This window comes from Bradyrhizobium sp. Rc3b, assembly GCF_900114915.1.
GTDB lineage: Bacteria > Pseudomonadota > Alphaproteobacteria > Rhizobiales > Xanthobacteraceae > Bradyrhizobium.
In genome coordinates this window covers 109,234-153,228 of record NZ_FOUS01000018.1, presented here as the reverse complement: position 1 = coordinate 153,228, position 43,995 = coordinate 109,234, and the positions used below count along the sequence as shown (strand labels likewise).

Genomic DNA, 43,995 nt, shown 5'->3' with positions numbered 1-43,995 from the left:
AGGGCTGGAAAAACTGCGGCGAAATGGCGGGCCGCGCGTACGGCAAAACCGTGTGGTCCTGGCCGTCGTTGCTACGGTCAAGTCCTCGCGAAGGTGCGAGCGAGCCCAACCGGGCAGACTGCATCATCCAAATTCGCGGGGCGAGGGAGGCCAGAAGGAATGGTCGGCTCCCGGGAGATCACGGCATAAGCCGTCCAGCCATCGCGCAGGGAAGGCCGAGTGATCGGCCACACCTGTATGCTGCTGTGCGGTTCTTTCTGTGTGTGCTTTTCGCGCAGCGGACCGCGGGTGCGAGCCAGCACCCGGCCTTCCCTGCGCCCTCTTGGATGAGAGGGTCGCGAGACCAAGCAAAGCTCGGGCGAATTCCGCCGCGAGATCGGGAAGGCGTGTCTGCGACTTGAGCTGCATGCCACAAGCCAGATCTCGTAGGGTGGGCAAAGCGCAGCGTGCCCACGCCTTGTCGCTCATGGAGGGAGATCGTGGGCACGGCGCTATGCGCCTTTGCCCACCCTACGGCACTGCACGTTGGGATGTGCATTGGAGCCTCGCAGTGACGGTGGAGAGACTGTGCGTCATACCTCCGCTCTCGTACCCCGACGCAGCGCTTCCCTGGCTCGTTCTAACCCGCAAGGATCCGCCGACAGGCGTCCACGTACACCTGCGCGCCGGTGACGATATCGGCATCGGCGGTGTTCTCGGTCCAGTGATGGCTGATGCCGCCGATCGACGGAACGAACAGCATGGCGGCGGGCATGACGGTTGCCAGCATCTGCGCGTCGTGGCCGGCGCCACTGGGCATGCGAATGGATCGTCCACCGGCCTGCGCCTTGCTCGCGGCTTCGATTGCGTCCTGAAAGCCCGAATTCATCATGGCGGGCGCGCCGGTGCGGATTTTCTCGACGGTGACGGTGCAGGGGCCCTTCGTGCTGGCTTCGTCAGCCATGGTCCGCAGCAGCTGCTCCAGCCGGGCAATGACGGCCGGATCGTCGTCGCGGATCTGGAACAGCATCTCCGCTCCACCCGGAATGATGCTCGGCGCGCCAGGATCGAGCGTGATGCGGCCGGTGGTCCAGACCGTTCGCGGGCCGCAGGAATCAGGAAAACGCTGGTCGATCGCGACGCAGAATTTGGCCAGCGCCAGCCCCGCATCCTTGCGCACGGCCATGCGCGTGGTGCCGGCGTGATTCTGCTCACCGGCGAAATTGATACGGTACTGCCAGATGCCGACGATGGATGTGACGACGCCAATCGCAAGCTTGCCGCTTTCGAGCGTGTCGCCCTGTTCGATATGCGCCTCGAGATATCCGACGTGCCGGCCCGGCTCGACGCCGATGCGCGGGCGTCCTGCGAGCCCCATCTCGGCGAGCGCATCGCGCATGGTGCGGCCGCCAGTGCGGTCGCGCGCGGCGTCGATCTCGGCTTCAGTCACCTGACCGACATAAGAGCGCGAGCCGAGGAAGCTGCCGAAATGACCTTCCTCATCGCACCAGGCGGCCACTTCGACCGCGCCTTTCACGGAGGGGTCGGCATTGAGCACGCGCGCCGCCTCGAGCGCATAGACGACGCCGAGCGGGCCATCGAGCCAGCCGGCGTAGTTCTGGCTCTCCAGATGCGAGCCGGCCAGCAGTTTCGGCCCGGACTTGGCGCTGGTCCCAAACACGTTGCCGATGCCGTCGATCGAGGCGGAAAGACCTGCATCGGGCAGCTTGCGCACCAGCCAGTCCAGCGAGAGCTTGTGCGGCTCGGAGAAGGTCGGCTTGTGCACGCCGGTCTTGTAGGCGCCGATGGCACGGAGTGCGTTGAGGTCGGCGAGGACGCGCTGGCCATCGGCGCGCGGCTTGGTGTCAGGCATGCTCAGTAACCTTCAGCGCCTCGGTGCGGATCTCCTCGACCAGCCGTTCCTTGAGCTGGACGAATTCCGGCGTGGTCTTGATCTTGTAGGAGCGCGGATGCGGCAGGTCCACAGTGATCTCGGCCTTGATCCGGCCGGGGCGCGCGCTCATGACGATGACACGGCTGCCGAGGAAGATCGCTTCCTCGATGTCGTGGGTCACGAACAGCACGGTCTTCTGGTCGCGCTCCCAGATCCCGAGCAGCATCTCCTGCATCAGGGCGCGGGTTTGGTTATCCAGCGCGCCGAAGGGCTCGTCGAGCAGCAGGATTTTCGGGTCGTTGGCGAGCGCGCGCGCGATCGCCGTGCGCTGCTGCATGCCGCCGGAGAGCTGCTTCGGCCAATGATTCTCGAAGCCGGACAGGCCGACCTGACGGATGAAGGCGTCGGCGATCTTGTGCCGCTCCGCCTCGGACACGCCGCGCTCGCGCAGGCCGAAGGCGATGTTCTCGCGCACGGTGAGCCAGGGAAACAGCGTGTAGGACTGGAACACCATGCCGCGATCGGCGCCCGGACCGGCGACCTCGCGCCCGTCGAGCGTGACGCGCCCGCTGGTCGGACGGTCGAGGCCCGCAACGATGCGCAGCAGCGTGGACTTGCCGCAGCCGGAGGGGCCGAGGATGGTGACGAAGTCGTTGTTGCCGATGACGAGATCGGTCGGCTCCAGCGCCTTGGTCGGCGCGTTGCCGTGGCGTGCGGGGAAAGTGCGCGAGACCTGTTCGACCTTGAGGATCGTCATGCGAGCCTCCACGGAAACAGCCAGGCGTTGAATGCCTTGAACATGAAGTCGGAGAGGAGGCCGATCAGCCCGATCACGATGATGCCGAAAATGATCTGGCCGGTGTTGAGCAGCGCCTGGCTGTCGGTGATCATGTGACCGATGCCCGAGGACGAGCCGATCAGCTCGGCGACGATGACGTAGGTCCAGGCCCAGCCCAGCACCAGCCGCAGGATTTCCGCGATCTCGGGTGCGGAGGAGGGCAGCAGCACGCGGCGGATGATGCCGCGGTCGCGGGCCCCCAACGTATAGGCCGCCTCGACCAGATCGCGCCGCGTGGCGCCGACGGTCACGGCGACCATCAGGATGACCTGAAACACCGAGCCGATGAAGATGACGAGGAGCTTCTGCAGCTCGCCGATGCCGGCCCACAGAATCAACAGCGGAATGAAGGCGGAGGCGGGCAGATAGCGCGCGAAGGAGACGAACGGCTCGAGGAACGCCTCGACCGGCTTGTAGGCGCCCATGAGAACGCCGAGCGGCACTGCGATGATCGCTGCGAGCGCAAAGCCGCCGACGACGCGCCAGATCGTCATGCCGATGTCGAACACAAAACCCTGCTTGGCCAGCAGGTCATAACCTTCCTGCACCATGGTCAGCGGGTTGGCGAGAAAGGTCTTCGACACATAGCCGCCAAAGGTCGCCCACGACCAGAGGGCAACGAACACCACGAAGAATGCAAGGCCGTAGGCCACGCGCTGCTTCGATGTAACAGGGTCCAGGGGACGCATCGACGATATATCCGGGCGGTGAACAGACTTGCCGGCCCCGCCGCGAGACGGGGCCAGCAGCGCGTGAGTGACTTACTTGATGAAGCTGGCGTCGAAGAGATCCTCGACCTTCGGCGCAGCCTTGATGATGCCGATCTCGAGCAGCAGCTCGGCGGCCTCCTTGTTGAAGGTCAGGAAGTCGCCGGCAAAGAACTTCTGGTTCGCGGCCTTGTCCTGCCAGCGCAGATACTTCGCCGAGTTGCCGAACTGCTCGCCGCTCTGCTTCACGTCCGCACCCATGATCTCGTAGGCCTTGGCCTGGTCCTTGGCGATCATGTCGAGCGCCTCGAAATAGCTGTCGGCAAGCGCCTTGGCGGCCTTGGGATTGTCGGTCAGGAATTTCGGCGTGCAGCCGAAGGTGTCCATGACCATCGGATAGTCCAGCGTGGTCGCGATGATCTTGCCCTTGTCGGGCGCAGCGCGCACCGTCGACAGATACGGCTCATAGGTCATCGCCGCATCGTTCTGGCCGGAGACGAAGGCCTGCGCGGCCGCGGCCGGCTCGAGGTTGACGACGGTGACGTCCTTCACCGTGAGGCCGTTTTTCTTGAGCATCCAGGCCAGCGCGAAATAAGGCGAGGTGCCGGGCGCGGACGCTGCGACGGTCTTGCCCTTCAGGTCCTTGATCGCGGCGACATCGTTGCGCACAGCCATGCCGTCGGCGCCAAAGCTCTTGTCGAGCTGGAAGATCTGCTTGGTCGCAACGCCGTTCGCGTTCCAGGAGATCCAGGTCTCGACCGTGGTCGCCGCGCACTGGATGTCGCCCGACGCGATCGCAAGGTGCCGGTCCTTCTGCGGAATTTTCTTGATGGTGACGTCGAGGCCGTTCTTCTTGAAGATGCCAGCCTCCTTCGCCAGTGTCAGCGGCGCGAAGCCGGTCCAGCCGGAGATGCCCACGCCGACCTTGACGTCGTCGGCGAGCACGGGAGTGGTGGCCGAAAGAGCAATGATTGTCGCAAATATCGTCGAACTACGCATGGTTGTCGTCCTCTTGCCGATCGATGGATTGACGTCCTGTTGATCATTGTCGGTCCGGATGGACCGTTGCCCGAAGCGTTGCACGATTTGTGCCGACATGTCCTTTCAGCCTCCCTTGAATCGCGCGACAAGGCGGTGAGAGTCACCGGGATAGAGCAGGCGCACGGCGGTGATGGTGCGTGCGCTGCGCCAGGTGTAGCGGTCGATCACGAGACAGGGCGCGCCGACGGCGATCGCGAGCGCGTCCGCCGTGCGATCGTCCGCAACGATGGCGCTGATCGTGTGCTCGGCCTCGGTCCACGGGACATGGTGCAGCAGCCAGGAGCCCGGCGGCTCGCGCGAGAAATCGGCGGTCGCAGCGTCAGGCACGGATGCAAGGTCGATCAGCCGGTCCTCGATGGCGAACGGCACCTTGTCGGCGCTGTGCCGGCAGGTGATCGCGACCACCTTGCCGACCTTCCTCACGCCGAGACGGTCGCGATCGGCAGTGGTCGCGGTGCGCAGCTTGCGGCCGATCAACTCATAGCCGTAGGCGCGCCCCAATGCGGTGATCTCGGCGCGGATGTCGGCGATCTTGAGCACCGCCGACATGTGCTGCGGCCGCCGGACGAAGGAGCCGGCGCGCCGCCGCCGCTCGATCAAATCGGCCTGCGCCAGCTCCGACAGTGCCTTGTTCACCGTCATGCGCGAGCAGCCGTAGCGCGCCACCAGTTCATGCTCGAACGGGATGCGATGCCCCGGCGGCCATTCGCCGGTCAGGATGCGCTTCTCGATGTCGGCGCGAATCCGCTTGTACAGCGTCGGCTTGTCGGCCGCGTCGGTGGCAAGGCTCATGCGACAAGCCTCCGAACCGCCGCGTTGAAGCGCTCGCGTGCAGCTTGTCGCAACGCATGACGTCCGCCTTCGACCACCTTGTGACCGCCAGCCCAGACGCAGTCGATCGCGCCGCTGCCCGCGGCAAAGATCCAGCCGTCGATCGTGGCATCGCCGTGACGCCCTGCCAGCGAGGGATGTGCGCCGTCGAGCGTGACGATATCGGCGTGCGCGCCGGGCGCGAGGCCGACGGTCGGTTGCGCCAGCGCCTGTGCGCCGCCTGCGAGCGCATGATCGAACAGCGTCCGTCCGGTCGAGCGGCCTGCGCCGGCGGAGAGCACGTTGCGCTCGCGGTGCTTGAGGCGCTGCCCGTATTCGAGCTGGCGCAATTCGTCGGCGACGCCGACCAGCACGTTGGAATCCGTGCCGACGCCAAAGGCGCCACCGGCAGCGACAAATTCACGGGCGGGAAAGATGCCGTCGCCGAGGCTCGCTTCGGTGATGGGGCAGAGGCCAGCGACCGCGCCAGACGTTGCGAACGCGCTGACTTCGTCATCCGTCATGTGCGTCGCGTGAATGAGGCACCAGCGCCGGTCGACGGGCGCGTGCTCCAGCAACCATTGCACCGGGCGCCGGCGGGACCAGGCCAGGCAATCGTCGACTTCCTTCACCTGCTCGGCGGCGTGGATATGCACCGGGCCGCCCTCGGCGAGCGGAATGATCGCTGCAAGCTCGTCAGGCGTTACCGCGCGCAGGCTGTGCGGCGCGATGCCGATATTGGCGCCGTGCAATGTGCTGATCGCCTTACGCGACGCCGCCATCAATGCCGCGAACTGATCGACCGAGCAGATGAAGCGGCGTTGGCCGTCATGAGGCGCTGCGCCGCCGAAGGAACCGTGCGCATAGAAACTCGGCAGCAAGGTCAGGGCAATGCCGGAGGCTTCGGCAGCCTGCGCGATGCGCGCGGCCGTCTCGGCGGGATCGGCATAGGGCGAGCCGTCGCGATCATGGTGCAGATAATGGAATTCACCGACGCGGGTAAATCCCTGTTCGAGCATCTCGACATAGAGAAGTGTCGCGACGGCGGCGACGTCGTCCGGCGTCATTGCCAGGGCGAAGCGATACATCGTCTCGCGCCAGGTCCAGAACGTGTCGGTGGAATTGCCGCGCAGCTCAGCAAGGCCCGCCATGCCGCGCTGGAAGGCGTGGCTGTGCAGGCTCGCAAGTCCCGGAAGCGCGATGGCGTGGCGCTCGTCGCCGGCGGCCGGCTGCACACCCGCGGACACCGCCGCGATCGCGCCGGCGGTGATCACCACCTGCACGTCATTGGCCCAGCCCGAGGGCAGGAGCGCGGAGGCGAAATGCAGTCGGGTCATGATTACACGCCGGCTGGACAGAACGGTCCCACGATTATATGTCTAGACATATAAGTCAAGCATCCCACGCGAAGGGACCGTTGCATGGCAGAGCGCTTCGACCGGATCTGGCACAATGCCCGGCTCGCCACGATGCGGGCCGACCGGCCCGATCTCGGCGAGATCGAGCGTGGCCTGATCGCCGCGCGCGGCGGCCGTATCGTCTATGCCGGTGCGCAGTCCGATTTTCCGGCGGATGCCGACGCGGCCGAACGGATCGACTGCGAGGGTCGCTGGATCACGCCCGGCCTCGTCGACTGCCACACCCATCTCGTCTATGGCGGCAACCGCGCGCACGAGTTCGAGCTGCGCCTGAAGGGCGCGAGCTACGAGGAGATCGCGCGCGCCGGCGGCGGCATCGTTTCAACGGTGGCGGCGACGCGCAAGGCGAGCGAAGCCGATCTCGTCGCGAGCGCGCTGCCGCGGCTCGATGCGCTGATCGGTGAGGGCGCAACCACGGTCGAGATCAAGTCGGGCTACGGCCTCGACACCGAAACCGAGATGCGCCAGCTCGCGGCCGCGCGCAGCATCAGCCGCCAGCGGCCGGTTGCCATCCGCACCTCCTTCCTCGGGGCGCACGCTCTGCCGGTGGAAGCGGACGGGGACAAAAATCGCTATATCGATCTCGTCTGCAACGAGATGCTGCCCGCTGTTGCAAAGGCGGGCCTCGCCGACGCTGTCGACGCCTTCATGGAAGGCATCGCCTTTTCGGCGGAGCAGACCGCGCAGGTGTTCGAGACGGCGAGGGGGCTCGGGCTGCCGGTCAAGCTCCATGCCGATCAGTTGTCGAACCTCGGCGGTGCGGCGCTCGCTGCAAGCTTCTCGGCGCTCTCCGCCGATCATCTCGAGCACACGGATGAAGCGGGCGCCGCCGCGATGGCGAAGGCCGGTACGGTGGCCGTGCTGCTGCCTGGCGCATTCTACTTCATCCGCGAGACGCAGAAGCCGCCGGTTGAGGCGTTCCGCGCCCACGGCGTTTCCATGGCGCTCGCGACCGATTGCAATCCCGGCAGCTCACCGCTGACCTCGCTTCTGCTCACGATGAACATGGGCGCGACCCTGTTCCGGATGACCGTCGCCGAATGCCTCGCCGGAATCACCCGCGAGGGCGCGCGTGCCTTGGGCGTGCTCGGCGAGACCGGCACGTTTGAGGCTGGCAAATGGTGCGATCTTGCGATCTGGGACATCGAGCGGCCCGCCGAGCTTGTTTATCGCATCGGCTTCAATCCGCTGCATCGCCGGGTGTGGAGGGGACAGTGACGGAGCAGGGCACAGCGATCGTCGTCAAGCCGGGAGCGGTCAGCCTCGACGATCTCGCGCGCGTGCTTGAAGGTGCCCCTGTCGTCCTTCATCCGTCGTTCTGGCCACGCGTGGAGGCGGCTGCGGAAATCGTCGCGAAGGCCGCGCACGCCGACGCGCCCGTCTATGGCATCAACACCGGCTTCGGAAAGCTGGCCTCGAAGCGCATTCCGCCCGATCAGACCGCGCTGCTCCAGCGCAACCTCATCGTCTCGCATTGCTGCGGCGTCGGCCCAGCCACGCCCGAGCCGATCGTTCGGCTGATGATGGCGCTGAAGATCGTCTCGCTCGGGCGCGGCGCTTCCGGCGTGCGCCGCGCGGTGATCGAGCAGTTGCAGGCCATGCTGGCACGGAGTGTCACTCCGCTGGTGCCGCAGCAGGGCTCGGTCGGCGCCTCCGGCGATCTTGCGCCGCTCGCGCATATGACGGCGGTGATGATCGGTGAGGGGCAGGCGATCGTCGACGGGAAAACGGTGTCCGGCGGTGAAGCGCTCGCCGCGGCCGGCCTCGCGCCGCTGACGCTCGGCCCCAAGGAGGGACTCGCGCTGATCAATGGCACGCAGTTCTCGACCGCTTACGCTATTGCCGGCGTGCTACGCGCGTTTCGCCTGGCCCGTGCGGCGCTCGTGACCGGTGCGCTGTCGGTCGACGCCGCGATGGCCTCGACGGCGCCGTTCCGTCCCGAAATCCAGGCACTGCGCGGTCACGCCGGGCAGATCGCCGCAGCCGCGACGCTTGTCGCGCTGCTGGATGGCAGCGACATTCGCCTGTCGCATCTCGAAGGCGACGAGCGCGTGCAGGATCCCTATTGCCTGCGCTGCCAGCCGCAGGTCGCGGGCGCAGCGCTCGACCTGATCACGCAGGCCGCGCATACGCTGATCGTCGAAGCCAACGCGGTCACCGACAATCCACTGGTGCTGGTCGAGACCGGCGAGATCGTCTCGGGCGGCAACTTCCACGCCGAGCCCGTGGCCTTTGCCGCCGACGCGCTCGCGCTGGCGCTGTCGGAAATCGGCGCGATCAGCGAGCGGCGCATTGCGACGCTGGTCGATCCGGCGCTGAATTTCGGCCTGCCGCCGTTCCTGACCCCCGATCCCGGCCTCAACTCCGGCTTCATGATCGCCGAGGTGACGGCCGCCGCGCTCTATGCCGAGAACAAGCAGCGCGCAGCGGCCTGCTCGATCGATTCGACGCCGACCAGCGCCAACCAGGAAGATCACGTCTCGATGGCGGCGCATGCCGCGCGGCGCCTGTCCGACATGGCCGACAATCTCGCCGCGATTCTCGGCATCGAGCTGCTGGTCGCGGCCCAAGGCATCACGCTGCGCGCGCCGCATGCGACCAGTGCTCCGCTCGTTGCGGTCATCGCCGCGTTGCGCGAGCAGGTGCCGGCGCTCAGTGCGGACCGCTACATGGCCGGCGATCTGGCCAAGGCCGCTGCACTGATCGATGCGGATGCGTTGCCGGCCATTGCGATCACTGCGCTTCCATCCGATCCGTTTCCGAGACTTGATTAAGAGGTCCGCATGAACCGCCGACTGGACAACGACCGCACCATCCGCGCCCCCCGCGGCAGCGACATCAGCGCCAAGAGCTGGCTGACCGAAGCGCCGCTGCGCATGCTGATGAACAACCTCGATCCTGATGTCGCGGAGCGCCCGAGCGAGCTCGTGGTCTATGGCGGTATCGGCCGCGCCGCGCGCGACTGGGACAGCTTTGACCGGATCGTTGCGGCCTTGCGCAAGCTCGAAGGCGACCAGACGCTGCTGGTCCAGTCCGGCAAGCCGGTCGGCGTGTTCCGCACCCATGCGGATGCACCGCGCGTGCTGATCGCGAACTCCAACATCGTGCCGCATTGGGCAACGCTCGACCATTTCAACGAGCTCGATCGCCAGGGCCTGATGATGTACGGCCAGATGACGGCCGGCTCCTGGATCTATATCGGCAGCCAGGGCATCGTGCAGGGCACCTACGAGACCTTCGTCGAGGTCGGTCGTCGCCATTATGGCGGCAGCCTTGCCGGCAAATGGATTCTCACCGCCGGCTTGGGTGGCATGGGCGGTGCGCAGCCGCTGGCCGCGACCATGGCCGGCGCTTCGATGCTCGCGGTTGAATGCCAGCCGAGCCGCATCGAGATGCGCTTGCGTACCGGCTATCTCGATCGCCAGGCGGCAACGCTCGACGAAGCGCTGGCGATCATGGAAGATGCCGCCAAGACGAAGAAGGCGGTCTCGGTCGGCCTGCTCGGCAATGCCGCGGAGATTTTCCCTGAACTGGTGCGCCGTGGCGTCAAGCCGGATGTCGTCACCGACCAGACCAGCGCGCACGATCCGGTCAATGGCTATTTGCCGAAGGGCTGGACGCTAGCCGACTGGGAAGCCAAGCGCGCCTCCGATCCGAAGGGGGTGGAGCGCGCGTCGAAGACGTCGATGGTCGAGCACGTCCAGGCCATGCTGGATTTCCATGCGCAGGGCATTCCGACGCTCGACTACGGCAACAACATTCGCCAGATGGCGCAGGACATGGGCCTGAAGAACGCCTTCGATTTCCCGGGCTTCGTCCCCGCCTATATCCGTCCCCTGTTCTGCCGTGGCGTCGGGCCGTTCCGCTGGGCCGCGCTGTCGGGCGATCCCGAGGACATCTTCAAGACCGACGCCAAGGTCAAGGAGCTGATGCCTGATGACAAGCATCTGCACAATTGGCTCGACATGGCCAAGGAGCGCATCAAGTTCCAGGGCCTGCCGGCGCGGATCTGCTGGGTCGGCCTCGGCGATCGCGATCGACTCGGCCTTGCCTTCAACGAGATGGTAGCGCGCGGCGAGCTCAAGGCGCCGATCGTGATCGGCCGCGATCATCTCGACAGCGGCTCGGTGGCAAGCCCGAACCGCGAGACTGAAGCGATGAAGGACGGCTCGGACGCGGTGTCCGACTGGCCACTGCTGAACGCGCTGCTCAATTGCGCCAGCGGCGCAACCTGGGTGTCGCTGCATCATGGCGGCGGTGTCGGCATCGGCTATTCCCAGCACGCCGGCATGGTGATCGTCGCCGACGGTACGCCGGAAGCGGCCAAGCGGATCGAGCGCGTGCTCTGGAACGATCCCGCCAGCGGTGTCATGCGCCATGCCGACGCGGGCTACGAGACCGCGATCGACTGCGCCCGCGAGAAGGGGCTCGATCTGCCGAGCCTTTCGAAGTAGCTAGCCGCGGGCTCGATCAACCTCTCCCGCTTGCGGGGGAGGTCGGCGCGGAGCGCCGGGTGGGGGCTCTCTCCAATCAGGGAGTCTCTCTGCGGAGGCACCCCCACCCCGGCCCTCCCCCGCAAGCAGGAGAGGGAGCGCACCTCCTTCGGAGCAGCGTCGCCGATTCAGCCGCTGACCAAGAGCCTCGGCATCGTCGTCTTCGCGCCGTCCATGAAGGTCTGGACGGCGTCGCGGACGATGGCGTCGAGATCGGGCGGGATCGGCGTCTCGTAGATGAACTTGCGGATGGCGAGATAGAAGATGCGGCCGTGCAGGCCCCAGAACAGCTCTGTCTCGCGCTCGCTCAATGAGTGAGCTTTTGCGTCGGGCAGTTTGAGCTCAAAGCGCAGCTCGGCCGCCGCCGGCTCGATGATCTCGCGCCTCACGATGTCGAGGTAGCGGCTGGTGATGCCGAACGACTTCATGCCGGAGAACACGAAGATCCGCACCCAATTATATTCGAATACGCGCTCGACATAGTCGAGATAGAAGCGCGTGAGCCTCGCTTCCAGCGACAGCGAACGGTCGCGCACCATCGGTCCCCAATCGGGCGACCAGCGGCTGAGATAGACCTCCTGGTAGACCCGCTCGATCAGCGCTTCCTTGCTCGGGAAGTGGCGGTAGATCGCCGAATGCGTGATGCCCATGCGCTTGGCGAGCTCGCGGGTCTGGCCCTCGAAGCCGCGCTCGGCAAAGAAGCGGATGGCCTCGTCCACGATCGCGCGCTCGCGGTCGGCCGCGCGCATGTTGCGACGCTTTGGCGCGGACTTGCTGCCTGTCTCGGTCCGCTTGCGGACCGGTCGTCTCAAAGTTTTCTGCGCTTTTCGGGCCATCTCGTCGCTGAATCAACGTGCCGCTACCTTCATAGCCCAAGGCGCTTTTGTGACCAAATGGTCATTTCCTGTTGACCGGCCTTGGGAGGCGTGTCAGGATTTTGAGACCAGATGGTTACAAATCTGGCATCCCGGCTGATGAGCCGATGGATCTCGGGGAAACGGCAGTGAAGGCGAAGGCTTTCAGCTATTTTCGGGCTGCGACGATCGACCAGGCGCTGGATGCTCACGCACGCGCCGGGGACGATGCGCGTTTCATCGCCGGCGGCCAGAGCCTGGTGCCGGCGCTGTCGCTGCGGCTGCAGGCGCCGCGGCTTTTGATCGACATCACCCACATCGGCGAGCTGCGCGGCGTCAGGCGCGAAGGCGACGCCTTGCGCATCGGTGCGCTGACGCGCCATTGCGAGATGCTGAGCGAGCCTTTGATTGCCGAGTTCGCGCCGCTGCTGCACGCCGCGGCACCGTTCGTCGCCCATCCCGCGATCCGCAACCGCGGCACCTTCGGCGGCAGCGTCGCGCTTGCCGACCCGGCTTCCGAATTTCCGGCGATGACCTTGGCGCTGGATGCCGAGATCGAGATCGCCGGCCTCTCAGGCCGCCGACGCGTGAAGGCCGATGATTTCTTCATCGACCTGTTCGAGACGGCGCTCGAGCCCGGCGAGCTGATCACCGCGGTCTACGTTCCGCTGTTCAGGGCCGATCAGCGCTTTGCGTTCGACGAGCTGGCGCGTCGGCGCGGGGATTACGCGCTGGTTGGTTGCGGCATGCTTGCGACCTGCACCGGTGAGCGCATTGACGACATCCGCATCTCATTCTTCTCCGTTGGCAATACGCCGACGCGGGTGAAGGGGGTCGAAGCCACCTTGATCGGCGCGAGGTTGGATGCAGAACGCATCGCTGCCGCGCAAGGCGCGCTCGAAGGCGATCTCGCGCCGCCCGAGGGCGACGAAGTGCCGCCCTCGATGCGGCTGCATCTCGCTCGCGTGTTGCTTGGCCGCCTGCTCGGACGTCTCGGTGAGGGCGCATGAGCGGCTTCGACGATAGTCTGCTGAACGAGGCCGACGAGACGGTGCGGGTCCGCTTCGTCGTCAACGGGCGCAAGGTCGCCTGCGAGGTCGCGCCGCGCGACACGCTGGTCGATTGCCTGCGCGACAAGCTCGAGCTGACGGGCACGCATGCCGGCTGCGAGATGGGCGCCTGCGGCGCGTGCCTGGTGCAGCTCGACGGCCGCGCCGTGCATTCCTGCCTGATCTTCGCGGTGCAGGCTGATGGCGGCAGGATCGACACCATCGAGGGGCTCAGCGAGAGCGGTCTGCTCGCCGATCTCCAGGCCGAATTCCATCGCCGCAATGCGTTGCAGTGCGGCTTTTGCACGCCGGGCATGTTGATCAACGCCCACGAGCTGCTCTCGCAAACGGCGCAGCCGAGCCGCGAGGATATCCGCGACGCGCTGTCGGGCAATTACTGCCGCTGCACCGGCTACGAGGCGATCGTCGACGCCATCGACGCCGTGGCCAAAGCGCATGGTGAGAATGGAGGCGCGACATGAGCGCGCCGCTGACCTCGCTCGATCGCCCGAACTCCTATATCGGCCGTGCGCTGCCGCGGCCCAACGCCAAGCGGCTGCTTGCCGGGCGGGGACGTTACGTCAGCGATCTCAAGCTGCCGCGCATGCTCTACGCCGCGTTCCTGCGTAGCCCGCATGCGCACGCGAAGATCGTCTCGATCAAGATCGACGAGGCCTGTGCGCGAGAGGGCGTACATCTCGTCGCCACGGGCGCTGATCTCGCAAAAATCTGCACGCCCTGGACCGGCACGCTCGATCATTTCAAGGGCATGACCTCCGCGCCGCAATTGCCGCTGCCGCTCGATCGCGTGGTCTGGGCCGGACAGGCGGTGGTCGCCGTCGTTGCCGAGAGCCGGGCGATTGCTGAAGATGCGCTGGAGCTGATCGAGGTGGACTACGAGGACCTTCCCGTCGTCGTTGACATCGACGGCGCACGTAAGGCGGACGGTCCGCTGGTCAATCCGGGCAGTGCCAACAACACCTGCTTCCGCAGCCAGCTCGACAGCGGCGTCGTTGATGACGCCTTTGCGCATGCGGCCCATGTGGTGGAGGAGGAGTTTTCCTTCGGCCGCCACACCGCGGTGACGCTGGAGCCGCGCGCCATCATCGCCGACTACGATCCATCCGCGGGCATGCTCACCGTGCATCACGGCACGCAGACCCCGTATCAGTTTCAGGACCTCTATTCGCGCCACTACAACATTCCGGAAGCCCGCGTCCGCGTCATCGCGACCGACATCGGCGGCTCCTTCGGCATGAAGCTGCATGTCTATCACGAGGACATGGCGGTGGTCGGTCTCTCGATCCTGCTCGGCCGGCCCGTGAAATACGTCGCCGACCGGATGGAGTCCTTCGTCTCTGACATCCACGCCCGCGACCATCGCGTCCGCGCCCGGGTGGCGCTGGATGCCAAGGGCGAGATCCTGGCGATGGATGTTCTGGACCTGACCGCGATCGGGGCGTTCTCGACCTATCCGCGCACCAGCGTCGTCGAGGGCAACCAGGTCATCCGCCTGATCGGCGCGCCCTATCGCTTCAAAAATTACCGAGCCACGCTGGAGGTGATCTTCCAGAACAAGGTGCAGACCAGCCAGTACCGCGCCGTCGGCCATCCCATCGCCTGCGCGGTGACCGAGCGTCTCGTCGACATGGCAGCAAGCAAGCTCGGTCTCGATCCCTTTGCCATCCGGGCGCAGAACGTCATCCCCGACGATGCCTATCCGCAGACCTCGCCGACCGGCTACCGCTTCGAGGCGCTGTCGCATCAGGCCTGCCTGAAGCGCCTGCACGAAATGATGGGCTATGACGCACTTCGTGCCGAGCAGGCCGACTTGCGCAAGCGCGGCATCTATCGCGGCATCGGCATCGCGGCCTTCGTCGAGATCACCAATCCCAGCCCGGCGTTCTATGGCGTCGGCGGTGCGCGCATCTCGTCGCAGGACGGCGCGATCCTGAGCCTGACGCCCTCTGGCGAGGTGCGCTGCCTGATCTCGGTCACCGAGCAGGGGCAGGGCACCGAGGCGATCATCAGCCAGATCGTGGCCGATCAGCTGGGCCTCGCGCAGGAGTGTGTCAAGGTCATCACCGGAGATACCGAGGTGACGCCGCATGGCGGCGCGACCTGGGCCTGCCGCGGCGCCGGCATCGGCGGCGAGACCGCGCTGCAGGCCACGCGCGCGCTCAAGCGCAACATCCTGGAGATTGCCGCGCTCATTCTGCAGGAGCAGCCATCGGCGCTCGATATCCTCGATGGCGAGATCGTCGATGCAAGCACGCGGAACCCGCGCCTGCCGATCGCCGAAATCGCACGCATCGCCTATTTCCGCTCCGATACGCTGCCGCCGGGCACGCAGGCGCAGCTCACCGTGAGCCATCACTTCGCGCCGCAGGGCTATCCGTTCGCTTTCACCAACGGCATCCAGGGCTGCTCGCTGGAGGTGGATGTCGAGACTGGCTTCATTAAGCTCCTGAAGCATTTCATCGTCGAGGATTGTGGCCGCGTCATCAATCCGATGCTCGTGGACGAACAGCTCCGCGGCGGCATCGTGCAGGGGCTGGGCGCGGCACTGTTCGAGGAATGCCGTTACAGCGACACCGGTCAGCTCATGAACGGCTCGCTCGCCGATTATCTCGTGCCGATGCCGATGGAGATGCCCGACATCGTCATCGCTCATGTCGAGACGCCGACCGCCGACACGGAGCTTGGCGCCAAGGGCGTCGGCGAAGCCGGTACGGCCGCGGCGTCCGCCTGCGTACTCAACGCCGTCAACGACGCGATCGCGCCGTTCGATGCGACGATCAGTTCGATTCCGATCACGCCCGCCAAAGTCCTGAAAGCCCTGAAGCGTTTCTAGAAAAAAGACAGTTGGAGGAAATCATGCCCAAATCCGGTTCGACCCCGAAAGTAACCCGCCGCACTGCGCTCGCCGGCCTTTCGGCAAGCGCGGCGCTGCTCGCCATGCCCCGGCTCGGCCGTGCGGCCGACGAGACGATCCGCATCGGCTTCCCGACGCCGCTGACCGGCCCCTTCGCAGCGGAAGCACGCGATCAGGTCAAATGCGCCGAACTCGCGGTGAAGCTCGTCAACGATAAGGGTGGCATCGGCGGCCGCAAGGTCGAGCTGCTGGTGCGCGATGACAAGCTCAACGCCGGCGAGGCCGCGACGCGTACGCTCGAGCTGATCGAGAAGGACAAGGTTCATGCCGTGGTCGGCGCGCTCTCCAGCGCTGTGCAGCTTGCGGTCAACGAGGTCACGCGCGCCCGCGGCGTGATCTACGTCTCGATCAGCCAGTCCGACACCATCAACGAGGCCAAGGATTTCAGCAAATACACGTTTCACGAGGCGCTGAACCCGCACATGACGACAGCCGCGGTGGCGCGGCAGACGCTGAAGAAGGGCATGAAAGTCGCCCATCTCGTCGCCGATTATGCCTACGGTCATGAGATGCTGCGCGGCTTCAAGCGTGCGCAGGCGGCGATTGGCGCGGACAATGTCGGCGAGATCCTGCATCCGTTCGGTGCAGCCGACTATTCCACCTTCATGCCGCGCCTGATGTCGATGCGGCCGGACGTGCTCTGCATCTCCAATTTCGGCCGCGACCAGGCCAATGCGATCAAGCAGGCCGTGGATTTCGGCGTCAAGCAGCAGATGAAGATCGTGGTCCCCGTCATCCTGCACAACCAGCGGCTCGCAGTCGGCCCCGACGTATTCGAGGGCGTGGTCGGCGGCGCCAATTATTATTGGGGCCTGGAGGCGCAGAGCAAGTCGGCCGCCAGCTTCAACGCGGCGTTCAAGGCCGCCAATGGCGGCGCGATCCCGACCGATTACGGTGCCTACGGCTATTCCGGCGTCGGATCGCTGCTGGCCGCGATGCAGGTCGCCGACGGCACCGACACCGACAAGGTGGTCGATGCTCTCGAAAAACTGCAATATGATCTGACCAAGAGCCCGCAGCATTACCGCAAATGTGACCACCAATCGGTGCAGTCGGTGCTGGTGCTGGAGTCCAAGAAGAAGTCCGCCATGGCGGGCGACAACGATCTGTTCGCCATTCTCGCCAACGACACAGGCTCGGACGACATGCTGCGCAGCTGCAGCGAGCTCGGCCACGCCACGTAAGTCTTGAGACGATGGACCTGTCGCTGATCATCATGCAGCTTCTCTCCGGGATCGCCCTTGGGGCGGTCCTGGTGATCACTGCGCTTGGACTGACGATCGTGTTCGGCATGCTCGGGGTGGTCAACTTCGCCCATGGTGCGCTGTTCATGATCGGGGCCTATGCGGGGCTGTATCTGGCCTCTCTCACCGGAAGCTTCTGGTGGGGGCTGCTGCTGGCGCCCATCCTGATCGGCGCCTTCGGCATGCTGATCGAGTTCGTGCTGATCCGCAGGCTGTATGGACGCTCGATCGACGATCCGCTGCTGCTCACCTTCGGCCTCAGCTACGTCCTGGTCGAGGGCGTGCGCATCGTGTTCGGCAGCGACGGCATTCCGTTTCCGACCCCGCCGCAGCTGATCGGCGTGCTCGATCTCGGCATCGGCTTCTTCCCGCGTTACCGCCTGTTCGTCATCGTGCTGGTGGCGGTGGTGCTGCTGGCGCTCTGGCTGACGCTGGAGAAGACCCGGGTCGGCCTGATCGTGCGCGCGGGTGCGCGCGATCCCACCATCATGCAGGTGCTCGGCGTCGACATCGGCCGCGTCTGGCTCGCGATCTTCGGGCTCGGCGTCGGACTTGCCGCACTCGGCGGCGTGCTCGCCGGGCCGATGCGCAGCGTCAATCCGGAGATGGGCTCGCTGGTTCTGGCCGAAGCCTTCGTCGTCACCGTGATCGGCGGCCTCGGCTCGATCGTCGGCGCGGTCGTGGCCGGCCTCATGGTCGGCATTTCCATCAGCCTGGTGGCGCTGTTCGCGCCTGAAATGGCGACCATCGTGATGTTCGCGCTGATGGCGGTGGTGCTGCTGATCCGCCCGCAAGGCCTGTTCGGGGTGAGAGGGAGGACGGCGTGACGCATCCTTCGAGCGGCGAGGTTATCGCCAAGCCTGCGCCGAGCGGGCTCGGCCGGCTTCTCGACCATCGCGTGCTGCTCTCCATCGCCGTGCTGGCGATATTGCCCTGGCTGCTGCCGTCCAAGGCGCTCGCCGTCAACGTCCTGATCTACGGCGTCGTGGTGATGGGCTACAATCTGCTGTTCGGCTACACCGGGCTGTTGTCGTTCGGCCAAGCCGCGTTCTTCGGTGCGGGGGCCTACTTCACCGGCATTGCGATCGGGCGTTACGGCGTGCCGTGGTTTGCCGCGGTCGCGATCGCCGTGGGTCTCAGCACCTGCCTTGCGGCCGTGATCGGAATCATCTCGACGCGCACCCGCGGCATCTATTTCTCCATGGTCACGCTCGCGCTGGCGCAGCTCGTCTATTACGTCGCGCTCCAGGCCTCGTCCTTCACCGGCGGCGAGAACGGCCTGCGCGGCTTCACCGTCGACCGCATCAGCCTGTTCGGCCATCAAGTCAACTTCCTCGACCCCGTCAACAAATATTACGTGCTGATGGCCTTTGCGGCGCTGGCGATGTGGTTCCAGTCGCGCATCCTGAATTCGCCGTTCGGGGCCGTCATCGAGGCGATCCGCGAGAACGAGCAGCGGGCGCGGGCCTGCGGCTACGATGTCGAACGCAGCAAGCTGGTCGTGTTCATGCTGTCGGGCGCGATCTCCTCGCTCGGCGGCTGCATGCTGGCGCTGCATTTGTCGATCGTGCCGCTCGACATCCTGCACTACCAGACCTCGGGTATGATCGTGATGATGGTGCTGCTCGGCGGCGCCCGCAGCTTTTTCGGGCCCTTCGTCGGCGCGGCGAGCTTCCTGATCCTGGAGGACGTCATCTCGCTGTGGACGCCGCATTGGCAGATTTTCGTCGGCGCGATCTTCGTGCTGTTCGTGCTGTTCCTGCCCAAGGGCATCTGGGGAACGCTGCTGGACGTCCTCGGTATCGGAAAGGCGCGGCGATGAGCGGCGAGCTGCTTCGCGCCGAGGGAATCGGCAAGCGCTTCGGCGGCTTCGTCGCGCTCGAGGATATCACCCTGTCCTTTGCGGCGGGACAGCTGACCTCGATTATCGGGCCGAACGGGGCCGGCAAGAGTACGTTCTTCAACATCCTCTCCGGTGTATTGACGCCGACGTCCGGCAAGTTGCACTTCCGCGGACGCGAGCTGAACGGCCTGCCGCAGCACCGTTTCGTGCACCAGGGCATTTCGCGCTCCTACCAGATCACCAACATCTTTCCGGATCTGTCGGTGCATGAGAACGTCCGCGTCGCGGCGCAGGCGCTGGCTGTGAGCTACGACATCTGGCGGAATCGCGCTCGGCTGACCGAATTGCATGCGCGTGCTGATGCGGCGCTCGACGCGGTGGGGCTGCTCGGCAAGCGAAGCGAATTTGCAAAATTCCTCTCGCATGGCCAGCAGCGCGCGCTGGAGATCGCGATCGCGCTGGTCTCCGAGCCCGAGTTGCTGCTGCTCGACGAGCCGACCGCCGGCATGGGACCGGAAGAGACCAAGGATATGGTCGCGCTGCTGGAGCGGCTTGCCGACAAGCGCACCGTGCTCCTGGTGGAGCACAAGATGAAGATGGTGCTGGGCCTGTCCAAGCGCGTCGTGGTGCTGCATCATGGCCGCCTGCTCGCCGACGGCGCGCCCGACGAGATCAGGAGCAATCCGGAGGTCCGCCGGGTCTATCTCGGACAGAGTGAAGGTTATGGCTGAAACCGCGCTGCTCGAAATCGAAGATCTCCACGCCTGGTATGGGGCGAGCCACATCCTCCACGGCATCTCCCTGCACGTGAAGGAGGGCGAGGTGGTTGCCCTCGTCGGCCGCAACGGCGCCGGCAAGACCACAACCTTGCGAACCATGATGGGCCTGATGCCGAAGGCGACCGGCCGCGCGCGCTTTGCGGGCAGGGAGCTCCTGCCATTGCGCGCCCATCAGCGCTTCCACCTCGGTCTCGCTTACGTGCCCGAGGAGCGGCGCATCGTTCCCGGGCTGTCGGTGCGCGAGAATCTCCGGCTCGGCCTGGTCGCGGCCGGCAGCGACATCGAGGAGCGGACGGCGATCGACGAGATCGCCGAAACCTTTCCGCGCCTGAAGGAGCGCCTCGACCAGGAGGGCGTGACGCTCTCCGGCGGCGAGCAGCAGATGCTGGCGATCGCGCGCGCGCTGATCGGCAAGCCCAAGATGATCCTGCTGGATGAACCCTCGGAGGGCATCATGCCCGTCCTCGTCGAGGAGATGGGCGTGCTGTTCCGCCGCCTGCGCGACGAGGGCAAGACACTGCTGCTGGTCGAGCAGAACGTCGAATGGGCTCTTCGATTGGCCGACCGCGCCGTGATCATCGACCAGGGCGAGGTCGTGCATCAAAGCAGCGCGGCGGCGCTGCTCGCGGACAAGGACATCCAGGAACGCTACTGCGCGGTGTGAGCGGTCTCAGGCCACGACCTTGGCGCCGTCGAGGCGCTGGCGTTCGTTCGCCAGATAGTCGCCGATCGCATCGCCCGACATGGGTTTTGCGAAATAATAGCCCTGGATGAAGTCGCAGCCGAGCCGGCGCAAGGTATCGAGCTGGGCGCGGGTCTCGACTCCCTCGACGACGCAGGCGATCTCCATGTCGTCGCAGAGGCCCGTCAGTGACTTGATGATCTTGTGACTGACCGGATTCTCGTTGATGTCGGCGACGAAGCTGCGGTCGACCTTGATCTTGTCGAGCGGCAGCCGGTGCACGTGGCTCAGCGACGAATAGCCCGTGCCGAAATCGTCCAGCGAAATGCCGCAGCCCATCGCCTTCAGCGTCGCGACCGACTGCTGCGCGCGCACGAAATCGAAGGTGACGGCGGTCTCGGTGATCTCGAAATCGATCCGTCGTGGCGACAGGCCGCTTTTCTCGATGATGGAGATCAGGGGCAGGATGCCTTCGGCAGCGCAGACGTCGTGCGCAGACAGGTTGAACGACAGGCGGATGTCGTCGGGCCAGGTCTTGGCGGTCGCGAGCGCGCGGGCCAGCAGCGTCTGCGTCAGTGGCCGGATCAGGCCGATGCGCTCGGCGGCAGGGATGAAGTCGGCAGGGGACACCCAGCCGAGACGGGGGCTGTGCCAGCGCGCCAGCGTCTCGAAGCCCGCAGTGTGCTCGCTCATGGCGTCGACGATCGGCTGGAACACCAGCTCCATCTCGGCGCCAAAATCGGAGGTGCGCAACAAATTCTCGATCACGCCGCGGCTCCGGATCTCGGCTTCGAGCTCGCCCGAGAAGATCACGGTGCGGCCGCGCTGATGGCGCTTGGCGTGATAAAGCGAATAGTCGGCACATTCATAGAGAGCTTCCGACGTCGTCGCGGAGTCCGGAAACAGCGCAAACCCGATCGAGCAGGACAACCCGGTGTGCGCGGTGTCGAGCTGGTAAGGCAGCTTGACCTGCCCGCCGATGCGTTCGCCAAGCCGTGCCAGATCGGCATCGTCGGGGTCATCACAGACGACGAGGCCAAACTCGTCGCCGCCGAGCCGGGCGAATTCCACGCGTTGCGGGCCGAAGCCCTCGCAGACCTCGCGGATGCGGCGGCCCGCCTCGATGAGCACGCGGTCGCCGACGCTGTGGCCGTAATTGTCGTTGATCGGCTTGAAGCCGTCGAGGTCGATGATGCCGACCGCGACGCGAACGTTCCTGCGCTCGGCGTCGGCAAAGGCGCTCGACAGCTCGGCGAAGAAGCGGCGGCGGTTCGGCAGCTCGGTGAGGGAATCGAGATTGGCGAGGCGGAAGTTCTCGTCCGAGAGCGCCTGCGTCGCCGCTTGCTGTGCCAGCAGCGACTTGCGGCTGGCGACGAGATCGGCGAAGTCCCGGTAGTAGATGGTCAGCACCGTCACCATCGCGCCGGTGACAAGGAGATTGTTGACGGCCATCGCCTCCAGCGTCGGCTCGCCGGTGGCGAAGTAGAACACGACGTACGGCACGTCGACGACGAGAGTCACGATCAGTGCGGCCGAACGCAGATGCATCAGCGAGAAGATGCAGCCGATCACGGTCACCGCCATGTAGAAAGCGACCTGGCTCTTGGCAAAGGGATCGCCGTAGGGATAGAGGGCGAACGACCAGATGGTGAAGCCCGCCGCGATCGGGGCCGCGATCCAGTTGGTGAGACGCAGATTGCGCAGGATGTCGGCGTCGCTGCGGACGAGGTGGCGCTGCCGCAGCCACCAGAAGGTCCGATAGCCCGCCACCGCGACCAACGCGCCCGGCACGATCATGCTGAGCGAGGCCGGCGCCAGCGGCACATAGGTATATGCGACCGCGATCGTGTTGGTGATCAGGATGAAGTAGAGCAGCGGGATCTGCTTGGAGAAGGCGTCGAACTGCGCGCGCGTCAACTCGGGATTGTCGGCCGGCACGCGAAACAGCCGCATTGCGGCGGCGAAGTGAGACTTCAAATCGGCAACAGGCATTGAAATACGAGCCCCGGATCCCTGAAATTGCCGGCGATCTTGCATAGCGTGGGTAAAGGGCGCGTTAGATCGGGTCTTGCGCGAAAGACCTGCACAGGGTTGCACGCTACCGCAGAATTTCCGGCCGCGTGCAAGGGTGAGGCCGTGTTAACGATACGGGGCCGCGTCGGCAGGCATATCGGCGGCGAAGTCCTGCAAAAGCCGACGTTACGCTCTGCTAACCATGCGCTTCGGCGCAACGATGCTTCGCATCGCCCGGAATGCGCCGACCTCTCCCGCAAGCGGGAGCGGTGAACGAGCCACCGCGGGAATGATTCAGCCTAATGCCATTCCGCTCTAGCGTCCGACCGTGACGCCGGCGGTCGAGCGCATGGCATCGCGGAGGCTCCTCGCGTTCATGTCGTCGAGGACTTCTCGCGTCAGCACGGTGGTCTGGCCGGGCGTGTTGAGGATGGTCTCGCCGCGCGAGGAGGAGAGCCGGTCCGCCTTGTAGGGCGCGGCTGGATCGGTGGCGGGCCTGTGGTGAGGCCGCTTGCTGGAGGCCGCAAAGGCTCCTTGCGAGACGCAGACGGCGGCGATCACGATCAGTCGCAACAGCTTTGCAGGCATGCGATCCCCCATATTCGGGAAACTCAGCCTAGCACAAACGTGACGGCGCTGCAGCGGAAAGGATCAGGCCAGAGCGGCCTGGCGTTCCCGCGTCGGTTCGCGGACACGCTCGGGTTTCCCAGGCTCGGCGAGCCGGGCGAAACTGCGATGGCTCGCCAGTGCGGGGGCTTCGACGATGACGCCCTCGCAGACGATCTGTCCGCCGAGCATCTTGAATTCCAGCTTGTCGTAGCGCGGCATCGTCTCGCCGGGCGCAGGCGGCAGCAGCCCGACGCTGCCCTGGATGTTCAGCGTGGCTTCGCCGGTGCCGTGAAGCCGGGGATTCCACATCCTGATTCCGCTTTCCGCCCAGCGCTGCCGGATCAGCGCGGTGCGATCGGCAGGTTCCGTTGCTTTCGCGCGAAGTTTCGGCGCACTGCGAATCTCCTCAGCGGGAGCTGCGAGAGCCGGAGCCGGCTCATCATGCGTGACCACGATGGCGTCGGCCGAAGAGTCGTCCGCGGCGACAGGGGCAGGATCGCTTGCAGCGACCGGCTCGATCGCCACCGCGGTGCCGGAGGTGGGATCGCTGTCGATGCTCTCTTCAACGACAGGTTCCGCCGAGACATCGGGATCGGCAAGCGTGACATGAGTGTCGTCTACAATGGGCTCGACATCCGCGGCGGCGACAGTGGAGGGATCGTCGGCAACGACGAGAGCGGGAGCGTCAACCGAAGCGACATCAACCGAAACAACATCAAGCGAAGCGACCTCGAGATTGGACGAGGTCTCCTCCACGACATCGGGCTCAACGTCGGTCGTGAGCTCGGGAGATGGATCGCTGCTGATGACGGGCTCAGCGGCTTTGGCCGGCTCGTCCTCGATGTCGATGGCCGCGACCGCTTCGGTGGCGACGGGCTCGAGCTTCGTCGAGACCTCTACAGGCGGATCATTGTCGATGACGGGTTCAGGAACATCGACTGGTTTGGGACCATCGACCGTTTCGCTGATGACTTCGTCCGAAGCCAAGACCTCTGCCACGAAGACCGGCTCGACATCTGACGGCGCCTGCTGCAGGGACTCGTCGCTGCCGGCGATATCGGCTGCTGCCTCTGTGATGACAGGGTTGGCGGTGCCGTCCTCCGCGACCGCGGCGTCGCTGCGCAGTGGATTAGTGCCGATGCCGATGTCGAGAGCCGGAAGAGCGTCAGCACCCTCAGTAACGATGACGGGCTGTTCCGCGACGACCGCCGCACCGTCGATGCTGCCGCCCTGCGGCAAGGGCCGAAGCCGGGTGAACGCCCATTTCACCGCGGGGATGCGGCGCAGCAACGATATCAGTCTCGAAAGCACAGGGAGTTGTCCAAGAGGTACTCGGCGTGAGGCAATCGCTGATTCGCCAGCAATGTGAAAAACTGCCCCGGCCGTCACACCCCTGTCAATGTAGGCGGGACCAATTGCAGAACATCCACGCGTTCGTCGCGTGCGCGTGGTGACCGGATCAAGTGTCGGCCATCACACTGAGACCGCGATCGTCGTGACGCTGCAGCGCGATCGACCGCTACCTTCGCGGGCAGCGCTCACCACACCAGACGGAAGCCGCCGGTGCCCCTATAGCTGTGATTGTCCGCGGGAGCATCGAGGCTCGCGCGATAGGTGAGCTCGCCGAACACGGCATAGCGGCCGTTGGCCCAGCTATAGGTGCCGCCGCCGCCGATGCTGCCCGACAGCCGGTCATGGCCGCTGGCGAAGCCGGTGCCGGCGACATCGATCCTGGTGCCTTCGAGAAATTCGTAGTGCAGATTGCCGATGGCATAGAGGTCAGAGCGGACGATGCCCGTGCCGTCGTTCCAGGTGCGCTGATGATTGAGCGATAGCCCGAGGCGGCCGAGCAGGCTGTCGGCGTTGCCGAGCGAGACCAGCGCGCCGAAGCGGTCGGTGAAGGCATCGAAGCCGACCTTCGAATAGGCGAGCTGCGCCTGCGGCGCCAGCCAGAAGCCGTTGCCAATTGCGATCCGCCTGCCGCCCTCGAGGCTGAACGCGTAGCCAAGGCCCTCATTGCCGTGGATCAACGAGCCGACCAGCGCAGATGACAGGTCGCTGCGATAGAACATGGTCTGCGCCTGGCCGTCGACATAGAAGCCGTCATGGCCGTACCAGGTCGCGGTTGCGCCAACGCCGGTTCCTTGCGCGCGGATGCGGCCGTTGCCGAACAGCGAATTGACGAAGGCCGTGGTCAGGCCGTATTGCGCCGTCAGGCTGACGATCAGCCGGCCGCGCGAATTGTCGAGCGCAGCGCCGTCGAGTCCGACTTGCACCTTCATCTCGTCGGAATCATAGGTGGAGCCGGTGGTGTTGGAAGGCCGCAACGCGCTCTGGCCGCCCTCGATCCGGCCCCAGAACGCTGATTGCGTCCATGAGCCCTCGGCCGTCTGCGCGGTATCAATGCCTGCGCGGGCCATCGCTTCGCTGCCGCCCCAATAGCGGTTGCCGGCGCGCTGCTGCAGGCTCGCCGGCTGGTTCATCCCGAGCAGCACCTGTGCGTAGTTCTCGTAGAGGGGAACGCCGGCCTGATAGAGCGGCCCGGCCGGCGCCGATGGCGGCGGATTGATCAGGCTGGACCGCAGATACCAGTCTCCGTCTGCGGGCGTGCTGATCCCGTTCTTCTGCAGCGTATAGGCATAGGCGCCGCCGACCACGGCCTGCTGGCCGCCAATGACGTAATTGCCCTGCAGCGCGAAGGTGCCGTTCGAGGCGCCGGCGACGTCGATCACCTTGATGCCTTCGACGGTCTGCGCGCCGCCGCCGCCGACATTGGCGATGCGCAGCGTGGAGGCACCGGAGGTGGCGCCTTGCACGACCAGGCGATCGGTGATCGAACTGTCGCCATCGAGCGCGGTGTTGAGGAGAAGCGTGCCGCCGCTACCGACATAATTGCCGCTCACCGTTAGCGTGGTCCCCGGCGCGCCGCCGGTTCGCACCAGGCCGGCATTGTCGAGCGATGCGATGGTCTGGTTGAAGCCGTTCAGGTCGAGCGTTGTGCCTGCGGCCGCGACATAGGCGGATGCGGCGCTGAAGGCGCCGGCCGCGCCGGCGCGCAGGGTGCCGCCGGTGATCGTGGTTGCGCCGCCATAGGTGTTGACGCCGGACAGCGTCTGCGTGCCGCCTGATATCTGCAGGCCGCCGGTGCCGCCGAGTGTGCCTGCGAACGTGTCGCCGGCATTGGTGATCGCCAGCGTCTTGGTGCCGAGCACGACGGTGCCGGTGCCGGCAAGGCTCTGAATGTGAGAGGTGGCGTCGACGATGCCGGAAATATCGAATGTCGCATTTGCGACCACACGCCTCGAATTGGCGAGGGCGTCGCTGGCGCCGGCGACGACACCGATGGCGAGCGTGCCCTGCTGGATCACCGTTTCGCCGGTGTAGGTGCTGCCGCCACGAAGGAACAAGGTTCCGTTGCCGGTCTTGGTCAATCCGCCGACGCCGCTGAGGCCGCCCGCGGCTGATGCGATGACGGTGAAGCCGTTGGTGTCGAAGGTCAACCCGCCCGCGGCGATGTTGTTCTGGGCGGCGGTGCCGCCAAAGAAGTTCGCGTTATTGCCCCGGGCGCGGATCACGGCATTGTCGTAATTCACCTGGCCGCCAGCGTTGGCAATGGTGATGAAGCCAGTCTCAAGCGTGCCGCCCTTGACGTTGAGTGTGGCTGTGGAGGTCCCGGCTGGGGTGCCAACAACAGCCCTGCTCGTCGCAACAACGGTTCCATCGTTTTCGATATTGAGCGTGTTCCCTGTTGCAAGAATTTGCAGTGTGCCATTGACGATCCATTGCGAACCGGCTCCGGTCACCGTCAAGGCGGACGTCGCACCGAGGGCGTTGCCAATCGCAATGGTGCTGCCTGTGCTGGTCAGTGTGCTGCCATTTTGAATTGTGAGACTGGTTGTTACGCCGGCTGCAGCACCACCGAGTCTGAAATTACCCGTCGTACTGGTCGCGCCGGGGACCACGCCGAGAACAACGTCTGCAGGCGTGGCGATGAGAACCGCGCCGCCGACGGGCGCTGTTCCGGTGTTCCAGTTCGAGCCCACCGTCCAGTCATTGTTGGTGGCGCCAGTCCAGGTCTGCGCGGCCGCCTGGTCTGGCAAAACCGCCGACAGCGCCGCCGCCGAGGCGCTCATTAACAGCAGGCGCCGGAACGCGGCTCGCTTGCCTGTGAAGGATAGGGGATGCTGTGGATGTCTGCCCCGATCGTCGTTCGCTTGTCGTGAAAACGTCGCAGCCCCGATGCATTCGCGCATGGCGCACAGCCCCTTGTCTTGCTCTTGGTGCTGCGCCGGATGGCGGATCGCCAAACATCATCGACAGCTGATCGTGATTGCGACGGTATGTTGCTGCCTGTGATCGGGTCAATGCTGATCGTTGCCGCGCATCGGGAAAGATGTGCAGTGTGTTTCCGATGCAACGTCAGGTCGACAGAATTAATGCTGCGGTAACTACACCACGCGCGTCGAACATAAATTGATGACGTACACGGCAAGACGGCGACCGGAATCTTGTGCGCGCAACATGACGGAGCGAGCCGAGACTCGCTGCGCCACATGTCGCGGCTGATTCGCGAGCCTCGCGCTTCAAGACGGCCCGGGCCGAGCTCTGCGTCTTGGTCTATCGCCCGCCGGAACCTGAACCTGAACCGGATCCTGAACCCGCGCTGCCTCCGGCCTGGCTGCCCATGTTATTCGTGTTGGTGCCGCCGGCCGACGGCGATTGTGCGCCCTTGCTGTCACTGGCCTCGTTCTGCATGTTCGACGACTTGCCGGTCGTCATTCCCTTGGTCGCGGGGCCGCGCGAGGAGGGGCCGACGTCGCCTTGACCGGAGGCGCCGGGAGCCGGTTGTGTCTGCGCGAAGGCGCTACCGGTCGCCAGCGCCATGATGCATGCGGATGCCAGAATGATCTTTTTCATGGGATTCTCCTTGCCATGACATCTCCGGACAATCCGCCTGCGGCATCGGCGTTCCTGCCGATTTGATGCCATCGCTTCAACTCTCTGCGGCCGAATGTCGGGGTTCCCGTCGCCATCGCCATCGGCTATTCAGGACCGTCATTGTTTGTGGGGGACGACGCATGAGGAAGATTGTCGCCATCGGAGCAGCTTTGCTCTGGTCCACCATCGCATTCGCGCAGGATCGCACCATCACGGTTGCCTCGACCACGTCGACGGAACAGTCGGGCCTGTTCGGCCATCTGCTGCCGCTGTTCTCGAAGGACGAGGGCATCAGCGTGAAGGTCGTTGCCGTCGGTACCGGACAGGCACTGGATATCGGGCGGCGCGGCGATGCCGACGTGGTGTTCGTCCATGACCGGGCTGCCGAAGACAAGTTCATGTCCGAAGGGCAGGGCGTGAAGCGCTTCGACGTCATGTACAACGACTTCGTTGTGGTCGGGCCCAAAAGCGATCCCGCGAAGATCGCCGGCGGCAAGGACGTCACGGATGCGCTGCGCAAGATCGCGGCGGCGAAGGCGCCGTTCATCTCGCGCGGCGACAAATCCGGCACGCACGCGGCCGAGCTCCGGCTGTGGAAGGAGGCGGGCGTCGACATCAGTGCCGGCAAGGACAGCTGGTATCGTGAGATCGGCCAGGGCATGGGCCCGGCGCTGAACATGGCGTCGTCGTCGAACGCTTATGTTCTGTCGGACCGCGGCACCTGGCTGTCGTTCAAGAATCGCGGCGAGCTCGCCATCCTGACGGAGGGCGACAAGCGGCTGTTCAACCAGTACGGCGTCATGCTGGTGAATCCCGAGAAGCACCCGAATGTGAAGGCGAAGGATGGGCAGGCCTTCATCGACTGGCTCGTGTCATCGAAGGGGCAGGAGGCGATCGCCGGATACAAGGTTGGCGGCGAGCAGCTATTTTTCCCCAACGCGTCCCACTAGCAGGAAGGCGATGGTCGACACCGCGACGCTGAGCGCGAGCAGGATCAGGCCGAGCCCGAGTGCCAGCGGCAGATCGCCCTTGCTGGTCTCCAGCGCGATCGCGGTCGTCATCGTGCGCGTGAAGCCGCGGATGTTGCCGCCGACGATGATGATGGCACCGACCTCGGCGATGGCGCGCCCGAAGGCCGCGAGAAACGCCGTCAGCAGCGAGGTCCGGCCCAGCGCGTACAGCAGCGCCATGCAGCGGAAGATCGACAGCCCGTCGATCCGTGCCAGATCGCCATATTCCGCCCACAGCAGGCTCGCGGGCCGGTGCACCAGCGCCACCACGATCGGCGTGGCCAGCAGCGTCTGCGCGATCACCATGGCGGCCGGCGTGAACAACAATCCGGCCGCGCCGAGCGGGCCGGACCGCGACAGCAGAAGATAGAGCGCGAGCCCGACCACGACCGGCGGAAGACCGAGCAGCGCATTGGTCAGCACGATGATGACCTGCCGCCCGCGGAAACGCGTGATCGCAAGCAAGGCGCCGATCGGTGCACCGATCAGCAGGGCAAGGACGCTCGCGGTCAGGCTGACGCGCACCGACAATGCGACGATGCCGAGCAGCTCGGCGTCGGCTTCGCCGATCAGCGAGAGCGCCGCGCCAACGGATCGTGCGAAGTCGTTCATGCGGCCTGACGCTTCGGTGCCGGGCGGAATGCCTCCTGATCGTCGATATCGGGTGTTCGTAGCGGCTTCACGGACCGGTTCCTGCGAGTCTTGCTGACATCCACAGAATACCCGGGAGGAACGGTTTGGAAACGCGATTCAATTCAAAAAATGCGGCTGGCGCCGCGTTATGCAGGCTCTTCTGACACGATCTGACGGGAGCTTTGCCTTTCGGGGGCCCAAAGCCAGCGCGCGAGCAGAACGGCGAGAATTGCGCCGATGAACTGCGCGGCAATGAAAGCCGGCATGCCTTGCGGGGCAATACCCGCGAACGTATCGGACAGTGAGCGGGCGATGGTGACCGCGGGGTTGGCGAACGAGGTGGACGAGGTGAACCAATACGCCGACGTGACATAGAGGCCGACGGCGTAAGGCACGGCGGTGTTGGTCCGGTGCCCGACGCCAAAGATCGTCGAGAGCAGACCGAAGGTGGCTACAGCCTCGGCCAGCCATTGTCCGGCTCCGGTGCGGGCCGTGAGGGAAAGCTGGAGGACAGGAAGCTCGAACATCAGGTGCGCGATCCCGACACCCGCGACCGCGCCGGCGATCTGGGCGATGGCGTAGGTCGCCGCGTCCGTCCACGTCGTTTCGCCGCGCAAGGCGAATGCGAGCGTGACCGCCGGATTGAAATGAGCCCCCGATATCGGAGCGAAGATCAGGATCAGCACCACCAGGATTGCGCCCGTGGCGATCGTATTGCACAGCAGCGCCAGCGCGACGTTTCCGCCCGAGAGCTTCTGCGCCATGATCCCGGAGCCGACCACCGCAGCAAGCAGGAACGCCGTCCCGAGCCACTCGGCGAAGGCGCGCTGTGCAAGGCTCGGCATCAGGCGTCGCGATCCAGCCTGACGCGCTCGCCGTCTTCCTTGACGAATTCGCCCCGCTGCGGCGGTAGCAGATCCAGCACGAGCTCGGAGGGGCGGCATAGCCTGACGCCTTTCGGCGTCACCACGATCGGTCGGTTGATCAGGATCGGATGCGCCATCATCGCGTCGAGCAACTGATCGTCCGTCAGCGCCGGATCGGCGAGCCCGAGCTCCGCATAGGGCGCCGCTTTTTCGCGAACCGCCTCGCGCACCGAAATCCCCATGCGCGCGACGAGCTGCTGCAGCAATGCCCGCGACGGCGGCGTTTTCAGATATTCGATCACGTGCGGCTCGATACCGGCATGCCGGATCATGGCAAGCGTGTTGCGCGACGTGCCGCAATCGGGATTGTGGTAGATGATCGCGTCCATTGCAGGTGCCCTCGTGCTCAGCAGCAGGCCCGCGAGGTTGCCGGCGCCGCCTGCGGCGCGCAGCAGGCCGATTGCTGCTCCGGCTTCTCATGCGCGACCCGCGCCTGGTTCTCGCCGCTGCCGTCGCCGTAATCGGTGCTCTCGCCCGTGGTGTGGAAGGTTTCCCAGGCGATGCCGGCCGGATCGTCGATCCAGGACTTTTCCGACTTGGCGTAGCAGCAGGTGGTCTGCCCCTGCTCGACGACGTTGCCGCCGGCCTTGCGCAGTCGGGCATAGACCTCCTGGAGTTCCTCGCCGGTCTCGACCTGGATGCCGAGATGATCGAGCCCAGCCGCGCGTCCGCGCGTCGAGATCGCAAAATTCACGCGGGGGTCGTCCAGCATCCATTTGGCATAGTCGGACTTCACGACCGAGGGCTCGCTGGCAAACAGGGCGGAGTAGAATCCGATGGAATGGGAGAGATCCTCGACGGACACGTGAACGTGCAGGCGCTTCATGGTCTGTCCTTTCAGGCTGGCACTTTGCTGCGCTTCCGCGCCGGTTTCGAAGGCTTTGCCGGAGCGCATGACACCCCGCCGCAGCAGTTTTCGGTCAGGAATCCGACCAGCGCGTTCATGGTCTCGAACCGCGCCGCATAGATCATCGAACGCCCCTCGCGACGGACGGTCGCGAGCCCAGCCATCCGTAGCCGGTCGAAATGGAAGGTCAGCGTATTGGGGGCGAGATCCAGCGCCTCGGCCACCGCGCCGGCGGTCAGGCCTTCGGGGCCGGCCTGCACCAGCAAGCGGAAGACATCGAGGCGATTGTCCTGAGCGAGCGCGGCGAGCGCCGCGACGGCGTCCATCTTTTCCATATTTCAACGATTATTGAAATAATGGCGGCCTGTCAATCGAGATTGGCATGCGGAGAGCCAATCTCGATTGACGGCCGCCGTCGCTGTTCAGCGCTTCACGGCCGCCGTTGCCGTCTGTGCTTCCAGGCTCTGCTGCCAATAGCGTTCGATCTGGTCGATCAAGGCAGGCGGGAGCGGGACGTAGTTGAGCGTCTGGGCCTCGGATTTTCCGTTTTCCAGCGACCAGCGGACGAAGTCGATGGCGGCTGCCGATCGTTCCGGTGATTTCGGCGCCTTCGGCATCAGCACGAAGGTCGTCGCCGTGATCGGGTAGGCGTCTTCGCCGGGCGCGTTGGTGAGCACGAGATGGAAATCCTTCTCCGCCTTCCAGTCCGCGCTTGATGCCGCCGCCTGGAACGATGCGGCGTCGGGCACGACGTAATTGCCGGCGCTGTTCTGCACGATACCGAAGGAAATCCGGTCGAGCCGTTGCAGCGCGTAAGTATATTCGAGATAGCCGATCGCGCCGGGTATGAGACCGACGAGCGAGGCGACACCATCATTGCCGCGGCCGCCGAGGCCAAGCGGCCACTCGACGGAGGTGCCTTCGCCCACGCTGGCTTCCCACTGCGGGCTAACCTTCGACAGATAGTTCGACCAGTTGAATGTCGTGCCTGAGCCGTCGATGCGATGGACCACCGTGATCGCAGCGTTCGGCAATCTGACGTCGGGGTTGATCGCGGCGATCGCCGGATCGCTCCAGGATCTGAGCTTGCCGAGATAGATATCGGCGAGCACCTGCCCGGTGAAGCGGATCTGGCCGGGCTTGACGCCGTCGATATTGACCACTGGCACGACGCCTCCGATGACGATCGGGAATTGCATCAGGCCGAGCCTGTCCAACTCCCTGGGGTCGAGCGGCATATCGCTGGCACCGAAATCGACGGCTTCCTTTTTGATCAGGCCGAGGCCGATGCCGGAGCCGACCGCTTGATAGCTGACGACGTTGCCGGTCTTGGCCTTATATGCGTCGGTCCATTTCGCCATCACGGGCGAAACGAAGGTTGAGCCGGCTCCTCTGGTCTCGGCTGCCAAGCCTGGCGTTGCGACGAGCAGAGCGGCGAGGATGATGGGAAGTGCAATATGTGTCTTCATTTGCGCGAGGCTAACAGGTGGGGCACGAAGCCGATGTGGTCGATCTCACAATTGCGTCGCGAGGCATTCGCGGTGGCCATTGCGCGCCGACTACACCACGCCGTCAGCTCCGCCGCGTCGTCCGATTGAGGGAGGCCGCTGTCCCGGCCGGGCAGGGACGCAATTTTGGGGCAAATTACGCGCCATGCGGCCAAATCGGGCCGTTTCGCGCCCGTCGGCGGCTTTATTCCCGCCGTGGATGCTTTAAGGAGAGGCAGGATCAGGTCGCAGGCGCCCCTCGGCGGTGCTAGAGCCTGATGCAGGGAATAATGGGCCGTGCCGTGTCGGCGGGGCCGCAAGGATGAAGGATATGGAGCAATGATCCAGACCGTTGGCATCATCGGGGCAGGGACCATGGGGAATGGTATCGCGCAGGTCTGCGCGGCGGCCGGGCTCTCGGTCGTGATGGTCGACATTTCCGACGCGGCGGTGAACCGCGGGCTGTCGACCGTCGGCGGCAGCCTCGAGCGTCTGGTCAAGAAGGAGAAGATGTCGGCGGCCGATCGCGAGGCGGCGCTCAAGCGCATCACCGGCACCACCGACCGGGCGAAGCTTGCCGATTGCGATCTGGTTATCGAGGCCGCAACCGAGAACGAGGAGCTCAAGGTCAAGATCCTGAAGGATCTCTGCGCGACGTTGTCGCCGCGAACGCTGCTTGCGACCAACACCTCGTCGATCTCGATCACGAAGCTCGCTGCGGCGACCGATCGTCCCGACCGCTTCATCGGCATGCACTTCTTCAACCCGGTGCCGGTGATGGCGCTGCTGGAGCTGATCCGCGGCCTGCAGACCTCCGACGACACCCACGCCAAGGCCCTCGATTTCGCCAAGCGCGTCGGCAAAGTGGCGATCACCGCCAAGAACAGCCCCGGCTTTGCCGTCAACCGCATCCTGTGCCCGATGATCAACGAGGCGATCTTCGCGCTCCAGGAGGGAATTGCGACCGCGGAAGAGATCGATGCTGGTATGAAGCTTGGTTGCAACCATCCGATCGGGCCGCTGGCTCTGGCCGATCTCGTCGGGCTCGACACCATGCTTTCGGTGATGGATGTCTTTTACAAGGGCTTCAACGATCCTAAATACAGGCCAGCGCCGCTGCTCAAGGAGATGGTCGATGCAGGCCATCTCGGCCGCAAGACCGGGCAGGGCTTCTACAGCTACGGTACGTGATCTGTCATCGCGACAAAGACGGTCCCGTAGGGTGGGCAAAGCGAAGCGTGCCCACGTTCCGTGGCCGTATCGGACTGATGGTGGGCACGGCGCAAGTGCGCCTTTGCCCACCCTACGATACTGATCAAGGAGCAGACGCCGGGCTCGAAACGCCCGCGGCCCAATCCCGCAATTTGCGCCAGGACAAAGATGTCGGGCGCATTAGGCCTGACAATGTCGAACGGGCGGCTCGCGGGAACGCGGGGAACAACGAACGGAAAACGAAGGACATGTCGGATCGACTGAAGGCCGAGCGCGAGGCGGCGGCCGCGCGGCGGAACCTGTTGACCCAGGATGCGATCGAGCGCACCGGGATTACCGAAGAGATGATCGGGGAACTCGTCACCCGCTTCTATGGCCGCGTGCGCGAAGATGCACGGCTGGGCCCGGTGTTCGGGATCGTGCAGAATTGGGACGAGCATCTCGCCAAGCTCAGAGATTTCTGGTCCTCGGTCGTGCTGATGAGCGGCCGCTATCACGGCTCGCCAATGCGGGCGCATTTACCGCTGAGCCTGGTCGGCGATCATTTCGACCGCTGGCTCGATCTGTTCGAGCAGACCGCGCGCGAGGTCTGCCCGCCGCCAGCAGCTAGCCTGTTCATCGACAAAGCGCGCCGCATCGCCGACAGTTTTGAGATGGCATCGGCCACCGTCTCCGGTTCTATCGCCGCGCCGCGCCACGTGCTCAGGTCCTGACAACGACCGGCTGCCTGCAAAACATGCAGGGTCGTCGCGCTGCGTTTGCGCAGCGCGACGAATAGCGCGTTGCACCAATTCCAACATCATCGGTCTGATCTGCAAAATCATCATGCCGCTCGCGCGGCGCGACGTTGAATTGTGAAAAGGCGCTTGAACACGTTCATCGTTGTTCAATCAACGCGAGCAAAGCCACATTGATGCACTGCGGTGCCAACTCTTCGCCTTGTTTTCGGCAGAGTTCCAGTGCCTGCTTGTGAACATGTCCCGCGCATCGTTCACAACCAATTCATCACCGTCCGAGAGTCCTGGGAAACCCGAAGCCGACGCCTGTGCCGAGCAGACGCGGCGAACGATCCTGCTTGGCGCGCTCGCCACCACCGCCTGCCTCGGTTGCTCCGCGTCTGCGCACGCGGGCGAGGATCCGCCCGGGTCCGACGAACGGCCGCAGAAAGGCGATGTGCTCGTCTTTTCCGAAGGCGACAAGGAGGGAAAGCCCATCACCGCGGCCGACCTGCCGGCCGGCGGACCGCCGGTGCATGCCTGGCCGAAGGATCCCAAGACATCGGTGGTGCGCAGCGCCTCCCGGCTCAACGAGATCCTGATCATCAAGCTCGATCCCGCCGAGCTTGACGAGAAGACGGCCGCGCGCGCGGTCGACGGCATCATCGCCTATTCGGCGATCTGCTCGCATGCCGGCTGTCCCGTCACCGCCTGGGTGAAGAGCGATGTCGGCGACAAGGAGGTGTTCAAGTGCATGTGTCACAACTCCGAATACGATCCTCGTGCGGGCGCACAGGTCGTGTTCGGCCCGGCGCCGCGACGGCTCGCGGCGCTGCCGGTGGCGCTCGCTGACGGCTCGCTCAGCGTCGCCGGCAATTTCATCGGAAAGGTAGGTGGCGCGCAGCCAGGATGACGGACGGTGCGGGCCCACGCCCGCGTCACGAGAGGTCGTATCCGCCGTTGGGCGGACGACGGGACGAACGACAAGAATTCAACACAAGAATTCAAACGGATGAAAAGGGGAACGTCCATGACCAGGAAGCAATGGTACCTGTCCGGCTTCGTCGCCTTCACCTGCCTCGCCTCGACCGCCGCCGTGTCAGGTCCGATCGAGAATTACGCACCGGTCACCGCACAGCGGCTGGAGAATCCGGAGCCAAACAACTGGATGCTCTATCGGCGCACCTATGACGGGCACGGCTACAGCCCGCTCGATCAGATCAACACCTCCAACGTGAAGAATCTCACGCCGGTCTGGACCTTTGCCACCGGCGTCGTCGAAGGCCACGAGGCGCCGCCAATCGTCAACAACGGCGTGATGTTCGTGGCGACCCCGATGGGACAGGTGATCGCGCTCAACGCCAAGACCGGCGACGAATATTGGCGCTACAAGCGGCAGCTCCCCGACGATCTGTTCCAGCTGCACCCGACCAGCCGCGGCGTTGGCCTCTGGGAGGACAAGCTCTACCTCGCCACCACGGACGACCACGTCGTCGCGCTCGATGCCAAGACCGGCAAGGTGGTGTGGGACACCAAGGTGCAGGACTACAAGAAGGGCCAGTACATGACCCTGATGCCGCTGGTCGTCGATGGCAAGGTCATTGTCGGCGGCTCCGGCGGCGAGTTCGGCGTGCGCGGCTATATCGCGGCCTATGATGCCAAGGACGGCAAGGAGCTGTGGCGAACCTTCACCATTCCAGGCGAAGGCGAGCCGGGCCATGACACCTGGCAGGGCGACGATTGGAAGAACGGCGGCGGCTCAGCCTGGATGACCGGCAATTACGACAAGGAGACCAAGACGATCTATTGGGGCGTCGGCAACGCCGCGCCATGGCCCGGCGAGACCCATCCCGGCGACAATCTTTACACCTCCTCGGTGCTTGCGCTCGATCCGAGCACCGGCAAGATCAAGACCTATCACCAGTACCACCAGAACGATTCCTGGGACTGGGACGAGGTCGATGCGCCGATGCTGATCGACCTGCAACGCGATGGCCGCAACATCAAGAGCCTGGTCCATCCGGGCCGCGACGCGATCTTCTGGGTGCTCGAGCGCACGCCGACCAAGATCAACTACGTCGCCGGCTGGCCGTTCGTCTCGACCGACGTCTGGAAGGGGATCGAGCCCGAGAGCGGCAAGCCGATCGTCGACCCCGCGCACAAGCCGGTGATCGGCAAGCGTGTCGAGTTCTGTCCGTCGCTGTGGGGCGGCAAGGACTGGCCGTCGGCGGCCTACAGCCAGAAGACCGGCCTCGTCTACGTGCCGGCCAACGAGAATTTCTGCGGCGGTTTCACCGGCGAGAAAGTCGCCCTCAAGCCGGGTGAGCTCTGGCTCGGCACCAAGCCGGAAGACATCGGCCTGAAGACGAAGCCGGGCGCGGATCATTTCGGCGAGCTGCAGGCCTGGGATCCCACCACGGGCAAGAAGGTGTGGCAACACAACTTCCCGAAGTCGCAGCTGTTCGGTTCGGTGACGGCGACCGCGGGCGATCTCATCTTCGTCGGCGGCACCAATGACCGCAACTTCCGCGCCTTCAACGCCAAGACCGGCGAGCTCCTGTGGGAGCAGAAGACCAACTCCGGCATCATGGGCATGCCGGTGTCCTATGAGATCGACGGCACCCAATACATCGCGATCCAGTCGGGATGGGGCGTCGACGCGCAGCGCATCCAGGACGCGCTGGTGACCAACAACATCGGCATCGAAGCCAACGTGCCGCAAGGCGGCGTCATCTGGGTGTTCGCGCTGAAGAAGTAGCTCCGCGGCGGATCGAAAGAAGCGGAGCAGCAGGGGGGTGGCGAATGCGGCGGACGGCAACGTCCGCCGCATTTTTGCGATGGAAGGCGTCGAACGCGCTTACTTCCCTTCTCCCCTTGGGGGAGAAGGTGGCGCGAAGCGCCGGATGAGGGGTTCTATCCGCGCTCTCATCGCGAGGGGGACTCGCCGAGACAACCCCTCACCCAAGTGAGCTCGTGTCAGCCAACGTCGCTGCCCTCTCCCGCAGGGGGAGGGCGCATCAATGCGCAGACGCGAAGGCTACTTCCCCTGACGCTCCACCTTGTCCTTTTCCTTCTGGTTCATCTCGCGAACCTTGGGATCCGGATTGTGCTGTCCGGTGGTCTGGGTGGTCGAGGCAGGCGGGGCGGCGTTGGGCAGCGAGTTCTGGTCCGGCGCGGTGGGACGTGTCGCGGTGGCCGGCGGCGTCGTGTTGCTCTGGGCGAATGCGCCGGAGGCCGTCACAAGAAAGGCGCCCGACAGCAACGAGACTGCGAGCGCCTTTGAGATATTTGTCATCGATCTGCTCCTGTCAGATCGATGGAAACGGCGCGAGACCGCTTGTGTTCCGTCTCGCGCCTCTGTTCCGTCTCACGCTTCCAATTGTTTGCCGATCGGAAGCGAGCGGATGCGTTTTCCGGTCGCCGCGAAGATCGCATTGATCAGCGCCGGTGCGAATGGCGGAACACCGGGCTCGCCGACGCCGCTCGGCGGCGTGTCGGGTCCGGGTGGCACGATGTAGACGTTGGTCACCACAGGAGATTCATCCATCCTGACGACCTGGAAGTCGTCAAAGTTCTTCTGCTGCACCTTGCCGTCCTTGAAGGTGATCTCGCCGTATTTGGCAAGGCTCAGCCCCATGATCGCCGCGCCTTCGATCTGCGAGGCGATGCGCTCGGGGTTGACATAGGTGCCGCAATCGATCGCCGTGTCGACCCGTGGCACCGTCAGCTTGCCCTTGTCGTCGACGGCGACCTCGACGATGGTCGCGATGTAGCTGACGAAGCTGCGGTGCACCGCGATGCCAAGGCCGTGGCCCTTCGGTACCTTGCGTCCCCACTCACCCTTCTCGGCGACCAGTTCGACCGCCTTGCGCAGGCGCGCGGTGTCGATCGGGTAGCTCTCCTGGGGCTCGCCGTAGTTCCAGAGGTCTTTCACCTCCGGTTTGACGATGCGCGGGCTTCCGATCAGCGCGAGCAGCGTCTCCTTCTGGTCGCGGCCGGTCGCTTGCGCGATCTCGCCGACCATTGATTGCACAGCGAAGGCGCGCGGGATGTTCGAGACCGAGCGGAACCAGCCGATGCGGGTGAACGCCGCGGCTTCCGGATTCTCGCACGAGATGTTGGCGATCTCGAACGGCATGTCGACGAGGCCCATGCCGATCTCGAACGGGGCCTGGTGCACGGTCCCGGCAGCGAACGTCGAGGCGATGCTGGGGGCCACGCTGCGATGGCGCCAGGCGACCACCTTGCCGCTCTTGTCGAGGCCGGCCTCGATCCGCTCGACCGAGACGGTATGCAGGAAGCCGTTATGGATGTCGTCCTCGCGCGTCCACTGCACCTTCACCGGTGCGCCGAGCTCCTTCGAGAGCAGCGCGGCCTCGAGCGCAAAGTCGCATTTCGACTTGCGTCCGAAACCGCCGCCGAGAAGCGTGACGTTGACGGTGACGTTGCCCTCGGGAATGCCGAGCGTCTTGGCGACGTCCTCGCGGGTGCCGCCGGGGCTCTGCACCGGCGCCCAGATCTCCGCCTTGTCGCCCTTGACGTCGGCGACCGCCACCGGCGTCTCCATGCTGACATGAGCAAGATGCGGGACGTAGTACTCGCCGACGATCACCTTGTCGGCGCCCTTCAGGGCAGCGTCCGCATCGCCCTCCTTGCGCAAGACGAGGCCCGGCTTGCGCGAGGCTTCCTCGAGCTCCTTACGGTAGGCGACGGAGTCGTATTTGCCGTTGGGACCATCGTCCCAGACCAGCTTCAACGCATCCCGGCCCTTGATCGCCGCGCCGGTGTTGCGCGCGATCACGGCGACGCCGCCGAGCGGCTGGAACTTTGATGGCCACGGCCAGCCTTGAACCTTCAGCACCTTCTCGACGCCGGGGACCTTCAGCGCCGCATCGGGATCGAACGAGACCAGCTTGCCGCCGGTTACCGGCGGGCGCGCGATCACGGCATATTTCATGCCCGGCAGCCGCACATCGGCGCCGTAATGCGCCTTGCCGGTGGTGATGTCGTGGAGATCGACGATGCCGACCTGGCCCTTGCCGAGATACCGGAAATTCTTGGGGTCCTTCAGCTTGAGGCCTTCGATGCTGGGCACCGATTCCTTGGCGGCGTCGGCAGCGAGCTCGCCGAAGCCGAGCTTGCGGCCACTGGCGCTGTGGACGACCTCGTGATTGACCGCCTTGACCTCGGTCGCCGGCACGCCCCAGCGCTTTGCCGCGGCCTGCTCCAGCATGGTGCGGGCCGAGGCGCCAATCTGGCGCATCGGGATCAGATAGTGCCGCGTGCTGCGCGAGCCGTCGGTGTCCTGGTTGCCGAACTTGACCTCGTCGCCATGGGCCTGCTGCACCTTGACCCTGGACCAGTCGGCTTCCATCTCCTCGGCCACGATCAGCGGCAGGCTGGTGCGGACGCCGGTGCCCATTTCCGAACGGTGACCCACGATGGTCACGATGCCGTCGGGCCCGACCGAAACGAACACGCGCGGATCCACCACGACGCCGTGCGGCATCTTGCCGGCGCCGGTCTCGTAGGCCAATGCCTGGCGCGACATCACGGGTGCGGCGAGCACGAAGCCGCCGGTGATGCCGAGCCCCTTCAGGATGCTACGGCGCGAGACCTTCTCGACCTTGATGTTCTTTTCGAAGCCACGTTTTTCGAAGCTATGGAGCTTGCCGGGATTGTCGATGAAATTCATGTCACACCCCCGTCGATGCGAGATGGACCGCGTTCTCGATGCGCTGGTAGCAGCCGCAGCGGCAGATGTTGCCTGACATCGACTCGCGGATCTGGTCGTGCGAGGGTTTCGGGTTGTCCATCAGAAGCGCGGCGGCCTGCATGATCTGACCGGCCTGGCAGAAGCCGCATTGCGGTACGTTGACCTGGCGCCACGCCTTCTGCACCGGATGATCGCCAGTCGGATGCAGCCCTTCGATCGTGGTGACCTCGCGTCCGGCGACGTCATTGACCGACGTGATGCAGGCGCGCACGGCCTGCTTGTCGACGATGACGGTGCAGGCGCCGCACAGGGCCTGGCCGCAGCCGTACTTGGTGCCGGTCAGTCCGGCCTCGTCACGCAGGAACCAGAGTAGTGGGAGATCCGGGTCGCCGTCCCAGCTCTGTTCCTGGCCGTTGATCTTCACCTTGATCATGATCGTCCCTCGCTCTTCATAAGCATGCCAAATTCAAAGCTTGCCGACGCCGATCGGCGACGGCTCGTGCCTGGTCGCGCCACATTCCGCCCTCGTCCCGCGCGGGCAGATCCCGGAGGGAGGCAGGAACGCCGATGGCGATGTCTGGATGTGCTCGATACCTCCCCCGTTTTTGTTCTTAATTGATTGAACGTCGTGCGGCATCGTGACGGCGCGATCGTAGCAGAGATCACCACCGCCCGGCGTTCACAGCCGGGTGTTCTCACCGGGAAAAGATTGCATCGATGGTTTGTCAAAAGCAGGGCGCGTCAGCGCGCCGCGTGGGCCGCGTATTCGCAAACAGGGGGTGCGATGAAAAAAGCTTCGTCCGCCAGAAAGACTGCGCGGACGAAGCAAGGTGCCTCAGTCGAGGGAGGGAGAAACGCAGGAGCCGGGAACTTCAAGACGGAAGTTGGCGGCGCTGCGCAGTCATTCAGAGACCAGGACTGAGGGAGCCAATCACGCTCGCATACGCGTAGCTTGCAGGGGCGGCGGCATCGCCGCGACTGTCCCGGGGCCGGGCCCGGTCCGGCTCGCTGGCACTGATCAAGGCCAGCGAGCGGATAGGGCCTGGCGAACGTCCGATCGCCTTGTTCAGGCGGCCTTTGCTCAGGCGGCCTTGTTAGGCGGCCTTGTTAGGCGGCCTTGGCTTTGGCGACGTGGGTCGCGATCGCATCCATCAGCGCCGGTGACAGGCAATCATAGGGCTCGAGCCCGATTTCCTTCAGCCGCGAACGGATGCCCGCCATCTGCTCCGGCTTCACGCCCGCTTCGATCACCGAGGAGACGAAGGCGGCGAATTGCGGCGCCTGCGAGCCCTGCTCCTGGAACAGCTCGGGATGAATGAAGTCGAGACCGTAGAACGGGTGGCCCTTGTTCTCGATGCGGCCGTACATGTGGGTGCCGCACGCCTTGCAGGCGTAGCGCTGGATCACCGCGGACGGATCGACGATCTGGAGCTTGTCGCCGTTCTCGAGCACGGTGACGTTCTGGCGCGGCACCACGGCGACGACGGAGAACGTCGCGCCCTGCGGCTTCCAGCACTTGGTGCAGCCGCAGGCGTGATTGTGGGCGACGTCGCCCTTGATGCCGACCTTGACCTGGTGGTCCTTGCATTTGCAGGCCAGCGTGCCGCCGGCGAAGCTGCCGCTGCCCTGTTTGAGGCCGTTGTCGATCGATGGATGGAGTGCAACAGTCATGGGTCGATCCTCCTTGGGGTGACGCTTTCGAGCTAGTAGACGACGACTGAACGGATGGATTTGCCCTCGTGCATGAGGTCGAAACCCTTGTTGATCTCTTCGAGCTTGAGCACGTGGGTGATCATCGGATCGATCTGGATCTTTCCGTTCATGTACCAGTCGACGATCTTCGGCACGTCGGTGCGGCCGCGGGCGCCGCCGAAGGCCGTGCCGCGCCAGTTGCGCCCGGTGACGAGCTGGAACGGGCGGGTGGCGATCTCCTTGCCGGATTCGGCAACGCCGATGATGATCGAGGTGCCCCAGCCGCGATGGCAGGCTTCCAGCGCCTGGCGCATCACCGTGGTGTTGCCGGTGCAATCGAAAGTGTAGTCGGCGCCGCCATCGGTGAGGCCGACGAGGTGCTGGACGATGTCGCCGGTGATCTTCTTGGGGTTGACGAACTCGGTCATGCCGAACCTGCGGCCCCAATCCTCCTTAGAGTCGTTGATGTCGACGCCGATGATCTTGTCGGCGCCGGCCATCTTGGCGCCCTGGATCACGTTGAGGCCGATCCCGCCGAGGCCGAACACCACCACGTTGGAGCCGGGCGTGACCTTCGCGGTGTTGACGACGGCGCCGACGCCGGTGGTGACGCCGCAGCCGATGTAGCAGCTCTTGTCGAAGGGGGCGTCCTCACGGATCTTGGCGACCGCGATCTCCGGCAGCACGGTGAAGTTCGAGAAGGTCGAGCAGCCCATGTAGTGATAGACCGGCTTGCCCTTGTAGGAAAAGCGGCTGGTGCCGTCGGGCATCACGCCCTTGCCTTGCGTCGCGCGGATCGCGGTGCAGAGATTGGTCTTCTGGCTGAGGCAGCTTTTGCACTGCCGGCATTCCGGCGTGTAGAGCGGGATGACGTGGTCACCCGGTTTCACCGAGGTCACGCCAGGGCCGATCTCGCGGATGATGCCCGCACCCTCATGTCCCAGGACCGATGGGAAAATTCCCTCGCTGTCGAAGCCGTCGAGCGTATAGGCGTCGGTATGGCAGATGCCCGTCGCCTTGATCTCGACCAGGACTTCGCCGGCCTTCGGTCCTTCCAGATCGAGCTCGACGATCTCGAGCGGCTTCTTGGCTTCGAAAGCGACGGCGGCACGTGTCTTCATTGGTAGCTCCTCAAATTCTCGCAAGGTGCCAAGAGGTAGTCTCGGCAGCCTCAGCAACGTTCATTTATGGCCCATGCAGGCGTCTTCCGCCTTGGTGTAGGCCTCCGTTTTCTCCTCCTTCTTGGAGGGACGCTGCCGGCCCCATGCTTCGGTGGAGCGGGCGCGCAGATAGACGTACAGATCGTCCATGTAGCAGGCGACGTTCGGATTATCGCCGAAGGCGGGCATGACGTTCTCCTGCGCGGTCGAGATGTTCTTGCGACCGGAGGCGACGACGCCGAGGAAGTCGCCATAGCTCATGGACTTGACGGAATCCTTGAGCGCTGGCGCGTAGGTGGAGCCCATGCCGTCAGGCCCATGGCAGACGTGGCAGTCGGAGTGATAGCGGCGGTATCCGGAATAGGTGAACCAGTCCACGGTGCCGTCGGAAATCTTGTAGGTCGGAGTGCCTTCCTTATCGAGCCACTTTCCGTCGTCTTCCTTCTTCACGGCGGTCGGATCGCCCGGAC

General features: G+C 65.0%; 40 protein-coding genes (1 of these 40 only partly in view). 16 read left to right on the top strand and 24 right to left on the bottom strand.

From position 1 onward, the window contains the following. Window positions 1-619: 619 nt before the first annotated feature. The 6 genes from BM190_RS33610 to BM190_RS33585 all read right to left on the bottom strand — a co-directional run bounded on the left by BM190_RS33610 (window position 620) and on the right by BM190_RS33585 (window position 6,606). A complete protein-coding gene (locus tag BM190_RS33610) occupies window positions 620-1,852 on the bottom strand; it encodes a Zn-dependent hydrolase (protein WP_092261849.1) in 1,233 nt (410 codons plus the stop codon). Continuing rightward, on the bottom strand, window positions 1,845-2,630 hold the full coding sequence (locus BM190_RS33605; RefSeq protein ID WP_020508750.1) for an ABC transporter ATP-binding protein: 786 nt from the start codon (window positions 2,628-2,630) through the stop codon (window positions 1,845-1,847). Before BM190_RS33605 ends, BM190_RS33610 begins: the two co-directional genes overlap by 8 nt. Next, a complete protein-coding gene (locus tag BM190_RS33600) occupies window positions 2,627-3,400 on the bottom strand; it encodes an ABC transporter permease (RefSeq protein WP_028142738.1) in 774 nt (257 codons plus the stop codon). Before BM190_RS33600 ends, BM190_RS33605 begins: the two co-directional genes overlap by 4 nt. A 72-nt stretch (window positions 3,401-3,472) precedes the next feature. Beyond that, window positions 3,473-4,417, bottom strand: coding sequence for an ABC transporter substrate-binding protein (locus BM190_RS33595; RefSeq protein ID WP_092261863.1), 945 nt, complete (start codon window positions 4,415-4,417; stop codon window positions 3,473-3,475). A 105-nt stretch (window positions 4,418-4,522) separates the two neighbouring features. Further along, window positions 4,523-5,251 (bottom strand): histidine utilization transcriptional repressor HutC, encoded by a 729-nt coding sequence (gene hutC, locus BM190_RS33590; RefSeq protein ID WP_018320770.1) that lies wholly within the window; start codon window positions 5,249-5,251, stop codon window positions 4,523-4,525. Further along, window positions 5,248-6,606 (bottom strand): formimidoylglutamate deiminase, encoded by a 1,359-nt coding sequence (locus BM190_RS33585; RefSeq protein ID WP_092261848.1) that lies wholly within the window; start codon window positions 6,604-6,606, stop codon window positions 5,248-5,250. The genes hutC and BM190_RS33585 overlap by 4 nt, the downstream gene beginning before the upstream one ends. 84 nt (window positions 6,607-6,690) lie before the next feature. Here BM190_RS33585 and hutI point away from each other — a divergent pair, with 84 nt between their 5' ends. From hutI to hutU, 3 genes are read left to right on the top strand one after another with little or no spacing between them, the layout of a single operon-like run. Then, entirely contained in the window at window positions 6,691-7,905 is a 1,215-nt protein-coding gene (gene hutI / locus BM190_RS33580) for an imidazolonepropionase (RefSeq protein WP_092261847.1), read from the top strand. Continuing rightward, complete coding sequence (hutH, locus tag BM190_RS33575) at window positions 7,902-9,461, top strand: histidine ammonia-lyase (RefSeq protein ID WP_092261846.1); 1,560 nt, start codon at window positions 7,902-7,904, stop codon at window positions 9,459-9,461. Before hutI ends, hutH begins: the two co-directional genes overlap by 4 nt. Window positions 9,462-9,470: 9 nt before the next feature. Next, complete coding sequence (gene hutU / locus BM190_RS33570) at window positions 9,471-11,141, top strand: urocanate hydratase (RefSeq protein WP_092261845.1); 1,671 nt, start codon at window positions 9,471-9,473, stop codon at window positions 11,139-11,141. Between the two features lie 167 nt (window positions 11,142-11,308). On the opposite strand, the gene BM190_RS33565 is transcribed toward hutU, so the two are convergent. Further along, window positions 11,309-11,929, bottom strand: a complete 621-nt coding sequence (locus BM190_RS33565; protein WP_177237454.1) for a TetR/AcrR family transcriptional regulator — start codon at window positions 11,927-11,929, stop codon at window positions 11,309-11,311. 254 nt (window positions 11,930-12,183) lie between these two features. Between BM190_RS33565 and BM190_RS33560 the strand changes: the two genes are divergently transcribed. Genes BM190_RS33560 through BM190_RS33525 form a run of 8 tightly spaced genes read left to right on the top strand, consistent with a single transcriptional unit; the run spans window position 12,184 to window position 20,548 of the window. Continuing rightward, window positions 12,184-13,044 carry an FAD binding domain-containing protein gene (locus tag BM190_RS33560; protein WP_092261862.1) on the top strand — a complete coding sequence of 287 codons (861 nt, stop codon included), beginning with the start codon at window positions 12,184-12,186 and terminating at the stop codon, window positions 13,042-13,044. After that, complete coding sequence (locus BM190_RS33555; protein WP_092261843.1) at window positions 13,041-13,565, top strand: (2Fe-2S)-binding protein; 525 nt, start codon at window positions 13,041-13,043, stop codon at window positions 13,563-13,565. Before BM190_RS33560 ends, BM190_RS33555 begins: the two co-directional genes overlap by 4 nt. After that, window positions 13,562-15,937, top strand: a complete 2,376-nt coding sequence (locus BM190_RS33550) for a xanthine dehydrogenase family protein molybdopterin-binding subunit (RefSeq protein ID WP_092261842.1) — start codon at window positions 13,562-13,564, stop codon at window positions 15,935-15,937. Before BM190_RS33555 ends, BM190_RS33550 begins: the two co-directional genes overlap by 4 nt. 23 nt (window positions 15,938-15,960) lie before the next feature. Then, on the top strand, window positions 15,961-17,202 hold the full coding sequence (locus BM190_RS33545) for an ABC transporter substrate-binding protein (protein WP_092261861.1): 1,242 nt from the start codon (window positions 15,961-15,963) through the stop codon (window positions 17,200-17,202). 11 nt (window positions 17,203-17,213) lie between these two features. Further along, window positions 17,214-18,089: a branched-chain amino acid ABC transporter permease gene (locus BM190_RS33540; protein ID WP_018320760.1), complete on the top strand. Its 876-nt coding sequence runs from the start codon at window positions 17,214-17,216 to the stop codon at window positions 18,087-18,089. Then, on the top strand, window positions 18,086-19,084 hold the full coding sequence (locus tag BM190_RS33535; protein ID WP_092261841.1) for a branched-chain amino acid ABC transporter permease: 999 nt from the start codon (window positions 18,086-18,088) through the stop codon (window positions 19,082-19,084). The genes BM190_RS33540 and BM190_RS33535 overlap by 4 nt, the downstream gene beginning before the upstream one ends. Further along, window positions 19,081-19,836, top strand: a complete 756-nt coding sequence (locus BM190_RS33530) for an ABC transporter ATP-binding protein (protein WP_092261840.1) — start codon at window positions 19,081-19,083, stop codon at window positions 19,834-19,836. The genes BM190_RS33535 and BM190_RS33530 overlap by 4 nt, the downstream gene beginning before the upstream one ends. Then, window positions 19,829-20,548 carry an ABC transporter ATP-binding protein gene (locus tag BM190_RS33525; protein WP_092261839.1) on the top strand — a complete coding sequence of 240 codons (720 nt, stop codon included), beginning with the start codon at window positions 19,829-19,831 and terminating at the stop codon, window positions 20,546-20,548. The genes BM190_RS33530 and BM190_RS33525 overlap by 8 nt, the downstream gene beginning before the upstream one ends. Before the next feature lie 6 nt (window positions 20,549-20,554). Here the strand turns inward: BM190_RS33525 and BM190_RS33520 are convergent, their stop codons facing one another. The 5 genes from BM190_RS33520 to BM190_RS33500 form a co-directional block, all read right to left on the bottom strand. After that, a complete protein-coding gene (locus BM190_RS33520; RefSeq protein WP_092261838.1) occupies window positions 20,555-22,558 on the bottom strand; it encodes a putative bifunctional diguanylate cyclase/phosphodiesterase in 2,004 nt (667 codons plus the stop codon). Between the two features lie 336 nt (window positions 22,559-22,894). Next, window positions 22,895-23,167 (bottom strand): TonB-dependent receptor plug domain-containing protein, encoded by a 273-nt coding sequence (locus tag BM190_RS33515; RefSeq protein ID WP_177237453.1) that lies wholly within the window; start codon window positions 23,165-23,167, stop codon window positions 22,895-22,897. Between the two features lie 63 nt (window positions 23,168-23,230). Continuing rightward, window positions 23,231-24,478 carry a hypothetical protein gene (locus tag BM190_RS33510; RefSeq protein WP_092261836.1) on the bottom strand — a complete coding sequence of 416 codons (1,248 nt, stop codon included), beginning with the start codon at window positions 24,476-24,478 and terminating at the stop codon, window positions 23,231-23,233. A 248-nt stretch (window positions 24,479-24,726) separates the two neighbouring features. Beyond that, the gene (locus BM190_RS33505) at window positions 24,727-27,321 is read right to left on the bottom strand and encodes an autotransporter family protein (RefSeq protein ID WP_177237452.1); all 2,595 of its coding nucleotides are present in this window, start codon (window positions 27,319-27,321) and stop codon (window positions 24,727-24,729) included. 484 nt (window positions 27,322-27,805) lie between these two features. Next, complete coding sequence (locus tag BM190_RS33500; protein ID WP_092261834.1) at window positions 27,806-28,105, bottom strand: hypothetical protein; 300 nt, start codon at window positions 28,103-28,105, stop codon at window positions 27,806-27,808. Window positions 28,106-28,266: 161 nt separating this feature from the next. Here BM190_RS33500 and BM190_RS33495 point away from each other — a divergent pair, with 161 nt between their 5' ends. Beyond that, entirely contained in the window at window positions 28,267-29,076 is an 810-nt protein-coding gene (locus BM190_RS33495; protein ID WP_092261833.1) for an ABC transporter substrate-binding protein, read from the top strand. Here BM190_RS33495 and BM190_RS33490 read toward each other — a convergent pair. The 6 genes from BM190_RS33490 to pstS form a co-directional block, all read right to left on the bottom strand. Continuing rightward, window positions 29,050-29,748 (bottom strand): ABC transporter permease, encoded by a 699-nt coding sequence (locus BM190_RS33490; protein WP_018320750.1) that lies wholly within the window; start codon window positions 29,746-29,748, stop codon window positions 29,050-29,052. The two genes, BM190_RS33495 and BM190_RS33490, sit on opposite strands and share 27 nt — an antisense overlap. 167 nt (window positions 29,749-29,915) lie before the next feature. Further along, window positions 29,916-30,614: an MIP/aquaporin family protein gene (locus BM190_RS33485; protein ID WP_092261832.1), complete on the bottom strand. Its 699-nt coding sequence runs from the start codon at window positions 30,612-30,614 to the stop codon at window positions 29,916-29,918. After that, entirely contained in the window at window positions 30,614-31,024 is a 411-nt protein-coding gene (arsC, locus tag BM190_RS33480; RefSeq protein ID WP_092261831.1) for an arsenate reductase (glutaredoxin), read from the bottom strand. The genes BM190_RS33485 and arsC overlap by 1 nt, the downstream gene beginning before the upstream one ends. 17 nt (window positions 31,025-31,041) lie before the next feature. Beyond that, a complete protein-coding gene (locus BM190_RS33475; protein ID WP_026202415.1) occupies window positions 31,042-31,521 on the bottom strand; it encodes an ArsI/CadI family heavy metal resistance metalloenzyme in 480 nt (159 codons plus the stop codon). Window positions 31,522-31,532: 11 nt separating this feature from the next. Next, a complete protein-coding gene (locus BM190_RS33470) occupies window positions 31,533-31,877 on the bottom strand; it encodes an ArsR/SmtB family transcription factor (protein WP_092261830.1) in 345 nt (114 codons plus the stop codon). Between the two features lie 87 nt (window positions 31,878-31,964). Continuing rightward, the gene (gene pstS / locus BM190_RS33465) at window positions 31,965-33,011 is read right to left on the bottom strand and encodes a phosphate ABC transporter substrate-binding protein PstS (protein ID WP_092261829.1); all 1,047 of its coding nucleotides are present in this window, start codon (window positions 33,009-33,011) and stop codon (window positions 31,965-31,967) included. A 357-nt stretch (window positions 33,012-33,368) separates the two neighbouring features. Between pstS and BM190_RS33460 the strand changes: the two genes are divergently transcribed. The 4 genes from BM190_RS33460 (at window position 33,369) to BM190_RS33445 (ending at window position 37,715) form a co-directional block, all read left to right on the top strand. After that, on the top strand, window positions 33,369-34,220 hold the full coding sequence (locus BM190_RS33460) for a 3-hydroxybutyryl-CoA dehydrogenase (RefSeq protein ID WP_092261828.1): 852 nt from the start codon (window positions 33,369-33,371) through the stop codon (window positions 34,218-34,220). A gap of 269 nt (window positions 34,221-34,489) precedes the next feature. After that, window positions 34,490-34,954: a group III truncated hemoglobin gene (locus tag BM190_RS33455; RefSeq protein ID WP_018320743.1), complete on the top strand. Its 465-nt coding sequence runs from the start codon at window positions 34,490-34,492 to the stop codon at window positions 34,952-34,954. Window positions 34,955-35,216: 262 nt separating this feature from the next. Further along, window positions 35,217-35,870 (top strand): QcrA and Rieske domain-containing protein, encoded by a 654-nt coding sequence (locus BM190_RS33450; RefSeq protein WP_092261860.1) that lies wholly within the window; start codon window positions 35,217-35,219, stop codon window positions 35,868-35,870. A 117-nt stretch (window positions 35,871-35,987) separates the two neighbouring features. Continuing rightward, entirely contained in the window at window positions 35,988-37,715 is a 1,728-nt protein-coding gene (locus BM190_RS33445; RefSeq protein WP_092261827.1) for a methanol/ethanol family PQQ-dependent dehydrogenase, read from the top strand. 279 nt (window positions 37,716-37,994) lie between these two features. Here BM190_RS33445 and BM190_RS33440 read toward each other — a convergent pair whose 3' ends face one another. The 6 genes from BM190_RS33440 to BM190_RS33415 all read right to left on the bottom strand — a co-directional run. Next, a complete protein-coding gene (locus tag BM190_RS33440; protein ID WP_018320740.1) occupies window positions 37,995-38,252 on the bottom strand; it encodes a superantigen-like protein SSL4 in 258 nt (85 codons plus the stop codon). A 72-nt stretch (window positions 38,253-38,324) separates the two neighbouring features. Beyond that, window positions 38,325-40,652 (bottom strand): xanthine dehydrogenase family protein molybdopterin-binding subunit, encoded by a 2,328-nt coding sequence (locus tag BM190_RS33435; RefSeq protein WP_092261826.1) that lies wholly within the window; start codon window positions 40,650-40,652, stop codon window positions 38,325-38,327. A gap of 1 nt (window position 40,653) precedes the next feature. Further along, window positions 40,654-41,106: a (2Fe-2S)-binding protein gene (locus tag BM190_RS33430; protein WP_018320738.1), complete on the bottom strand. Its 453-nt coding sequence runs from the start codon at window positions 41,104-41,106 to the stop codon at window positions 40,654-40,656. Window positions 41,107-41,780: 674 nt separating this feature from the next. Beyond that, window positions 41,781-42,344, bottom strand: coding sequence for an S-(hydroxymethyl)glutathione synthase (gfa, locus tag BM190_RS33425; RefSeq protein WP_018320737.1), 564 nt, complete (start codon window positions 42,342-42,344; stop codon window positions 41,781-41,783). Window positions 42,345-42,376: 32 nt separating this feature from the next. Continuing rightward, entirely contained in the window at window positions 42,377-43,486 is a 1,110-nt protein-coding gene (locus tag BM190_RS33420; protein WP_018320736.1) for an S-(hydroxymethyl)glutathione dehydrogenase/class III alcohol dehydrogenase, read from the bottom strand. 60 nt (window positions 43,487-43,546) lie between these two features. Then, window positions 43,547-43,995: the 3' portion of a c-type cytochrome, methanol metabolism-related gene (locus tag BM190_RS33415; RefSeq protein ID WP_018320735.1), read on the bottom strand. Its footprint extends 40 nt past the window's final position; 449 of the gene's 489 nt are visible here — the last part of the coding sequence; the start codon falls outside the window, past its right edge; its stop codon occupies window positions 43,547-43,549.

What these genes read in the sequence shown, in the direction of transcription:
- BM190_RS33610 (WP_092261849.1), bottom strand. Translation starts at nt 1,852, where the DNA reads ATGCCTGACACCAAGCCGCGCGCCGATGGCCAGCGCGTCCTCGCCGAC.
- BM190_RS33605 (WP_020508750.1), bottom strand. Translation starts at nt 2,630, where the DNA reads ATGACGATCCTCAAGGTCGAACAGGTCTCGCGCACTTTCCCCGCACGC.
- BM190_RS33600 (WP_028142738.1), bottom strand. Translation starts at nt 3,400, where the DNA reads ATGCGTCCCCTGGACCCTGTTACATCGAAGCAGCGCGTGGCCTACGGC.
- BM190_RS33595 (WP_092261863.1), bottom strand. Translation starts at nt 4,417, where the DNA reads ATGCGTAGTTCGACGATATTTGCGACAATCATTGCTCTTTCGGCCACC.
- hutC (WP_018320770.1), bottom strand. Translation starts at nt 5,251, where the DNA reads ATGAGCCTTGCCACCGACGCGGCCGACAAGCCGACGCTGTACAAGCGG.
- BM190_RS33585 (WP_092261848.1), bottom strand. Translation starts at nt 6,606, where the DNA reads ATGACCCGACTGCATTTCGCCTCCGCGCTCCTGCCCTCGGGCTGGGCC.
- hutI (WP_092261847.1), top strand. Translation starts at nt 6,691, where the DNA reads ATGGCAGAGCGCTTCGACCGGATCTGGCACAATGCCCGGCTCGCCACG.
- hutU (WP_092261845.1), top strand. Translation starts at nt 9,471, where the DNA reads ATGAACCGCCGACTGGACAACGACCGCACCATCCGCGCCCCCCGCGGC.
- BM190_RS33565 (WP_177237454.1), bottom strand. Translation starts at nt 11,929, where the DNA reads ATGCGCGCGGCCGACCGCGAGCGCGCGATCGTGGACGAGGCCATCCGC.
- BM190_RS33555 (WP_092261843.1), top strand. Translation starts at nt 13,041, where the DNA reads ATGAGCGGCTTCGACGATAGTCTGCTGAACGAGGCCGACGAGACGGTG.
- BM190_RS33550 (WP_092261842.1), top strand. Translation starts at nt 13,562, where the DNA reads ATGAGCGCGCCGCTGACCTCGCTCGATCGCCCGAACTCCTATATCGGC.
- BM190_RS33545 (WP_092261861.1), top strand. Translation starts at nt 15,961, where the DNA reads ATGCCCAAATCCGGTTCGACCCCGAAAGTAACCCGCCGCACTGCGCTC.
- BM190_RS33540 (WP_018320760.1), top strand. Translation starts at nt 17,214, where the DNA reads ATGGACCTGTCGCTGATCATCATGCAGCTTCTCTCCGGGATCGCCCTT.
- BM190_RS33530 (WP_092261840.1), top strand. Translation starts at nt 19,081, where the DNA reads ATGAGCGGCGAGCTGCTTCGCGCCGAGGGAATCGGCAAGCGCTTCGGC.
- BM190_RS33525 (WP_092261839.1), top strand. Translation starts at nt 19,829, where the DNA reads ATGGCTGAAACCGCGCTGCTCGAAATCGAAGATCTCCACGCCTGGTAT.
- BM190_RS33520 (WP_092261838.1), bottom strand. Translation starts at nt 22,558, where the DNA reads ATGCCTGTTGCCGATTTGAAGTCTCACTTCGCCGCCGCAATGCGGCTG.
- BM190_RS33515 (WP_177237453.1), bottom strand. Translation starts at nt 23,167, where the DNA reads ATGCCTGCAAAGCTGTTGCGACTGATCGTGATCGCCGCCGTCTGCGTC.
- BM190_RS33505 (WP_177237452.1), bottom strand. Translation starts at nt 27,321, where the DNA reads ATGAGCGCCTCGGCGGCGGCGCTGTCGGCGGTTTTGCCAGACCAGGCG.
- BM190_RS33500 (WP_092261834.1), bottom strand. Translation starts at nt 28,105, where the DNA reads ATGAAAAAGATCATTCTGGCATCCGCATGCATCATGGCGCTGGCGACC.
- BM190_RS33495 (WP_092261833.1), top strand. Translation starts at nt 28,267, where the DNA reads ATGAGGAAGATTGTCGCCATCGGAGCAGCTTTGCTCTGGTCCACCATC.
- BM190_RS33490 (WP_018320750.1), bottom strand. Translation starts at nt 29,748, where the DNA reads ATGAACGACTTCGCACGATCCGTTGGCGCGGCGCTCTCGCTGATCGGC.
- BM190_RS33485 (WP_092261832.1), bottom strand. Translation starts at nt 30,614, where the DNA reads ATGCCGAGCCTTGCACAGCGCGCCTTCGCCGAGTGGCTCGGGACGGCG.
- arsC (WP_092261831.1), bottom strand. Translation starts at nt 31,024, where the DNA reads ATGGACGCGATCATCTACCACAATCCCGATTGCGGCACGTCGCGCAAC.
- BM190_RS33475 (WP_026202415.1), bottom strand. Translation starts at nt 31,521, where the DNA reads ATGAAGCGCCTGCACGTTCACGTGTCCGTCGAGGATCTCTCCCATTCC.
- BM190_RS33470 (WP_092261830.1), bottom strand. Translation starts at nt 31,877, where the DNA reads ATGGAAAAGATGGACGCCGTCGCGGCGCTCGCCGCGCTCGCTCAGGAC.
- pstS (WP_092261829.1), bottom strand. Translation starts at nt 33,011, where the DNA reads ATGAAGACACATATTGCACTTCCCATCATCCTCGCCGCTCTGCTCGTC.
- BM190_RS33460 (WP_092261828.1), top strand. Translation starts at nt 33,369, where the DNA reads ATGATCCAGACCGTTGGCATCATCGGGGCAGGGACCATGGGGAATGGT.
- BM190_RS33455 (WP_018320743.1), top strand. Translation starts at nt 34,490, where the DNA reads ATGTCGGATCGACTGAAGGCCGAGCGCGAGGCGGCGGCCGCGCGGCGG.
- BM190_RS33450 (WP_092261860.1), top strand. Translation starts at nt 35,217, where the DNA reads ATGTCCCGCGCATCGTTCACAACCAATTCATCACCGTCCGAGAGTCCT.
- BM190_RS33445 (WP_092261827.1), top strand. Translation starts at nt 35,988, where the DNA reads ATGACCAGGAAGCAATGGTACCTGTCCGGCTTCGTCGCCTTCACCTGC.
- BM190_RS33440 (WP_018320740.1), bottom strand. Translation starts at nt 38,252, where the DNA reads ATGACAAATATCTCAAAGGCGCTCGCAGTCTCGTTGCTGTCGGGCGCC.
- BM190_RS33435 (WP_092261826.1), bottom strand. Translation starts at nt 40,652, where the DNA reads ATGAATTTCATCGACAATCCCGGCAAGCTCCATAGCTTCGAAAAACGT.
- BM190_RS33430 (WP_018320738.1), bottom strand. Translation starts at nt 41,106, where the DNA reads ATGATCAAGGTGAAGATCAACGGCCAGGAACAGAGCTGGGACGGCGAC.
- gfa (WP_018320737.1), bottom strand. Translation starts at nt 42,344, where the DNA reads ATGACTGTTGCACTCCATCCATCGATCGACAACGGCCTCAAACAGGGC.
- BM190_RS33420 (WP_018320736.1), bottom strand. Translation starts at nt 43,486, where the DNA reads ATGAAGACACGTGCCGCCGTCGCTTTCGAAGCCAAGAAGCCGCTCGAG.